Origin of the sequence: Paucihalobacter sp. (assembly GCF_036825875.1) — a bacterium.
In the GTDB taxonomy this organism is placed as follows: Bacteria; Bacteroidota; Bacteroidia; order Flavobacteriales; family Flavobacteriaceae; genus Paucihalobacter.
In genome coordinates this window covers 1-42925 of record NZ_DAISXK010000025.1, presented here as the reverse complement: position 1 = coordinate 42925, position 42925 = coordinate 1, and the positions used below count along the sequence as shown (strand labels likewise).

The window sequence follows — 42925 nt, the reverse complement described above, 5'->3', positions numbered from 1 at the left end:
GTGGAGTCGGAGGGATTCGAACCCTCGTCCAAACAAGTAACAAAGTAGCTTTCTACACGCTTAGTTTTTTCATAGTTTTCGTTTGTAGGCTGATTAAAAACACTCTACCTACAACTTAGCTTCTTAATCTCGAAAGGGCATCAAAGCGCTACCCAATCTTAGTTAATTTTTACGATGCCTCTTGGCGGAACGCCACCAACCAAGGCTTTCCAGAGACATTTAGCTTTCTACCCTAGGCAGACAAGGCTCATCCTACTGTGATTCGGATTAAGCAGCTAAAGCGTAGTTATCTTCGCCGTTTAAAATGTTGACCTAGCCTTTTACGTGTTTCAAAGTCATTACACGACGTGCTTACCAGTTTATTAATCTCGCTGTCAAAACCAGTCGACCCCTTAAAAGAACATTTTAAATCACTTAACAACCTGCTATGGTTGAAAAGCGGGTTGCGAAATTACAAAAAAACTTGCGCAACCTTTTAAATCTCTTACTTTTGTTCAAAAATTATTCCAAATTAATTTCTCAGCACTTTTGTCAGTTATTAAACCTAATGTCAATATGAAATTTGCCATCATCACCGAACGTAAAAATCCACCCGACCGCCGTGTGGTCTTTTCACCCGAAACCTTATTAAAAGCCAAACAACAATTTCCAAAAGCCAAATATGTTGTAGAGCGTTCTGATATACGAATATTTCCTGACGAAGCTTATCAAAAACTGGGCTTTGAAGTTGTGGAGGATGTGTCAAACGTCGATATTATGATTGGAGTGAAAGAAGTGCCTATATCAGCATTAATTCCTGATAAAACCTATTTCTTTTTTAGTCATACTATAAAAAAGCAGCCTTATAATCTCAACTTGTTACGTGCAATTTTAGAAAAAAATATCACACTTTACGACCATGAAACATTGGTAGATGAGCGCAACAATCGCCTTATTGGTTTTGGCAGATACGCGGGATTGGTTGGTGCATATAATGGTTTTAGAGGTTTAGGGTTACGTGATAAATTATTCAATTTGACCAAGGTTGAAACCTTAGCAGATTTAGAAGCGGTTAAATCTCAACTGGATAAGATCAGCGTCCCTACCATTAAAATCTTACTAAGTGGCACAGGAAAAGTAGCCCAAGGTGCCAAAGAGATTTTAGACCATTTGAACATAAAAGAAATTTCTCATGCACAATATCTCACAATGAATTTTAGCGAACCTGTTTATTGTATGATTGATGTGATGGAATACAACAAGCGCAAAGATGGAAAGGTAGGAGAGCGGTATGAATTTTATAAAAACCCAAGTAGCTACGAAAGTAATTTTATGCCCTTTGCTAAAGAAACCGATTTTTTTATAGCAGGCCATTTTTACGGGAATAATGCACCATTTTTATTTTCTCGCGAAGACGCCAAATCGCCAGATTTTAAAATCAATTTGGTGGCCGATATCTCTTGTGATATTGATGGTCCGGTAGCGAGTACCATTAGGCCTTCAACCATTGCAGAACCTTTTTACGGCTATAACCCACAAACTGAAAAGGAAGTGGCTTTTGATGCCAAAGACGCTATTACAGTGATGGCTGTTGATAATTTGCCATGTGAATTACCCAAAGATGCCAGCGAAGGTTTTGGCGATGTATTTTTAGAGCGCGTATTGCCAGCTTTTTTCAACAATGATAAAGATGGTGTTTTAGAGCGTGCAAAAGTCACCGAAAACAGAAAGCTAACACCGCGTTTTGCTTATTTGCAGGATTTTGTGGATGGGAAGTAATATGTGATTAATGCAAAATAAAGTTTTAGTGCAATACATGTTCTGATTTCTAATAAAATATTTTTCTCCTTAGTTCAATTCTTTATTTATAATTATCAATAAAATAAGCGATATATTCAGGTAATTTATTTCCTAAGTAATAGGGCAAATTCATGAGTAAATATGGTTTCTTGAGAACTGCTGTTTGTTGTTTTTCAATGTTAAATGTACCTGCATACATCCGTATGGCATATGGATGTGTTGAATTTTCTACAAATTGATGTAATGATTTAAGTTTACCTTCCTTGCCAGACTTAATTTCAATAGGAATAATTTTATCGTTAAATTGCACAATCAAATCTACTTCTGAAGAAGCTTGAGCTTTTTCTCTTACCCAAAAATTGGCTTGTTTATAATGCAATGTATTTAGTGACATTAATTCTTGTGTAATTAAGTGAGGAATTATAGCTCCTTTGTAAGCGGTATTAAAATCATCTAATGCCATCATTTCTGCTTGGATACTCAATTCATAATTTACCAATCCCGTATCTAAGAATTGAAGTCGAGGGGATTTTTTTGTATCGGGAATTATGGGCGGTGTTGTATTGGTAGCTGGATAAATAAGCTGAATGATTCGCGCATCATTAAGATTACGCATGGCTTCACCCACTTCACGAGATTTATAATTTGAATTTCCGAAATTCTGAAATTTAATACGCTGGTCTATATACAAATGCGCAACATTTATAATATGTTTAATTATTCGAGCATCTGTTGCATTTTGGGCATATTTTTCTACGTCACTTTTATAGGTAGCCCATATACTTTCATAAACTTTTGGTAAATCGGACACACTTTGAGTTGTTAGGAACATTTTTACAACTTCGGGCATTCCTCCAATAATTGCATATTCATGAAACAACTTTATTAAAATAGGATGTGCATGCTTTTTTACAGGAATTGTGTCAATGGCTGCCAATGCAGCTATATGTTTTTTGGCTTCTATGTATTCTATAAAATTTAGTGGATGAATATAGATAAATTCGACTCTGCCTACGGGGAAACTTTTTACTTTTTGCATCACCTGCTCCAGTAATGAACCGGCTGCTATGATGTGTAATTCAGGGACATCTTCGTAAAAGTACCGCAATAAAGCGATAGTTTCTGGCGACTCTTGTATTTCATCTATAAAAAGTAGCGTTTGCGCTTTTTGATTGGAGGGAATGTTGTACGTAGTAAGCAAAGCGTCCGTAATAGTTTTGGCATCTTTAAAATCTTTAAAATAACGTAAATCTGAAACACGTTCTAGGTTGAGCGTTATACTATGCAAATAGGTTTTGGAAAAATATTGAACCAAAGTGGTCTTTCCAACCTGGCGTGCACCTCTTACAATAAGAGGTTTTCGATTTTTGCTAGATTTCCATTCCTCTAGCTTCTGATATATATGTCTTTTGAAGTTCATATTTATGCTGAGTTATTCGGTATAATGTAACAGAATAAGGGTAAATATATATAATATTTGTAACAAACTAAAGGTAAAAATGTAAAAATTTTGTAACGAAATCAATGTAAATTGTTTGAAGACGTATCAATTTACAAAAAATTTCCTTCAGACCTCACCGGTTTCAAAAACCTGTAAGGTCTGTTATGATAGCCATAAAATCTATTCAATTATTTTTTAACTTCGTCTCAGGTTTAATATTTATATGTATTAACATTTTGAAACCAGCCGAAGCCTACATATTACAACAAGCAGAACCTTTTAGGTCGATATTATTGAACCTTCAGGCCATCATTGAAGCGACCTTACCCGAAGCTAATTTACTGTATAAATGGCGATTGCCTTTTTACTACAATGGAAAGTTGCCAGTTTGCTATTTAAATCAATCTAAGAATTATGTGGATTTAGCCTTTTGGCATGGCGACAAGTTAGAAATGTATCGCGAACATTTTATAACCACCAACCGAAAAGCTGTAAGCTCACTTCGATATTTTCGGGTTGAAGATATTAATGATGAGGTGGTGATTTATGTACTGCAACAGCAATTGGAAATTAATTCAAATCCGTTTAAAATGATTTCAAAAAACTAGAGTAAAAATTAGAAGTTTTGAATTGTTTTCCTAATCGCCACCAATCTAGACAGTAATTCTTCAAGCTGAGATAAATCCAGCATATTAGCGCCATCGCTTTTCGCATTTTTAGGGTCGAAGTGGGTTTCTATAAATAAACCGTCCACATTGTTAACCACACCAGCGCGGGCTATGGTTTCAATCATTTCGGGTCGGCCGCCAGTAACACCAACAGATTGATTGGGTTGTTGTAACGAATGGGTGACGTCTAAAATCGTCGGCGCGTATTGTCGCATGGTGGGAATGCCTCTAAAATCAACAATCATATCCTGATAGCCAAACATAGTGCCGCGGTCGGTTATCCAAGCATGTTGATTTCCTGAATCCTGTACTTTAGCCACAGCATGTTTCATGGCTTCCGGACTTATAAATTGTCCTTTTTTAAGGTTGACCACTTTGCCTGTTTTGGCTGCGGCTACTACCAAATCGGTTTGGCGCACCAAAAAGGCCGGAATCTGTAATACATCCACATATTCGGCCGCCATGGCTGCATCACTAATTTCGTGAATGTCGGTTACGGTAGGAATATCAAAAGTTCGAGACACTTTTTGAAGAATCTTTAAAGCTTTTTCGTCACCAATTCCTGTAAAACTATCAACACGGCTGCGGTTGGCTTTTTTAAAACTTCCTTTAAAGACATAAGGAATTTTTAATGCATCAGTAATAGCCACAACTTTTTCTGCAATGCGTAAGGCCATGTCTTCACCTTCAATAGCGCATGGTCCTGCTAAAAGGAAAAAGTTATTAGCATTGGTGTGTTTGATCTTTGGGAGTGCTTCGAAATTCATTATAATATCTTCAAAAATTTAAAGCACAAAGATACAGATTATATGTTTCTATGCAGACTGTTTTTTATAATCCATAAGGCCATAAAAAAATTGGTAACTACAATGAGGCCGCCATAAAATAAAAATGATAAAACCGATTGGTTAATGTTTATTAATCCTATTAAGTCTGAAAGATATGCCAGAATCATATATGAGGATAGACAAACAAAAACAATTCCTAAAGTTCGGTTAAGTCTTTCGTTTGGTCTAATGACCTGCCATAAAAATGGAATTCCAAATAATAAAATAGGATAGGCCGAAATACCGTTGCTGCGATTGACGTCGGTAAACCAAAACGCAGTAATGGCAATAAAGTATAAATACGGAATAAATTTTGCATACTTAACAATTGTATTCATGGCTGTAATTTTTTAAAATTAAACACTGCATTGTTTGCAGAAACCTGTAAACTACCAAGGATGGCTGGTTAATTGGTATTTACTATTAATCAATTTATTAACGCAAGAAGAAAGCCAAAATTACCATAACATTAAATTATAACATATAATTAACCAAATGACAAATAATAGCGTACCTTTGCGCGCTTAAAATCGGGCATTATGACCAAAATAAAAAACATCGCAATTATTGCACACGTTGACCACGGTAAAACAACTCTGGTTGATAAAATCATGTACCACTGCCAATTGTTCAGAGACAATCAAAACACAGGTGATTTAATTCTAGACAACAACGATCTAGAACGCGAACGTGGCATTACCATTACTTCAAAAAACGTTTCGGTAGTTTATAAAGACACTAAAATTAATATCATTGACACCCCTGGTCACGCCGATTTTGGAGGTGAAGTAGAACGCGTTCTTAACATGGCCGATGGTGTGTTGCTATTGGTTGATGCTTTTGAAGGCCCAATGCCGCAAACGCGATTTGTATTACAAAAAGCTATTGATTTGGGGTTGAAACCTTGTGTGGTTATTAATAAAGTTGATAAAGAAAACTGTACACCAGAAGAAGTTCATGAGGCCGTTTTTGATTTGATGTTTGAACTAGGTGCAGAAGAATGGCAACTCGATTTTCCAACTGTTTATGGCTCTGCTAAAAACAATTGGATGAGTGACGATTGGAAAAAGGAAACCACCAATATAGAACCTTTGTTAGATATGGTTGTAGCGCATGTTCCTTCACCTAAAATTGAAGAAGGTAATACCCAGATGTTAATCACCTCTTTAGATTATTCATCGTTTACTGGAAGAATTGCCATTGGCAGATTGCAGCGTGGTGTTTTGAAAACCGGTATGAATATTTCTTTGGTGAAACGCGATGGTAAAATCACCAAATCTAAAATAAAGGAATTACATATTTTTGAAGGATTAGGTCGAAGAAAAGTAGATCAAGTTGAAGCTGGTGATATTTGTGCGTTGGTAGGATTAGAAGGATTTGACATAGGTGATACCATTGCCGATTTCGAAAATCCTGAGGGTTTAAAAACCATTGCCATTGATGAGCCCACAATGAGTATGTTATTTACTATTAACGACTCGCCATTTTTTGGAAAGGACGGAAAATTTGTGACTTCAAGACACCTTAAAGATCGTTTGACCAAGGAATTAGAAAAAAACTTGGCCTTACGAATGGAAGAAACCAATAGTGCCGATAAATTTATGGTGTTTGGCCGTGGCGTATTACATTTATCAGTTTTAATTGAAACCATGCGTCGTGAAGGTTACGAACTTCAAATTGGTCAGCCACAAGTTATCATCAGGGAAATTGATGGTGTTAAGTGTGAGCCAGTAGAAGAAATGACCATCGATTTGCCAGAACAAGTATCAGGTAAGGCGATTGAAATGGTGACCATAAGAAAAGGTGAAATGCTAAGCATGGAAACCAAAGGTGAGCGTATGATTGTAAAATTCATGGTGCCTTCAAGAGGTATTATCGGATTGAGAAATCAGTTATTGACCGCTACTGCTGGTGAAGCTATTCTATCACACCGTTTTAAAGAGTATCAACCCTTAAAAGGTGGTATACCAGAACGTCAAAATGGTAGTTTGGTGTCTATGGAAAATGGTCAAGCTATTCCGTATTCTATCGATAAGTTACAGGATCGCGGTAAGTTTTTCGTAGATCCAGGAGAAGATATTTACGAAGGTCAGGTTATAGGCGAAAATTCTCGTGGCGATGATATGACGGTAAACGTTACTAAAACTAAAAAATTAAGCAACGTTCGTTCCTCAGGAGCTGATGATAAGGCGCGTATTGTGCCTGCTATCAAATTTTCATTAGAAGAAGCTCTAGAATACATTCAAAAGGATGAATACGTTGAGGTAACACCTAACCACATTCGCTTGCGTAAAATATACTTAAAAGAAGTAGACAGAAAACGCAATAAATCTATGTAATATGGAATTTCTAGGCGTTGCACTTACCGAATGGGTTGGCTATTTAGCATCGGCCGTTTTGTTGGTGTCGTTTACTATGAAAGATATAAGAAAACTGCGTATGGTCAATTCGGCTGGCGCAGTTTTATTCGTTGTATATGGTTTCATGCTCAGCACCTCATGGCCAATTGTGATTACCAATGTGGCTATTTTGGGCATCAATATTTATTATTTGAGTAAGAAGAAGAAGAAGTAGAAAATGTATATTTACTTTGTAAATGCTGATAAGTTTATTTTAGCTTATTTTGCGTGATGGAATAAATATCTTCTATGCTTTTTAACTCCTTAGACTTCGCTGTGTTCCTGCCAATAGTGTTTGGTATTTATTGGGCTCTAAGAAATTACCCTTTACGGATTCAAAACACATTTTTACTTTTAAGTAGCTATGTGTTTTATGGCTGGTGGGATTGGCGTTTTTTGCTACTTATTGCATTTAGCACATTAACCGATTTTATAATTGGAAATCAATTATCTAAGAGTGAAAATAAAAATTTACGTCGTTGGCTTCTTGCTCTAAGTTTAATAATAAATTTAGGCATTTTAGGCTTTTTTAAGTATTTTAATTTCTTTATCGACAATCTAAATGGAGTATTTTCGCTGTTTGGTAGTGATTTAAGCTTTAGAGGCCTCGAACTTATTTTGCCAGTTGGTATCAGTTTCTACACCTTTCAAACCTTGAGTTATACCATTGATATTTATAACAGAAAAATTTCAGCTACTAAAAACATAATTTCATTTGCCAGTTTTGTTAGCTTTTTCCCGCAGTTAGTTGCAGGACCAATTGAGCGCGCCAAACATCTATTGCCACAATTCGAAAACAACAGAAGATTTAGCAGACAAAAAGCTACCGATGGCTTGCGTCAAATACTTTGGGGTTTATTTAAAAAAATGGTTATTGCCGATCAATGCGCGATTTTTGTTGAGTTTTGTTTTAATAATCCAACTGAACATTCTGGAAGCACGCTGGCATTGGGCGCTTTCTTTTTTGCAATTCAAATTTATGGTGATTTTTCAGGATATTCCGATATTGCCATCGGTACTGCAAGACTTTTCGGTTTTGATTTGATGAGAAATTTTAACTTTCCCTATTTTTCAAGAAATATTGCAGAGTTTTGGCGCCGCTGGCACATTTCACTTTCAACCTGGTTTAGGGATTATGTTTATATTCCGTTAGGCGGCTCTAAATCTTCAAAATCAAAAGTTGTTAGAAATATATTTGTCGTGTTTTTAATTAGTGCTTTATGGCATGGTGCTAACTGGACTTTCGTGGTTTGGGGCGTGATTCACGCTTTGTTTTATATACCGCTACTCTACATAAAAAGCACGCGAAGCTTCACCAATACAGTCGCCGAACATTCAATTTTACCAAGCCTAAAGGAATCGTTTTTAATGATTGTTACGTTTTTAATTACCACCATGGCTTGGATCTTTTTTCGGGCCGAAAGTGTTGCTTTGGCAATCGAATATTTATTGGCCATTTTCTCAAAGTCACTGTTTAGTATTCCGAAATTTTCAAATTCTATGGCAGCGGTTATCGCTTTGTGTTTTATTCTATTTATGTTTGTGGTAGAGTGGTTGGCCCGTTTTCATAATTATGGATTAGAAAAATTTGCCTTAAGTTGGAAACGGCCTTACCGATGGGCGTTTTATTATGCTTTAATTGCTTGTCTATTATATTTTTACGGGAATCAGCAAGAATTCATCTATTTTCAATTTTAAATGAAAGGATATCTCAAACATTTTTTTATTTTTTTATTGCCAATTGTTATCGTTTTTATTGGTATGGAGTTTCTATTGCGCAATATTCCAAACAGTTATCAGTTCAAGGCCGATTTCATGCAAAAAAACGCGCAGGATATTGAAGTTTTGATTCTTGGAAACTCACATTCATTTTATGGCGTTAATCCTAAATATTTAGAAGATTCAGCCTTCAATTTAAGTCATGTATCTCAATCTCTTGAAGTAGATTTGGCGACTTTACGTGCTTATTTGCCAGAAATGAAACAATTAAAAAAGATAGTTTTACGTTTGTCCTACGATACTCTTTTTGAGGTTTTATCAGAGACAGATGAATCTTGGCGTTATAAAGATTACCGTTTATATACGGATGTTGATTTAAATTATAAAATCACACATTATTCCGAAGTTTTAAGTGTGAGTTTAAAAGAAAACATTAAGAGATTAAATAATTTTTATGTAAAAAATATTGATGCTTTAAATTGCAATGTTTACGGTTGGGGAAATGACGCCAGTTCGGTTTTATCGAAAGATTTAATATCAACTGGACCAAAGGTGGCAAAAAAACATACCGCCGAAACTAATTTCTTTTTAAGCCAAAATCTTAAAAGTTTGAATGATATTATAGAATTATGTCAACAAAACTCAATTGAAGTAATATTGGTTACCTTTCCGTGTTATAATTCATACACCGAAAATTTAAATGAATATCAATTAAAAACAACAATAGAAACCGGTGAAAATATGGATAGGGTTTTTAAAAATTGCACGTATTTAAACTTTATGAATGATGATCGGTTTAAAGCTGAACATTTTTTTGATGCAGATCATTTAAATGATAAAGGAGCAAAATTATTTTCAGAAATATTAAACACACAGCTCAGCCAATAAAGTACTATTTTTGAAACATGACAAAGTATCATATCCAAGATTATAAATCTCAAAATTTTGCACTTTGGAATCAATTTGTTCAGAATTCTGAAAATGCGACTTTTTTATTCGAAAGAGATTTTATGGAATACCATAGCGATAGATTTGTAGATGCGTCGTTTATGATTTTTCAAGATGATGAGCTTATTGCAATTTGTCCTGCCAATAAAAATTCAACCTCGCTTTATTCACATCAAGGTTTGACTTATGGAGGCATAGTATTTAAAGACACGTTCAATTTAAATGATATGCATTCGGTTTTAATCACTGTATTTTCATATTTAAAAACTGGCGGCTATTCTGATTTTGTAATGAAAAGTATGCCGGCATTTTATGGCGATAATCAACTCTTAAAGTTCAAGCATCAACTCATAAAAAACAAAGCTAATACTGTAAGAACTGACATGGTTTTGGCCATAGACTACAATAAGCCTTTAGCCATTCATAAAACAAAATTAAAGCATTATCAAAAAAATTTATCTACTGGTTTTGAAATAAAAGAAACTAATGATTTTTCTGATTTCTGGGATGCTATCTTGACACCAAGGTTACTGGAAAAGCACAATGCCATACCAGTACATTCACTTGAAGAAATCACCTATCTTAAATCGAAATATCCTAGAAATATCAAGCAGTATAATTTGTATTTGGATGAAGAATTATTGGCAGGAATTACCTTATTTGACACCGGAAAAGTGGTAAAATCCCAATATGGAGCGACCTCCCTTAATGGCGAAAAGACAAGAGCGATAGAATTTTTATTTTTGCATCTCATTTATAAATATCAGGAAAAGGAGAGAAGCTTCTTTTCAATGGGAACTGTCACCGAACAAAATGAATTAGGTTATAATCAAGGGTTGTTAAAGCAAAAAGAAGAATTGGGCTGCGACTTGTATTTGCAAGATTTTTTAAGTTTAAAAATATCATGATCAAATTTCTAGACCTTCAAAAAATAAACGCTCCATACAAAGCACAATTTCAACAGAAGTTGGAAACTGTGATTAACAATTCGCAATACATTTTAGGCACTGAAGTTGCTGAATTTGAATCAAATTTTGCTAAATTTTGCGGTACTACTTTCTGTTTAGGAACCGCCAATGGTTTAGATGCACTTTCACTTATTTTAAAAGCCTATATTCATCTTGGAAGGTTACAGGTTGGTGATGAAGTGCTTGTTCCAGGAGTAACTTTTATAGCCACAGCGCAAGCCGTTGTGAATGTTGGCTTAGAACCAGTTTTTGTTGAGCCAGATGCTTTAAGTTATAATGTGACTGCTGAAACTTTAGAGCCCCAGATCAACTCAAATGTTAAAGCAATAGTTGTGGTTCATGTTTATGGCCAACTGGCCGATATGCCATCTTTAGAAGCATTGGCCTCGAAACATAATTTATTACTGATTGAAGATGCAGCGCAGGCACATGGTGCGGTTTGTCCAAGCAATGGAAAAAGGGCAGGAAGTTTTGGAAATGCAGCAGCTTTTAGTTTTTATCCCACAAAAAATTTAGGTGCTTTGGGTGATGCAGGTGCTATTACAACCAATGATTTAGCCTTATATGAATGTGTGCGAAAAATGCGCAATTATGGCAGTAGTGAAAAATACAGACACGAAATATATGGCGTAAACAGTAGGTTAGATGAAATTCAGGCTGCTTTTTTAAATGTGAAATTACCGTTTTTGGATGTTGCAAATTCAGCCAGACAATCCATTGCTGCAAGGTATTTAAATGAGGTGAAAAACGACAATATAAAACTTCCAAAAATTGCACATAAAAATGCTCATGTATTTTATGTATTTGCAATTCGCGTTGCAAATAGACCCGATTTTTCAGCTTACCTTGAGGCCAATAAAATAGAATATGTGATTCATTATCCAACACCTATTCATAAGCAAATAGCATTTTCAAAATATAAAAACTTAAATTTGCCGATAACAGAAGCCATTCACGCCTCTGTTGTGAGTATTCCAATTTCCCCAATAATGGAATACGAACAAGTTAGCGACGTTATTAAGGCTTTAAATGCGTATTAATTGAAAAACCTGTTAACCTACATCGACAATCATGTTTTAATTAAAGCAGCAAAACTTAATACCATTGTTGTTTTTTTAAAAATTATCTCTGGGATTGCTATTTCCAAAGCCATTGCTGTTTTTATTGGTCCGGAAGGTTTTGCCTTAATTGGCAATGTTAGAAATCTACTTAAAGCGATTCAAACCTTCTCTATTCTAGGGATTTACAACGGATTGGTGAGTTCCATTAGTAAAGTGAAAGATAATGTATATGAATTAAGTAAAACAGTTTCAACAGCCTATTACATGGGCTTTTTCACAACCATGCTACTTGCTTTTTTCTGTTTTTATCAAGCCGATCTCATTAATAGTTGGATTTTTCCACGTCGCTATAATTACGCTTATATCATCAAAATTTTAGGCTTAGCCTTGCCATTTTACGCCTTAAATATGTTTAGCTATGCCATCATGAATGGCTTTGCTAAGTATAAAATGATGATGGTTATCAATATTTTAGGACAAGTAGTTGGTCTGTTAATTACCTTATTGTTAATCTGGCGCGAAAACATTGATGGTGCTTTAGTTGCGGTAGTAATTACACCATCGCTAACCTTTTTAATTACCGTAGTAGGATTTTCGAACCAGCGCAGTTTGGCTTCCGAGATTAAAATAAAAAACATCGATCTTAGCATCTTAAAAAAGTTCGGACCCTACGCAATTATGGCTTTAGTAACGGCCATTGCTTTGCCATTAACCTATATTGTTATTAGAAATTATATTATAGCAAATGTAGGTTTTAAAGAGGCTGGATATTGGGAAGCGATGAATAGAATTTCGGATTATTACTTGATGTTCGTCAATTCTATTATGGCTTTATACATCATCCCTAAATTCAGAAATATTGATGGCAAGGAAGCTTTTAAAGCTGAGGTCAAAAACTTTTATTTAAGTTTTCTACCTTATGTGATGATGGGCCTTGCTGTTATTTATCTTTTTAGACCGTTAATAGTGCAATTGGTTTTTACCAGCGAGTTTCAACCTGTTGAAGATTTATTCTTATGGCAAATTTTAGGTGATTTGGTTAAGGTGCTTTCTACCGTGATTGCTTATCATTTTTTGGCTAAGAAAATGTTTTGGCATTTTATAATTATTCAGGTATTTCTCTTTGTTATTTTATATTTTTCATCCGTGATGCTTATTGATAATTTCGGACTAAAAGGCGCCGTTATGGGACATTTTGTTGCTTATCTGCTACAATATGGTATCATACTTCTTATTTTTAGCAGTGCTATTTTTGGCGTGTTATCAGATGAGGAACAGGAGCTATAATATTTGATCAGTGAAATTACCATCCTTTATAAAAAACAATACGGTTTTAAAGATTACGTCTTTAAATTCAGCTGTAATTGTTGTAAGACTGGTTATTTCATTAATCGTTCAGCACTTTCTGGCACTTATAGTTAAAGAAGCTGGTATTGCCAAGGTTGGTCAGTTACGCAACGTGTTGGCCATGCTCACGAGTTTTACCACCTTAGGCGTGTTTAGCGGTGTTGTTAAGTATGTGTCACAATACAAAACAGATCAACCAACGCTTCAGAAATTATTTTCTACCAGTGCTGTTTTTGCATTATTTGGGTCTGTAGTTTCAGCCATTGTTTTGTTTGTTGGTGCAGATTATTTTGCTTTAACGCTTTTAGACGATATAGGACTAAGTTTTTTATTCAAAATCATTGCCTTAACGGTGCCTTTTATAGCGATTCAACGCATTTTTTATGCTGTAATTAACGGACTTTCAGATTATAAAAAGTACGCCAAAATTGAGTTAATCAGTTATATTTTAGCAACCTTGGTGTTGCTCTTCGGATTGTTCAATTATAACATAACTGGTGTTTTGGTTGCTATAGCTTTGGGTCCGATTATTCAATTGATCGTATTATTGTTGATTTTTGGTGGTGTTTTAAAAGAATATGCTCATTTTAAGGAACTTAAATTCGATTTATCTTTTAAAAATCAATTACTTGCCTTTACGCTCATGTCGTTTGTGTCAACCATTTTGCTCAACTATGTTGAATTAGATATCAGAACGGTAATCAAAGATAAAATTAGCGTAGATGAAGCCGGCTATTGGACTGCCATCAATTTTATATCTAAAAATTATATGGTGTTTTCTACGGGATTATTCACTTTGTATGTATTACCGCGTTTTGCTGCTATTAACAATCAGGTTGATTTCACTAAAGAAGTGTTTCATATCTATAAAACCATCTTACCAATATTTGGAGTTGGAATGCTTTTAATATATTCGTTTAGAGATTACATCATTCAAATTATTTACCCTGAATTTACGGGAATGTCACCCTTATTTAAATGGCAACTTTTAGGAGACTTTGCGCGTTTGGCTGCCTTAGTCATTGCACATCAATTTCTTGCCAAAAGGATGGTAAAAAGCTTTGTGATTACTGAAATTGTGTCCTTAGCAAGTTTTTACATTTTATCTATGATCTTAATAAAACAATTCAGTACGGAAGGTGTGGTGATGGCGCATTTTTTTAGATGTGTTCTTTATTTTTTTATTGTAGTGATTGCAGTATTTTACTTTTACAGAAATAACCAAAGGCATTAATTTTATTATGAACAGCCAATAAAGGATTTGCTATATTATTTTAAATTTAAGTTCAACTTTAAAGAGATTTCTAATAAAAGATATTTCAGTGCTAAGAGCAAATTGTAATTTTTTAAAGATTTTTTCATTTCGTTTCGAACCCTCTTTATTAGGGCTTTATTTTCCGATTTATCTCTGTTAAGGTGGTAGGCTTTTCTTAAAATAATGTAGACCGATCTGTTTAGACGTTTCGAAAACTTGTTTAAAGGTTTGTTAAATTGGTTACTTAAAGATGAAGCTATTATCCTTTTTTTTACAATGATTTCATCCACATAATTAAAAGGATAATTTCGAGAAGCTCTAATCCATATATCTAAATCTTCGTACAATAAAGATTCGTCGTAGCCACCTAAACTATCAATCACCTTTGTTTTTATCATAGATGCAACCGAATTAATTTTTAAGGTCTGGCTGATAATACTTTTATATAAATCGCCAGATTTGCCTTCGTGGTCTGACGTGTAATAATTTTCAATAAAATTATTATGCCCATCAATGAGTGCTGCATTACCATAAGCGATGGCAATGTTTTCGTGTTGGTTAAAAACTGAAATTAAAGTTTCAACAGCGTTTTCCATAAGTATATCGTCTGCAGCTAAATCGATGATATAATCGCCTTTAGATAAGGCTTTTGCTTTATTAAAAGATTTTGTAACTCCTAGATTTATTGTATTTAGCAAAAATTTTACTTGTGGAAATTGTTTTAACCAGTTTTTAATTACCAAAGCGGAATTATCACCACTACAATCATCTACTATTATAATTTCAATAGGTTTAAAGGTTTGTTCAATTATAGAGTTAAGCGCTTGTGTCACATAACTTTCATGGTTGTAACAAATACATATAACTGTTACCAATGGTTTTTTATTCATTTTATATACATAACTTGCACGTAATTAATAGGCCGTTTTTCTGGCTTGTAGCTTTAATTTCAATTTTGCATTGATGCACAAAAATAGTTCAAAAAAGAAGTCATCTAAACTCAAAGTTGCTGTAATATGTATTTCGCTTGCAAAAGGCGGTGCAGAAAAATCAACCGCAATGTTAACTAAAATGTTAGATGATAATGGTATGGATGTTCATGTTGTAACAATTACCGATGCAATAGCATATGAGTATGCAGGTACTCTAGTTAATTTAGGAGAGTACAAGAGTGATAATGACGGATTATTAAAACGTTTCAGTTATTTAAAAAACTTAAAAAAATATCTAAAAGTTCACAATATCGATGTTGTAATAGACAATAGAACTAGAAGTCAGTGCATAAAAGAGTGGTTTTATCTTTATTACGTTTATTCGAGTGTTACAATAATTTATGTGGTAAGGAGTGCTTTTCTGTTAAATTATTTTCCGAAATGTAATTGGTTGGTTAAAAAAATGATAGACCGAAGTTATAAAATTGTTGCTGTTTCTAAGAGTATCGCAGAAGACATAAATTTAAAATATGGTAAAAAGAAGGCGGTACATATTTATAATCCTGTTACATCTAATATTATTGAAAAAGAACATATTACGGAAAAATATATAATTTTTTTAGGAAGAATTGATAATCATGCAAAAAATTTCGAACTACTTTTAGATGCCTATCGCGAATCAAAACTTTTTGAGCATAATATTGTTTTAAAAATCTATGGTAACGGACCTGATGAAGCATGGTTGAAATCAAAAATTGAGTTCTTTAATTTGGAGGCCTGTGTTAAATTATTCAATTTTGAAGTTGATGTTACACCAATTTTAAAAAGCGCTCATTTTTTGGTACTCACAAGTAATTACGAAGGTTTTCCGAGAGTTCTCATTGAAGCTCTGTCGTGTGGAACACCAGTTATTTCGGTTGATTGCAAAAGTGGCCCAAATGAAATAATAAAGCATGAACACAACGGGCTTTTAGTAGAAAATCACAATGCTGAGGCGCTCACAAACGCATTTAATCGTTTTATATTTGACTCAGCATTATATAATAGTTGCAAGAATAACGCACAGGCTAGTGTTGTTCAGTTTAATCAAGAAATTATCGCAAAACAATGGCAGGAATTACTAACGCAAATTTAAATTCAATTGACAAAGTTGAATTAATAAATATTCCTAAAATTTCGGATCCAGAGGGTCGCGGAAATTTATCAGTAGTAGAAAATAACACCTTACCTTTTGAAGTACGTCGTGTTTATTATTTGTACGATGTGCCAAGTGACGCTTCTCGAGGCGGTCATGCTCACATCGCATTAGAACAATGCCTTGTTGCCGTTAGTGGTAGCTTTGATGTCGTGCTTCACGATGGAAAAAACAAAAAAATCATACATCTTAATAAGCCAAATAAGGGACTAGTAATTCCTAGCGGTATTTGGCGTGAGCTTGAAAATTTTTCATCAGGTTCGGTATGCTTGGCCTTGGTTTCTGCCGTTTATGACGAGTCCGATTATATCCGAAATTTTGAATCCTTTAAATTATTTAAAGGCGGTTAAGTAAATACCTTTATTTTGAAGCATTTTTTTAAAATTTAAAAGTTGAATCAGCATTTTTACAGGTAATTTCAAAATTAAAATCTGTTTTTTATTAAGGTTCTTCAAATCAATTTTTTGATGATACCATTTAAAAGTTTTTAAATCACCTGCTATCTTATATTGAATTGCAATTGAAAATCTAAAGACATCTAAATATTTTTTTAAACTTAAATTTGCTTTGGCTTCTTCGTTGTATGAATCAAGATTGATAAAATTTCTTAGTTGTATTTTGGTATTAGATATTCTATTTTCTGCATCCATTTTATGAATAGCTGTGATTTCTTTAGTAAAAACCAAAGGTGATCTAAGCGCTGCCCTAATCCATAAATCGCTGTCTTCGCCAGCACCATGGGTGATTTTTGAATCGAAGTGCCCAATGTTTTCAATGAAAGCCTTTTCCATCACTACTGCCGATGTCCATGCCAAACAATCTACTGTGCTGTTTGCGAAAAAATCTACCACAGGTCCACGATTAAAATTGGTATTAAATAATGGTGAAAACATTTTTACTAAATGACTCTCTGAAAATTGTTTCAAATATGATGCGGCAAACCAGTGATGTTTTGGAAAATCAATAATTAGGCGATTAATTATTTCTAAATGGTTAGGAAGCCATAAATCGTCTGCATCTAAAAAGGCTATAAAAGGTGCATTTGATAATGCTATTCCAATATTACGAGTTCTGGCAACCCCTTCGTTTGGGTTTTTAATTATTTTTATTCGATTGTCAGTAAATTGCTGTGCAACTACTAAACTTTTATCGGTTGAACCATCATCAATAATTATAACTTCATAATCAATAAAAGTTTGTTTTAATACACTTTCTAAAGTTTTGTAAATTTCCCTTTCCTTATTGTAGAGCGGTATGACAACTGTAAATTTTGGCATAGCAATTCTAATTTATTGATGAAGCTTTGCGTAAATATATAATCTGTAAAAGTCAAACAATAATAATGAGGGATTGTTGCTATTCAAATTTTTTAAAACGGCACCTTCAATTAATTTTATTAAACTGATATAAAATGAATTTAATTTATAGCGATGAAGCCATTTGTATGCTTTTTGAATTGGTCGATAATTATCGGGTATTTTACCTGATGTTTCAAACTTATAAAGACTGTGCAGTCCTTTTATGGTTTTTGATATAAATGCTTTGTTTTCTTCTAATCCAAGATGAATGATTGGGTTATCAATATGAATAACTTTAGCCTTCAATTTTTCTAAATTTTGTGCAAAAAGCACATCAACACCATAAACGTTTTTATAAAAATTATTTGCTTGTTGGAACAACTGCTTTTTAATCAAAATACATTGTGATATGATAGAAAGGTAAGGCATTTGTTCTCTCTCCTTAATAGTTTTTGCTTCTCGAGCCTTGCCATATTTCCATCTTAGTATTTTATTACAGTCTGGAGGTTTTTGGCTGTAGGTAATTCCTCCAAAAACTACATCAGCCGTTTGCTCGCTGATGTTAAATTGGTCGATAAAGTTGTCATTTTTAGGTAATACATCAGCGTCCAAAAACAACAAATAATTAAATTTTGCCATATTTGCTAGCGTTTGTCGTGTTGCTGTCCTACCTAAGTTTTCTGGATTAGAATGATAAATGCATGGTGGGTTTTTGCACAATGCATTATTTGCTACAATAATATTATTATCAGTTGAAGCATCATCTAATACAATGATTTCGTATTTAAAACGAACTTGGTTTAATTGAGATAAAAGTTGTTTAATCAGTTCCGTGATGTTGTAATTATATGTAGGAATCAGTACCGATAACATAAAGTTTATTTACTAGTTCGCTGCACCACCTCAAATACCTTATTATTGTCGCATTTCATGGTTTTGCTAGGGTATTTTAGCAATAAGGCATAATCGTGAGTCGCCATTAAAATAGTATTGCCATTTTTGTTGATGTCTTGCAAAACTTCCATAACCTCTATACTGGTTTGTGGATCAAGGTTTCCCGTGGGTTCATCGGCAAGTATTAACTCTGGATCGTTCAATAAAGCTCTTGCTATGGCAATTCGTTGTTGTTCACCTCCCGAAAGTTCATGGGGAAATTTAAAGCCTTTTGTTTTCATGTCAACTTTTGAGAGAACGTGTTCAATGCGTTGGGCAATTTCAGATTTATCTTTCCAACCTGTAGCTTTGAGCACAAATTCCAAGTTATTGTTCACCGTTCGATCGGGTAATAGCTTAAAGTCCTGAAAAACAACGCCTAATTTTCGTCTTAAAAATGGAATGTCCTTTTCTTTTAGTTCACGTAAATTATGATCAACAATAAAACCATCGCCTTCCGTAAGCATTAAATCGCCGTAAAGGGTTTTCATAAAGCTACTTTTGCCACTGCCAGTTTTTCCTATAAGATAAACAAAATCACCTTTTTGCATTTCAAAATTAATATTTTGAAGTACCATGCTGTCGCCTTGGTAAATGGTTGCATCTTTAAGTTGTAATATAGTATCGGCCATTGAGATTGATGTGAATTGAGAATTGTAAAAGTATTATTATTGTGTCAATTAAAAAAGTTTTCAAAATTCAGTAATAGTTATACTGAATTTATGAAACGAGCGCGCCCTTCTAAAATTGCGCTTCTTAAGGTACTGTGTTTTTCTCTTATTTCTGAAAAGCCGCTAAAACTAATTCTTGTTTTAAAATGAAACGACCGACTTATTCAGTTTTATTTAAGCCTTTTTTCACTTGAAAAAACAGTTCAACTATAGCAATAAACATCATGGTATAAGCCACTAATTCTACCGTTTCTTCTGAAATACGTTCCACCTGATATAAATAATTATCACCCATTACAGCCCTCCAACTTGACGGTTTGCCATAATAGCGTGTAAACACATGTAAATTGGCTAAGGCAATCAATAAAATACCGAAGCCAAGTGTGTTTCTAACTGAATTGGTTTGTTCGATAAAAGATTTAAATTTCTTTATTAAAATGGCGCCTGAAATAATTATCAATACCACCACAAACGGGAACCAGCCTATTGAAGGAAAATGAGAATCAAACCAGGCATCATGTTCTCTTATCAAATGGGCTGTGATGAATAGACTTAGAATTGCCATGAAAACTTGATGCGATTTATTTGTCAAAACTGATAAAAATCCAATGATTATAATAACAAATAAAATTATATGTTGTGAAACTTCTATAACATCGTTTTCATTGGCGCTGCCATTTTTAAAATCTAATTCTATTAGTATGGAGCAGCCGAGCATTATTAAAGCATACGCAACGAATCGTAAAAAAGTGAATAGGAAGGATTTCATGTGATTATTTTTTAAGTTGGTTTAGGTTTGAACTTTGGTTCGTACTTTGATGTTTCTTAAACAAGTTCGGGCGTGTTTCGAAATTTTTATAATTGTAAATAAACTTTCATTTATTGATCAAACAATATTGGTCAAATTTGCAAGGATTTATTTTTTCAACGGCAAAAGTATTATTTCTAAAACAATATTCAAATTCTGGATCATGTTTTAAGATTTCCATTAAAATGACTTTGTAAAATTTTTAGTAAAATAGTTTATAATTATAGCACAAAACCCACGTTATAGTGTTTAAGATTCGACTATTTTTGAACCTACAACCAATTGATAGTACTAAATAAGAAACCATTGTATATGTATAAATATAAAATCTCGTTTTGTTTTATTTTAATTCTTTCTGTAAATGTGATTTTTGCCCAACAATCCGCTGTCTTCACAAATGATTGGTCTGATTACCAAAGGGCGGTTCATTTATATAATGAGGAACAATACCAATCGGCGCAGTTGCTGTTTAAAACAGCACAAGACAAAGCAACTTCTCAGGTTATTAAATCGGATTGTGCCTATTACATTGCCAATAGTGCAGTGCGCTTAAATCAGCAAAATGCCGAGCAACTGGTTTTAGATTTTGTGGAAACTTATCCAACTTCAACCAAACGAAATACAGCTTTTTTAGATATTGGCGATTATTATTTTAAAACAGGCAAATATGCTTACGCAAGAAAATGGTACGATAAGGTTGATGAAGCTGGTTTAAATTTTAATGATAAAGAAGCATTTAATTTCAATTACGGCTATGCCAACTTTACAACTGGCAATAAGAAGGATGCACAAAAATACCTTCAACGCGTTACAACCTCAAAAACCTACGGCTCGCAGGCCAAATATTATATTGGTTTTATGGCCTACGAAGGTGACGATTATAACACTGCAAATACCTATTTTGAACAAGTTAGTGACAATGAAAAATACAAAGAAAAGCTTTCCTATTATCAAGCCGACCTCAATTTTAAACTCGGAAAGTTTGAAGAAGCCATACAACTTGCAAAACAACAATTGCCAAAAAGTAAGCCAGAGGAAGTTTCTGAACTTTCAAAAATAATTGGTGAAAGCTATTTTAATTTAGAACAATACAACGAAGCCTTGCCATACCTTAAAGCCTATAGAGGTAAAAAGGGAAAATGGAACAATACCGATTATTATCAGCTGGGCTATACCTATTACAAGCAAAATGACTTTGAAAGCGCCGCTTCAGAATTGAATAAAATCGTGGGTGGAAATAATGCTGTGGCTCAAAATGCTTACTATCACTTAGGTGAAAGTTATATCAATTTAGCTAAAAAGACCGAAGCTTTGAACGCCTTCAGAAATGCTTCAGAAATGCCTTTTGATGCAACCATAAAAGAAGATGCTTGGCTTAACTATGCCAAAATTAGTTACGAAATTGGTAATCCATACCAATCTGTTCCACAGGTATTAACAGGTTATTTAAACGCCTATCCAAAAACGTCCTATCGCGATGAAGTTGAAAGTTTGCTGATTGATTCGTATATCACCTCAAAAAATTACAAAGAGGCTTTAGAATTATTGGAGAATAAAAAGAGTTTCGTAAATAAGGCAGCGTTACAAAAAGTAGCTTTTTACAGAGGAATTGAGCTTTACAATGAAAACAATTATTCGCAAGCTTTAGTTATGTTCAAGAAATCGATAGTTGAAACCGTGGACCAGCAAGTGAATGCCCGTGCCTTATTTTGGAAAGCCGAAACCGAGTACCAGCTCAATAATTATAATGAATCTCTCATTAGCTTAAAACAATTTCAGCAATCATCTGAAGCAAGTAAAACCCCTGAAATTGAACAACTAGATTACAGTTTGGCCTACGTTTATTTTAAGTTGAAAAATTACGAGCAAGCCACAAGATATTTCAGTAAATACATTAAAAATCAAAATAAGGAATCTTTAAAACTGAACGATGCCTATTTAAGATTGGGTGATGGATATTTTGTGACTTCTAATTATTCCGAAGCAATCAAAGCCTACGATAAGGCAGCTAAAATTAATAATATAGAATCAGACTACGCAGCTTTTCAAATTGCAATGAGCAATGGTTATATAGGCAAAATACCTCAGAAAATTGATGGCCTGAAAAGCTTTATCAGCACTTATAAATCTTCAGGATTGCGTGACGATGCAATGTATGAGTTGGCGAATACTTATGTGAAAATCAATGAAACTAATTTAGCCATTGATTTGTACGATCAGTTAAATTATGAATATAAAAACAGTGTATTTATTTCAAAATCTATATTACGTCAGGGATTGGTGTATTATAACCAAAACGATACCAGCAAGGCACTTACAAAATTTAAGAAAGTAGCAGCAGATTATCCCAATTCTGAAGAAGCCAACCAAGCAGTAGCTACAGCGCGATTAATTTATATAGACTTAGGAGAAGTGAATGCTTACGCGCAATGGGTAAAAACGTTAAAATATATTGAAGTTTCTGATGCTGAGTTGGATAATACAACTTACTTAGCTGCCGAAAAGCAGTATCTAGATGCCAACGTAGATAATGCCATCAAACAATTCAACAATTATATAAATAGTTTTCCCAACGGATTAAATGCCTTAAAAGCGCATTTTAATTTGGCTCAATTGTATTACGGTAAAGATTTATTCGTCAACGCAAAACCGCATTACGCCTATGTTTTAGAGCAAAATAACAATGAGTATTCTGAGCAATCTATGGTGAAACTTTCGGAAATTTATTTAAATAAATCTCAGTGGAAAGATGCCTTATCTGTTTTAGAGCTCTTAGAAACTTCGGCAAGCTATCCGCAGAATATTGTGTTTGCACAGTCCAATTTAATGAATGCGTATTACCAACTAAAAAATTATAATAATGCAGTTTCTTATGCCGAAAAAGTATTAGCAAAAGTTGGAGGAGATACTAAAATTAAAAACGATGCGCAAATCATAATTGCACGTTCGGCCGTTGCCCTCGATGATATGCAAAAAGCAAAATCGGCCTATGCAAATTTAGAAAAAACGGCCTCGGGTACGCTAGCCGCAGAGGCTTTGTATTATAGCGCATACTTTAAAAATGCAGAAGGCAACTACGAAGCCTCAAATATGGTAATTCAAAAACTCGCAAAAGATTATTCAAGCTATAAACTATACAGCGCCAAAGGTTTGGTGCTGATGGCGAAAAATTATAACGCACTAAATGACACCTTTCAAGCGACTTATATTTTGGAAAGTGTGATTAAAAATTTCACCGAGTTTAGCGACGTTGTTTTAGAGGCGCAAACCACTTTACAATCTATCAAAGAAACTGCTGCCAAAACAAATGCTTCAGTAGAAACTACTAAAAACTAACATACAAAAATCAAGTACCATTATATGCAAAAGCAAACCTTTTATACCTTTCTTTTTATTTTGATGTTTACTGCATTTTCTTTCGCTCAAGATCGAAAAACCGACACCATCGATGCGCAATCTGTAAATGTTGTAAAGCCTTATACACCAACCATATCCGATGCCTTTAAAATAAAAGAAATACCTATTTTAAATGAAGACGACAATCTTAAAAAGCAAGTAGTTAAGTATAATATATTTTCAATTCCTGTGGCTTCAACCTTTACACCTGCAAAGGGAAAAGCAGCCGAAGTTGACAAACAAAAACAACAAAAGCTTTATGATAATTATGCCTCTTTAGGCGTGGGAAGTTATACGAGTATATTAGGAGAATTATACATTAATCACGAACTAATTAGAGGAGAAAATGTTGGCGGTTCGTTTTCTCATCATTCATCACAAGGTGGAATTGATGACGTGTTGCTGGATGATTCATTTTCAAAAACAGGTTTATCAGCTTATTTCTCTAAGGCTTTGCGAGACTACGATTGGAAAGTTGAAACGGCATATGAACGAAATACTTTCAACTGGTATGGATTGCCGCAGCCTTTTTTTAATGAAGCCAATTCGGGCGGTATCGATCCAGCCCATACTTTTAACAATTTAAGTGTGAACGGAACACTTAATTTTAGCGATGCTGTTGTAAATAGTGCTTCAGTATTATTCAGAAGATTTAGCGACGATCGTGGTTCCGCAGAAAATAGATTTGTAGCAAAAAGTGGTTTCGATATTCCTATTAGTGGCGAAAGTATTGCATCGGAACTGAAAATCTATTTTTTAAAAGGTGGTTTTGACAATGATTTTTTCGGTAGTCAAGAGCTAAAATATGGAAATGTAAACGTAGGGCTTAAATCGGCCTATCAACTTGAACAAGATGATTTAACTGTTGATTTAGGTGCTAATCTGGTTTATTTAAATGATACTGAAGGCGGTAAAAATAAATTTTATATCTATCCAAATATAATGGCATCCTATCGTCTGGTAAGTGATGTTGTGATTGCTTATGCCAGCATTACCGGTGATTTGGTTCAAAATACGTATTCAGATTTTTCTGATGCCAATCCGTTTGTATCTCCAACATTAAATATCGCGCCAACCGATCAAACTTACAATGCCAGTATTGGAATGAAAGGAAAATTGAGTAACGCCGTTAGTTATAATGTAAACGGAAGTTATTTGGACGAAAAGGTAAAACCGTTATTTAAGGCAAATAGTGTAGTTACGGGAGCAACACAAGATTATCAAAATGGAAATTCATTTGGGATAATTTACGACGATGTACGAACCTTTTCGGTTTTAGGTCAATTGTCGTTTGACATCAACAGAAATATCAATTTGATTATGCAAGGGGAATATTTTAGTTACAAACTCACAACACAAGCAGAAGCTTGGAACCTTCCTGATTTAAAAGCTTCGGCTATTTTGAATGCCCAAATTGACGAAAATTGGTTTGCAGGTGCTAGCTTGTTTTTTACAGGAGAGCGTAAAGATGAATTTAGGGTAGATGGTACACTTTTACCAATGGAACCCGTGACAGTAACATTAGACAGCTTTTTAGATGCAAATTTACATGTTGGTTATAGAATTAATCAGCAACTTTCAGTTTTTGGAAAGGTGAATAATATATTTAATAATGATTATCAGAATTGGAGCAATTTTCCAGTGCAAGGTATTCAGGTTTTGGGAGGTGCTACTTATCAGTTTGATTTCTAGTATTCCTTTATTCCTGCGATCCCGATAGCCATCGGGAGGAATCCCGTTGTTCAACTGACCAAGTCGTTCAACTCACCAACCCCTTATCCAAGTTAAGTTTTTATATGATACTGTTTTCCTAAGATGAGATTCCTGCTTTCGCAGGAATGAGACGCGCCAAATAGTCAAAATGCGCACCGTCTTCAATTTTTTCACATTCTAAGCCAACCGTTTCACAAGCTGTTTTTAGGGTTTCAAAATCGAGATATAACCATTTCATTGGGGCTTCATCTTCACCTTTATAACTGAGATAATAATCGAGTTCACCGTAATAGCCGGCATTTAAATCCATCCAATAGCCGCCATCGTCGTCTTCATACATATATTTAATATCGGACGAATCAATTAAAATTTGTCCACCAGGTTTTAGCAATGATTTCAAGTGACTTAAATAATGCGCAACCTTGTTAAGCTCCTGAAATATGCCTGTACCATTCATCAAAAGTAGAATGGTGTCGAATGTTTCAATTTCTTTTAAAACATCAAGACATTTAACATGGGTGATACCGCGCATTTTTGCAACTTCAACAGCACCTTTCGAAACATCAATCGCTTTAACAAAAAATCCTGTATTTTGAAGATACAAACTATGGCTTCCGGCCCCACAGCCAACGTCTAAAATGCTTCCTTTACATAATTTTAAGGCGGTTTTTTCTAATGCTGGCATTGCTTTAATGTCTCTGAACAAATAGGGTAGAGGCAGTTCATCTTCGTCCGAAATATTGGTGGAAGTAATTAGGTTTTCGGTGTGTTGGCCGTTGTAAAAGTCTAATAAAGCTTGCCCGAAAAGATCTTTCATATTATTGCGTTTTCCATTGGTATTATTTTTGATGCGTAGTTTGCGTTCCAGTAAAATTCAAAGAAATTATTTTTTTGTTAATCACAAGTCAACCAAAAAAAAGTATTCGATAAATCATTATTTTTACAATATGCAAGAATTACTTCAGAATTTACAGGTAATGGCCAAAGATAAGCATAAGGAGAATAAATTATTTTTCGCAAAGCTTAAAAAAAAACCACCCAAAAATCTTGATTATGTGATGCAAAAATTGCATACCTCAGAGTTTGAAAAAACCGATTGTTTAACATGTGCCAATTGTTGCAAAACTACTGGACCGTTGTTTACAGATAAAGATATTGAGCGCATTTCAAAGTATTTTAAAATGAAACCGAGTGTTTTTATAGAAAATTACTTGCACTTGGATGAAGAAAATGATTACGTGCTGCAATCGGTGCCATGTACTTTTTTAGGAGCGGATAATTATTGTTCAATTTATGAAGTGAGACCCAAAGCATGCAGAGAATTTCCGCATACTGATAGAAAGAAATTTCAGCAAATTGAACATCTAACCTTAAAAAATGTTGCTATTTGTCCAGCAGCCTATAACATTGTTGAAGAAATGAAAAAACGTATTCTATGATAAAAACATTAAAATTATATAGTTTGATTGGTGCCTGCTTGCTGTTCTCTTCATTGAAAGTCCATGCACAAGATTGGATGAGTAATTTAAAAGTGGCCCAAAAACTTGCAGCGGTTCAAAATAAAATGGTTTTAATGGTGTGGGAAGAGGAAACCTTTTACGATTACCCCGTGGTGGTCGTTACCAGTAATAACCAATCCATTATAGTTGGTAATTTATTTTCAGAACCAGAACTAAATAAAGCAATCTGGGAGCATTTTGTTCCTGTGGTGGTTTCGGAGTATGTTTATGATGACCTATACGAAAGCATCAAGAACAAACGTTCGGACATCTACTTAGATAAATTGAGTGATGCTTCGTTAAAAGTGATGGATATTAATGGAAATATCGTAAACGTAAACATGGGTTATGAAAATGACTTTAATCTTTCAAGAATCATAGAGGACTATGCTTTTAACACCGAATTTTTAGCCCATGAGTTAAAAAATTATGCTGAATCTAAAACTTTTTACACAAGTTATTTTTTGGCCTCAAAATATCTCGATTTCTCTTTGTATAGCAAACCCCGAGTGCAATCGAACCTGATAAATCTGGCCAAAATTTATATGAATGATGCCACTCAATTATTAGCTGCGGAACCAGATGACAAACAACCAGAACTTAGCCAACGATTGGAACTTTTAGAATTGGAAGCCGATTTAATTGAAGGCAAAGCCGGAAGAGTTTTAAGGAAATTAAAAAAAATGGATAAAGGATTAGTTAATGAAAGTATTAAAGCTTATCAAGCATTTTTATATTTTACGGCACATAAAATGCGCAATGATCACGAAAAAGCTGAAGTATGGAGACCGCTGGTTTCATTAGTGAATATCAAAAAAGTTCATAATATAGTAAAAAATAATTTGTAGTAAAATGGAGTCTATTATTAACTATTTTGAAACCATTCCGTCACTTCATCGCAGTATTATCTTGGTTGGAGGAATTGCGTTTTTTTGGTTGTTAGAAGGTGCATTGCCATTATTTAAATTTGAATATAAAAAATGGAAACATGCCGTTCCCAACTTTTTTTTCACTCTAACTACCATTTTTATAAATTTCGGATTGGCATTTGTGTTACTACTTTCTGCCGATTGGGTGAAGGCCAATGATTTTGGAATTATCAACTGGCTACCAATTATGCCATTGTGGATGTATATTTTAATAGGTGTCTTGCTTTTAGATTTTTTTGGAGCCTACTTAGCGCATTATGTTGAACATAAAGTAAAACCGTTATGGATGATTCATTTAGTACATCATACAGACCATAAGGTAGATACCACAACCGGTAACAGGCACCATCCTGTTGAAAGTTTAATTAGATTCATATTTACTTTATTTGGTGTTTTTTTGGTTGGAACGCCCATTGCAATTGTTATGATTTACCAGTCGCTCTCGGTGGTGTTCGCGCAATTAACGCACGCAAATATCAAATTACCAAAACGAATTGATAAAATGATAAGTTATTTTTTGGTTTCACCAGACATGCATAAAATACACCACCATTACCGTCTGCCTTTTACAGATTCTAATTATGGAAACATCTTTAGTATTTGGGACAGATTATTGGGAACTTACAAATATTTAGACAGAGAAAAATTAGTTTATGGCGTTGATGTTTTTCCAGACGAACAAAAAAACAGCAGTATTGTTGAACTGCTTAAACAACCGTTTCAAAAATATGACAGACCAACATTATCATCCGATGCTGAAAATTAACCCATATCTAATTCTTTTTCTTCTTCTTATGAACTGCAATTCAAAACCAGAAATAGAAGCGCAAGGACATAGAGGCTGTCGTGGCTTACTTCCTGAAAATACCTTGCCAGCTTTTAAAAAGGCTATTGAACTAGGAGTTCATACTTTGGAATTGGATTTAGCGGTAAGTAAAGATGGCATTGTTGTGGTATCGCATGAACCTTATATGAATGCCACTATTTGCCACAAACCTGATGGTGGAGATATTTTTGAAAGTGAAGCCAAAGCATTCAATTTGTATCAACTTACTTTTGAAAAAATACAAGCTTTTGACTGCGGTAGTAAAGCGCATCCAAGATTTCCAGGGCAGCAATTAATGGAAGTATCCAAACCTTCCTTATCGCAAGTTTTTGAATTGGCAGAGGCACTAGATCCGAAAATTAAATACAATATCGAAATTAAATCACATCCCGATTACGATAATATTTTCACACCTGCTCCTCAGGAATTCGTGCGTTTGGTAATAGAGGAAATAGATAAGCACAATGTGTTCAAAAGAACCAATCTCCAAAGTTTTGATCTTCGAGTTTTAGAAGAAATTAAACGTCAAGCGCCAAACATGCCAGTAGCCGTTTTAATTGAAGAAGATGAAGCTATCTGGCCCAAAACAACATCCTTATCTTTTTCTCCTGAAATTATCAGTCCGTATTTTAAATTGCTAGATGCGGAAACTGTAAGAAATTTAAAGGCTGAAAACTTTCAAGTAATTCCTTGGACGGTTAACGACATTAAAGACATGCAACAAATGATAGATTTTGGTGTAGATGCCATCATCACCGATTATCCGGATAGGTTAATTCCGCTGTTAAAAAAATAATTCCTAAAATTTATTTCAAAATAGTAAGATTCGTTTTTAAAACTTTACAATTATGGACATCTCATGCCCGTTTTTGTGCTGTTCGTAGAATTGTTTCTTCTTAATTAATAAATCATCAGTATGTTAGTAGTAGGGATAGTTTAAAAAGCGCTATTAATTCAGCATTAAGTTTAATACTTAAGCAACTGAATTGAAAACAAAATTACTATTAACAGCCATGTTGCTTTCTGGAGCATCAAAGGCAAAAGCGCAGCAACCTACAGCCATTATAGAAAAAAATGTAAATGTTACCGCTAAAGCTGTGTACCATGATTTGAATAGTACACGTGACACACTCATTCTCAAAAGCGATAAGAAAATAAATTATCTCTACACCATTAATCACGATTACTCACGAGAAGTTGATTTCTATATTGGCAAAACCGAATATAAATTGCCTTTAAATAAATTAAGCCAAGGAAAACACGTCGTAGTGGTAGTACAGTCACCGTTGCGTATTGTTTTTGTAGTTAAAATTTTAAAAGACTTGAATGAGGATATTGAAGCAGTAATTACCAAAGTAGCTTCCACAGATAATGATTAATCGTATAACAAATACGGTTGACGCATTTTTTTAAATTGCTCTAAATCTTTCTGCCAGCCTGCTTTAATCTCATTAAAACGCATGCCGTTTTCAATTTGTTTTTGCAAAGTAGTATTACCAGCTAATTTTGTAAAAAAGTCATTAAAGAATTTAGGTTTATCAATGGTGTTTTGATAAGCTACTATTAGAAAGTTCAAATCTAAGTGACTTAGAGAAGCTTGTTCGCTTAAATCCATACCGTAGCATAGAACGCCATTGTGTTTGGGGTTTTTAGCGCCTTCATTGGGATGCGGAATATATTTGAATTCGAAAACAGTTTTGTCTAAATACGGACTCCCGAAAATTTGAAATTGTTTGGAGGTTCCTCGACCTGCATTAACATTGGTGCCTTCAAAAAAGCAAAGACTAGGATACAAATTTATAGCGGCATTGTTTGGTAAATTTGGTGATGGTTTAATGGGTAAACTATAAGCTAAATTTCTCTTATAATATTTAACCGGAATTATGTTAAGTTTACACCTGACAGAATTCTCTAACCACCCTTCTCCATTGATCATTTGGGCGTATTCGCCAATACTCATACCGTGAACTACTGGAATGGGATGCATACCAACAAAACTTTTGTGTGCCATTTCTAATACCGGACCATCTACATAATGTCCGTTTGGATTGGGTCGGTCTAAAATAATTAATTCAATATTGACTTCGGCACAAGCTTCCATTACATAATGCAAGGTTGAAATATAGGTGTAGAATCTGGCACCTACATCCTGTATATCAAAAATTACAATATCAATATTTTTTAACTGATCTATACTTGGTTTTTTGTTATTGCCGTAAAGTGAAATTATGGGTAAACTAGTTTTAGTATCGATGCCATCTTTAATAAGTTCGCCTGCATCTGCCGTTCCGCGAAAACCATGTTCGGGCGCAAACACTTTGGTTACATTCACATTTAAACTTAATAACGAATCTACCAAATGGGTATAAGTATTCTGTGATTCAGTATTCGTAAAAATCACAGACGTTTGATTAGCAACGATGCCTACTTTTTTTCCTGAAATTAATGAAAGATAAAGCTCAATTTGATTGGCACCAACAACTATTGGTTTATTCTCATTGGTAACCGAGTTTTGGCTGTCATAATTTAATAATGCTGCGTTTTTTTCGTTATTAGTTTCAGATTTGGATTGATTGCAGGAAAATCCAAGTAGAACAAACCCAAGTATTATCGGGAATAAAATCTTATTTTTGACACTTAATATTGGCATAATATATTTTGAATTTTGAACTCTTTATAGCCAAACGTATAATTGGCAGTAAGTCGTATAAAAGTAGTGTTTCGGCACCAATAATAAAAATTGGAATTACTGCCATTGCTATTGGTGTAGTTGTAATGCTTATTGCAATATCTACAGGTTTAGGACTTCAGAAAAAAATAAGAGAAAAAGTAGTGGCATTTAATGGTCATGTCATTATATCAAACTACGATAACAATGCCTCAAATGAATCATTGAGGCCTCTTTCCATCAACCAAGAATTTTATCCAGAATTTAGAACGGTAACCGATGTCGATCACATTCAAGCTATAGTTCATAAATTTACAGTAATAAGAACTGAGACTGATTTTGAAGGAGTTTTCGTAAAAGGTGTTGGCCAAGATTATAACTGGAATTATCTAAAAGATTTTTTAATTGAAGGAGAATTACCTGAGTACACCAACGACTATAGCAATGATGTCGTTATTTCACAATATTTAGCTAACCGACTTGAGTTTAAAGTTGGTGATTCATTTCAAGCGGTTTTTGGCGAAGATGTCAATTCCATGCCACGTATCATTAAATACGATATCGTCGGTATTTTTAATTCAGGTTTTCAAGATTTAGATCAAACTTTTATCATTGGCCATATCAAACATCTACAGCGTATCAACAAATGGAAAGCAGATGAAGTAGGCCATTTTGAAGTATTTGTTAATGATTTTGAAAAACTAGACCAAACCGCTATTCAAATTTATCAAAACATTCCATCTTTGTTAAACGCTACTAAGGTTTCAACCAAATATGCCACGATTTTTGAATGGATTAAAATTTTCGACAAAAACACCTATGGCATCATCGGAATTATGATTTTAGTTGCAGGTATCAATATGATCACTGCTTTACTTGTACTCATTTTAGAACGCACCCAAATGGTTGGTATTTTAAAAGCACTCGGTAGTCATAGCTGGAGTATTCAAAAAATCTTCCTGATCAATGCCTCTTATTTGGTTGGTGTTGGGCTTTTTTGGGGAAATTTAATTGGCTTGTCATTGTTATTCGCACAACAGAAATTTAAATTATTTCCGCTTGATCCGTCGGTGTATTATGTTTCTGAGGCGCCGGTTTACATTAATATAGATTACATTATTTGGCTCAATCTTGGCACTTTTGTGGTGTGTTTGCTGATGCTGCTTATTCCATCGGCTATTATTACCAAAATTTCAGCTATTAAGGCCATTCGTTTTCAATAATAGGGCGTTACCCAACCCAAGTCAGCTTGGGATGGGTCGCGCTTTCCGCTCTATCTTTTATGACTTATGGCCATAAAAGGATGCCGCTGCAAACGCTAACGCAAAAAATCGTCATATCACTTTCAATTCTGTATAATTACCTTAATTTTGCAAGGCAAATAAAAGCTATGAATTACGCAAACAATATATTAGAAACCATAGGCAATACGCCACTTATCAAAATCAATAAGCTTACCGCTGAGCTGCCATGTTTGGTATTGGCCAAATACGAAACCTTTAACCCAGGTAATTCTGTTAAAGACCGCATGGCCTTGCAAATGGTAGAAGATGCTGAAGCCGATGGCCGCTTAAAACCAGGTGGAACCATAATTGAAGGTACTTCGGGCAACACAGGAATGGGACTTGCACTGGCAGCTATTGTAAAAGGTTATAAATGTGTGTTTGTTATGGCCGATAAGCAATCAAAAGAGAAAATTGATATTCTAAAAGCCGTTGGTGCCGAGGTTGTGGTATGCCCAACCAATGTAGCGCCAACAGATCCTCAAAGTTATTATTCTGTTTCTAAAAGATTATCAGAGGAAACACCTAATGCTTGGTATGTTAATCAGTACGATAACCCAAGTAATTGTAAGGCACATTTTAAAAGTACAGGTCCTGAAATATGGAATCAAACCGACGGTAAAATCACCCATTTTGTAGTAGGTGTAGGCACTGGCGGAACTATTTCTGGGGTGGCTAGTTTTCTAAAAATGAAAAATCCTAAGGTGAAGATTTGGGGTGTTGATACTTATGGTAGCGTCTTTAAAAAATACCATGAAACTGGAATTTTTGATGAAAATGAAATCTATCCTTACGTAACCGAAGGTATTGGCGAAGATATTTTACCAGCCAATGTTAACTTTAGTCTTATTGACGGTTTCACCAAAGTCACCGACAAAGATGCAGCCGTTTACACCCAACGCTTAGCCAAAGAAGAAGGCATGTTTCTAGGCAACTCGGCCGGTGCAGCCATCAAAGGTGTGTTGCAGCTCAAAGAACATTTCAAGCCAGAAGATGTGGTGGTGGTATTATTTCACGACCACGGTAGTCGCTACGTAGGCAAAATGTTTAACGACGATTGGATGCGGAAAATGGGGTATATTGAGTAATATATTATTATAACAGGTTTATTTTTAAATTGATTTAATTATCTAATTTGTTGAACCTCAAAAAAGGTTTTACCTGAAGAGCTTTCAATTTGTACACCTGTTTGAAAATTCAGAACAAATATTTCTACAAAATCGCCTGCGGCTAAATTAACAATACAATTGATGTTTCTGGAGACTGGACCATTTGAAATATGGTTTCCAGTAGTTTCTTGATATAAAGTTCCATTAACATAAACACCAACAGAGTAAAATTGACCATTACTTTGATCATTGGTATGAAATCCAGCATTTATTTGATAATATCCCGCAGTGCTTGCCACAAAGCTATTATCGGTGGTATTGAATTCTCCATTTGTATCAAAAACAACTGTATCAAATAGTATTTTTTGCCACCCGAGATCGTTTAAAGGTTGATTCGCGCTTAAGTTGCTTCGCGCAATGGATAAAGTAGCTAAGGGATTTTCAACCCATGTTGCATTTCCTGCAGCATCACTTTGCAAAATATAGTTTGCATTGGCTCCGGAAGTCATTTGGAAATTTGAAGTTGTCGTATTTCCTGAGATTGTGACATTGGTTCCATCATCGGTGATAATTCCGTCAACGAGCGTTGTTCCATTCCATTTTGGTACCGCATTAATTGTTGCAGAAGATATTTGCGGATCAACTTCCGTGATATCCAAAGAACTGGTATCTACCCAATTCAAAACACCAGTAGCATTGGTTTGAAGAACCTGATTGTTAGTGCCACGTGCTACAGGAAATTGATAACCAGTACCAGCCGGATTTCCAATTTGAAATTGACCGTTGGTTCTTAATATGTTGTTATTGAATTCGCCATAAATGAGTGAAGCATCGGCACTGGCGTTTGCATTATGAATATATAGTTTATTGCTTCCATTATCAGCAAAACCAGCTTCATTGCCAATTATAATATTTCCAGAACCTGCACGAAATCCTGCTTGACGACCAATTAAAACATTTTGACTGCCCGTATTATTCATTTCAGCGCCAGCTTGATAGCCTACAATAGTGTTGTTAGTACCTGATACATTATTTCCACCTGCTCGGTAACCTAATCCAGTATTAAAACTTCCTGTTGTAGTACGATAAAAAGCATCTACACCAATGCCCGTGTTTTGTTGGCCACTGCTTATATCTTCTAAAGCCAAGTAACCTACAGCAGTATTGAACTGGCCAGCACTAGTTCCTCTACTTAAGGTACCCGCACCAATTCCAGTATTAAAATTTCCAGTATTGCTACGTCCTGCTATTGACCCGAAAAAAGAATTACCAGAAAAATTACCATTGCCAATTTCCATAGCTTGATAACCAACGGCTACATTGTTAGTAGAAGCAGAATTATTAAGAGAGGCCAAAGCTCGATATCCAATAGCGACGTTTCTTAGACTGTTTGTATTAGAATATAATGAATGATAACCGATAGCAACGTTGTCCTCCCCAGAAGTGTTTATTCTTAGTGCGTCGACCCCTAGGGCAACATTACGGATTCCTGTATTTAAATTTAATGCACCAACCCCATAAGAAGTACTACTCAATGATAACCTACCTGCCGCCAAATTATTTCTCCTAAAAGCCACATCAACATTATTTGTGGTACCCATAAAATTAGTACCATTAACAATGTCTGCATTTCCAGTGGTTAACCATCCAGTTGCGCCCCCAATTCGCACCCAAGGACCGGTTGCAGTACTTAAGTAATAATAACCAGGAGTCACATCGTTAACATTAGCGGTGTTATATACAAGTTCAGATTCTGTAGGTGTAATAACCGTAACTGTTGCCAAGTTTACGAGAGCGACTCTTGGAATTAACAAACCGTTATTGGTGTCTGTGATATCTAAAGCACCTTGCGGATTGGTGTTACCAATGCCGATTTGTGCATTTATAACAGTTACAAACAATGAAAGGATTAGACTTAATATTAGTGATTTGATATGAATCATATTTCGTATACATTAAACAATTCACTAAAATAGTTTATTTACGTAGCAAATGATTAAAATTCACCACTACAAAAAACATACATGCCAAAAAAATACTTAAATAATTGCTAAATTCTCATCTTTAAATTTAATTTTTTGAGTTTTGCTTTTTTTAAGTAATTTAGAACTATGCAAGAAGATTTTCTCCATTTTCTTTGGAAGCACAAAAAATTTGATGTTTTAAACATTAAAACCGCCAAAGCTGAAACAATTCAGCTTGTGGATGTTGGGCAGCACAATCAAAACTCTGGACCTGATTTTTTTAATGCCAAACTTAAAATTGAAAATCAACTTTGGGCTGGTAATGTTGAAATTCACGTTAAATCATCCAATTGGTATGCGCATCAACATGAAACGGATAAAGCCTACGACAATGTTATACTGCATGTAGTTTGGGAGCATGATGCTGAGGTTTATAGAAAGGATAATAGTATTATTCCAACCTTGTTGCTTCAGGAGTTTGTGCCTAAAAATTTAATTGAAAATTACCGCCGATTGTTTTCAAAACAACAGCGCTGGATAAATTGTGAAGCTAATTTTGCGGAGGTTGATAATTTCACATTGATAAATTGGAAAGAACGCTTGTTTATAGAACGACTCGAGCGTAAATCCCAACAAATTGAACGTTTGTTAAACGATAGTAATCAGCATTGGGAAGCTGTTTTGTTTACGATGTTGTTTAGAAATTTTGGTTTGAAAGTAAATGCTGATGCTTTTGAGAGTATCGCTAAATCGATAGATTTTTCAATTGTTAGAAAATTACAGACCCAATCCGAACAATTAGAAGCCCTTTTTTGTGGTCAGGCTGGATTATTAGAATCCAACATTGAAGAAGCCTATTATCAGAATCTTAAAAAGGCCTATCAATATCTTAAACAAAAATTTCAATTGGAAACTCTAGGTGTAGTTCCTATTCAGTTTTTCCGATTGCGACCGCCAAATTTCCCGACTATCCGTTTATCGCAATTAGCACAACTCTATCACAAACATTATAATTTATTTTCGCAAGTGATTTCAATCTCTACAATTGAAGAGTTTTATGATTTGTTCTCCGTTGAAACCTCGGAATATTGGCAAACGCATTATTCTTTCACTTCTATTTCAAAATCAAGTACCAAAAAGCTCACCAAATCATTTATAGACTTACTCATTATTAATACTATTATACCCATTAAATATTGTTTTTCCAAATACAAAGGAAATGACGAAAACGAAATTATTTTTTCGTTGGCAACCGCTATTAAATCTGAAGAAAATAGTATTATCAAAAAATTTAATCAGTTGGCACCTATTTCGCAATCTGCCTTGGATTCGCAAGCTTTATTGCAGTTAAAATCGCATTATTGCGACGCCAACAAATGTTTACAGTGTGCCATCGGCAATTCTATTATCACAAAATAAATTCTTAACTTGCGGTATGATTGCACCCTATAAAATGTTACTGTACTTTCAAAAGCGTGGTTTTTATGTCTGCCAGCGAATCGCGGACAGAATGGGTATACGTGCTAAGATCGTACGCACAACCTTTATGTATTTAACCTTTGTAACCTTGGGTTTTGGATTTGCACTTTATCTTTTTTTGGCATTTTGGATGCGAATAAAGGACATCATGTATACCAAACGATCTTCGGTATTTGATTTGTAATGAGTCGACCTTATTTAGGCTTAAAAGTTAAAATTGTCTTGGTTTTTTGAATCTATTAAGCTTTTTTAAGCATCATTGTTTTATAATAACAATTTTTTTTGCATCTTGAACCCCCAAACCAATTCTAACTAATATTCATTTTTATATGAAGAAGATTCTTCTAAGTATTTTCGCATTAATTTCTCCTATTTTAATTTTTTCGCAAGAATCCACTTCTCAAAAAATAGATACTATTTTTAAAGACTACACTGGGTGGTTTGTTGAAGCTATTTTTTACGAAATACCGTTTTCAGACGATTTTCGAATACCTTGGGTATTAATTGTCCTTATTGGTGGTGCCTTATATTTCACTATTTACTTTAAATTTATAAATATTACCGGTTTTAAAACTGCCTTGTGGGTCGTGAAGGGTAAGTATGAAGATATTGAGAAGCATGGCGTTGATAAATTGTACGGAGACAATATACACGATGATAAAAGTGATATTTTACAAACGTTACGAGATGAAGGTGCTGATGGAGAAGTATCCCATTTTCAGGCATTAACAGCTGCACTTTCAGCTACTGTCGGACTAGGAAATATAGCAGGTGTTGCAGTGGCTTTGTCTATTGGTGGTCCAGGTGCAACCTTTTGGATGATTGTGGCCGGATTTTTGGGTATGGCATCTAAATTTGCAGAGTGTACTTTAGGGGTTAAATACCGCGATGTTGGTGAAGATGGCACCGTTTATGGCGGACCGATGTACTATCTTCAAAAAGGTCTTAAAGAAAAAAATGTGCCTATATTAGGTAAAGTACTTGCCGTATTATTTGCAATTTTTGTAATTGGAGGTTCATTTGGTGGCGGTAATATGTTTCAAGCCAATCAGGCGGCAGCGCAGTTTATACAGTTATTTGATTTACAAAGTGTCTCAAATGCAGGAATGTATTTTGGAATAGTAATGGCTATTTTAGTAGCGATTGTAATAATAGGTGGAATCAAGCGAATAGCCAAGGTAACTGAAAAAGTAGTACCATTTATGGCTGGTATTTATGTTTTGGCAGCGATTATTATATTGGTTGCTAATTTTTCGTTGATAGACGATGCCTTTATGCTCATTTTTGAAGGTGCATTTTCAGGTTTAGGAATCGCAGGTGGATTAATTGGTGTTATGATACAAGGTATAAGACGAGGTGCTTTTTCTAATGAAGCTGGTGTTGGTTCTGCCGCAATTGCGCATTCTGCAGTAAGAACCAAATATCCTGCTAGTGAAGGGATTGTGGCTTTGTTAGAGCCTTTTGTCGATACAGTAGTGATTTGTACAATGACCGCTTTGGTTATTATAATCACCAATTTTAATGGTGAAGTAATGCAATATGGTGTTGAAATAAAAGAAGGTGTAGAAATAACTGCAAATGCATTTAACGAAGTAATACCCAATTTCTCAATTATACTCACAATAGCTGTAATCCTCTTTGCATTCTCGACCATGATATCTTGGTCTTACTACGGTATGCAAGGTTGGAAGTATTTATTTGGAAAAGGAAAAATAACCGATTTAATATATAAAATTCTATTTTTATTCTTTGTAGTTGTTGGCTCGTCAATTAGTTTAGGCGCGGTAATTGATTTTTCTGACGCCATGATTTTTGCAATGGTCGTACCCAATATCATAGGGGTTGTCATTTTAACACCAGTTATTAAAAAGGAATTAAAACGTTACATGAATGCTATTAATAAAAAAGAAGACGCCTTAGACGATGGTGCCACTGATTTGAGAAACGAAATGTAAAACAAAATGAAAAATATTAAATCCTATTTCTTGTTTACCAATAAACAGCGAAGTGGGATTTTTTTGTTGATTATCATTATAGTTGTTTTTCAGTTTACGTATTTTAAACTTAGTTCAAAGAATTCGAGTCAATCTATTGATAACGAACAATTAGAAAGTTTCATACGTGAAGTAGATTCATTAAAAAAACTAAAATTAGTCGAACAAGAGCCGAAGATATATCCATTCAATCCAAATTATATAACCGATTATAAAGGTTATTCATTAGGGATGTCAATTGATGAAATTGACCGATTGCATGCGTTTAGAGCCAAGGAACAATGGGTGAATTCTGCTCAACAATTTCAAGAAGTTACTAGAGTATCAGATTCTTTACTGAGCGTAATTTCCCCTTATTTCAAATTTCCTGAGTGGGTAACCAATCCTTCAGCTTCAAAGAAAAACACAAATAATTTCAGAATTAACAACGAACCCAAAATTGTTGAACAAAAAATAGATTTAAACCAAGCCACAGCCCAACAACTTCAAAAAGTGTATGGTATCGGCGAAAAATTATCCCAACGCATTATTGATTTCCGAAACAACCAACCAAACGGTTTTATCGCGGATATTCAGCTGAGCGAAGTTTATGGCTTAACTCCAGAAGTGATTGAAAATATCACTAATCATTTTACCGTTAAAAATCCCCCTAACATTCAAAAGCTAAATTTAAACATGGCATCTGTTGAAGAGTTGGTGACTATTAAATATATAGATTACGAAATTGCTTATGAAATTATTAAAATAAGAACTTTGCACGAAGGCTTTAAATCCTTAGATGAATTAACAAAAGTTAAAGATTTTCCTGTTCATAAATTAGAGATAATTAAATTATATTTGACACTCTAAAAAAAGCACGCTATGAATAACCTCTATTTCAACGAAGAGCACCATCTTTTCAGAGAAAGTTTAAAAGATTTTTTACAAAAAGAAGTAGTTCCTCACATCGATAAATGGGAGAAAACTGGCCACATTGATCGATTTATATGGAAAAAAATGGGCGATATGGGTTTCTTCGGAATAAATTATCCCGAAGCCTATGGTGGTTTAAATCTAGATTTTTTTTACACGGTTATTTTTCTCGAAGAATTACAAAAAATAAATTCGGGTGGATTTGCAGCCGCTATGTGGGCACATGCTTATTTAGCCATGACACATTTAAATGCTGAAGGTAGCGAGCAATTGAAACAAAAATACCTTACCGCAAGCATTACTGGCGACATGATTGGATGTCTTTGTATTACGGAGCCCTTTGGAGGTAGTGATGTTGCTGGAATGAGAACCACTGCGGATAAAAAGGGAGACACTTATGTGATTAACGGTTCTAAAACTTTTATAACCAACGGTGTTTACAGTGACTATTTAATTGTAGCTGCAAAAACAACTCCTAGTGCAGGCAATAAAGGCATCAGTATTTTTTTAATTGATAGAAATACAGCTGGCGTTTCTGCAACAAAATTAGACAAGTTGGGATGGCGAGCAAGTGACACTGGCGAAATCGCTTTTGATAATGTGGTAATACCAGCAGCAAATTTAATGGGCGAAGAAAATATGGGCTTCAATTATATCATGCAACATTTCGCTTCCGAACGTCTTATTATGGGAATTAATGCCCATGCTAGAGCAGAGTTTGCTTTAGAATATGCTACACAATATATGTCGGAGCGTACCGCGTTTGGAAAAACTATTGATAAATTTCAAGCTTTAAGGCATTCGCTTGCCGATTGCTACACGCAAATGGAAATTTGTAAAACCTTCAACTACACGGTGGCATACAGGATGAATTTAGGTGAATATGTTGTAAAAGAAGCTACTATGTCTAAACTTCAGTGTACCAAAATGGCGGACGAGGTTATATATCAATGTTTACAGTTTTTAGGTGGTTATGGTTACATGGAAGAATACCCGATGGCCCGGCTTTCAAGAGACAGTCGACTTGGACCAATAGGTGGTGGCACTTCTGAAATTTTAAGAGAAATTATCGCTAAAATGATTATAGATAAGAAGGATTATAAACCAATCACAAAATAAACTTTAATATAATTGCAAATTATTATTTTGTTTTTATCTTTGCCATCACAAAATTTTAATAGAAGGGAGGTTAAGTACTATGTTAATTATACCAATTAAAGAAGGAGAAAATATAGATAGAGCGCTAAAGCGTTTTAAACGTAAGTTTGACAAAACTGGCACAAAGCGTCAGTTGCAAGAACGAAAGCAATTCACAAAGCCTTCAGTTAGAAAAAGAGCACAAGTTCAAAAAGCTCAGTATATACAGAGACTTCGAGAACAAGCAGATATATAAATGTTCAACCCTGACAACGTCAGGGTTTTTTTTGCTCTTGTTTTTAGTTAAATTCTCATCAAATTACTTCTTGTTTTATTCTAATGTCATAAAATTTATTATCTTTAAAGTTCACTGAAAGATAACGTATGTTTTTTAAGGAATTCAAAGAGTACCTTTTGCACGAAAAAAAATATGCATTACATACTATTACTGCCTATCTCCACGATTTAGAAACATTTTCAATATTTATTAAAAAGGAGTTTCAAACCGATACTATTAGTGTCCTGAGTTATAACCAAATTAGAAATTGGATTATAAGTCTTGTAAATCAAGGATTGACCAATCGTACCATAAACCGGAAGATGTCATCATTAAATACTTATTATAAATACCTTCAAAAGACTCAAACTATTGAGATAAATCCATTAGCCACTCACAAAGCCTTAAAAACTCAGAAGAAAATACAGTTGCCATTTTCCGAATCGGAAGTTTCGACTGTCCTTAATAACATTGAGTTTTCAAATGATTTCGAAGGTGTAAGAGACAAACTCATTATAGAATTATTTTACGCCACTGGAATCAGACGGACGGAATTGGTAAATTTAAAGGTAAATGATGTTGATTTAAATAACGGCGTTATAAAAGTATTGGGCAAGAGACATAAAGAACGTTATATTCCTTTAATAGGAAGTGTTTCAATATCTATTAGTAATTATCTTAGGGAAAGAAATTTATTAAACATTATTAAAGATGATTCTTATTTATTTTTAAACAAAAGCGGTGTCAAACTAAATGACTCCTTGGTTTATAAAGTAGTAAGAAACTGTTTTAGTCAGGTTTCGGTCAAGGTAAAAAAAAGTCCGCATATTCTAAGGCATTCATTTGCTACCCATTTATTAAACGAGGGAGCTAATTTAAATGCTGTTAAAGAATTGCTTGGCCACACTAGTTTAGCGGCCACACAAGTTTATACTCATAATAGTATTGCAGAGTTAAAAAAAGTGTACCAAACTGCACATCCACGGAGTAAATAAAATAAAGTCTAATTTTTAAAACCAATATCTATGAAAGTAAACACACAATCCGTCAACTTTGTAGCCGATCAAAAGTTGATAGACTTTATCCAAAAACGTATGGATAAGTTAGAATTGTTCTATGATAAAGTCATTCAAGCCGACGTATATTTAAAGGTTGAAAACACTAGCGATAAACAAAATAAGATTTTTGAAGCCCGTGTTGCCGTACCGGGAGATTCATTTGTGGTGAAAAAGCAATGTAAATCTTTTGAAGAAGGCGCAGATAGTGCAGCTTCTTCTCTTGAAAGACAATTAAAAAAGCGCAAACAGAAATTAAGATCGCATATCTAATAAAATTTTCGACAAAATATTTTGTATAAAAAAATAAAACGCTACATTTGCAGTCCGTTAGAAATAACGGGCTTTTTTTAGTGCCAATAAGACACAAAAAAAGCCGATGTAGCTCAGCTGGCTAGAGCAGCTGATTTGTAATCAGCAGGTCGTGGGTTCGAG

Annotated in this window: 40 protein-coding genes and 1 other RNA gene; 29 read left to right on the top strand and 12 right to left on the bottom strand. The window is 34.4% G+C overall.

The window, feature by feature from the left end:
• Nucleotides 1-392: a transfer-messenger RNA gene (gene ssrA, locus V7Z48_RS08760) on the bottom strand; the annotation flags it as partial.
• A gap of 163 nt (nt 393-555) precedes the next feature.
• Between ssrA and V7Z48_RS08755 the strand changes: the two genes are divergently transcribed.
• Nucleotides 556-1758, top strand: a complete 1203-nt coding sequence (locus V7Z48_RS08755) for an NAD(P)-dependent oxidoreductase (RefSeq protein ID WP_334113034.1) — start codon at nt 556-558, stop codon at nt 1756-1758.
• Nucleotides 1759-1840: 82 nt separating this feature from the next.
• Here the strand turns inward: V7Z48_RS08755 and V7Z48_RS08750 are convergent, their stop codons facing one another.
• Nucleotides 1841-3199, bottom strand: coding sequence for an ATP-binding protein (locus V7Z48_RS08750; RefSeq protein ID WP_334113033.1), 1359 nt, complete (start codon nt 3197-3199; stop codon nt 1841-1843).
• 185 nt (nt 3200-3384) lie between these two features.
• Here V7Z48_RS08750 and V7Z48_RS08745 point away from each other — a divergent pair, with 185 nt between their 5' ends.
• Entirely contained in the window at nt 3385-3828 is a 444-nt protein-coding gene (locus V7Z48_RS08745) for a DUF1801 domain-containing protein (protein ID WP_334113032.1), read from the top strand.
• 8 nt (nt 3829-3836) lie between these two features.
• On the opposite strand, the gene kdsA is transcribed toward V7Z48_RS08745, so the two are convergent.
• Both kdsA and V7Z48_RS08735 read right to left on the bottom strand, forming a co-directional pair.
• Complete coding sequence (kdsA, locus tag V7Z48_RS08740) at nt 3837-4655, bottom strand: 3-deoxy-8-phosphooctulonate synthase (RefSeq protein ID WP_334113031.1); 819 nt, start codon at nt 4653-4655, stop codon at nt 3837-3839.
• A 38-nt stretch (nt 4656-4693) separates the two neighbouring features.
• The gene (locus tag V7Z48_RS08735; protein WP_334113030.1) at nt 4694-5053 is read right to left on the bottom strand and encodes a hypothetical protein; all 360 of its coding nucleotides are present in this window, start codon (nt 5051-5053) and stop codon (nt 4694-4696) included.
• A 201-nt stretch (nt 5054-5254) separates the two neighbouring features.
• Between V7Z48_RS08735 and typA the strand changes: the two genes are divergently transcribed.
• The 8 genes from typA to V7Z48_RS08695 all read left to right on the top strand — a co-directional run bounded on the left by typA (nt 5255) and on the right by V7Z48_RS08695 (nt 14391).
• On the top strand, nt 5255-7054 hold the full coding sequence (gene typA, locus V7Z48_RS08730) for a translational GTPase TypA (RefSeq protein WP_334113029.1): 1800 nt from the start codon (nt 5255-5257) through the stop codon (nt 7052-7054).
• Nucleotide 7055: 1 nt separating this feature from the next.
• Nucleotides 7056-7289: a uroporphyrinogen decarboxylase gene (locus V7Z48_RS08725; protein ID WP_334113028.1), complete on the top strand. Its 234-nt coding sequence runs from the start codon at nt 7056-7058 to the stop codon at nt 7287-7289.
• A 74-nt stretch (nt 7290-7363) separates the two neighbouring features.
• Nucleotides 7364-8812, top strand: a complete 1449-nt coding sequence (locus V7Z48_RS08720) for an MBOAT family O-acyltransferase (RefSeq protein ID WP_334113027.1) — start codon at nt 7364-7366, stop codon at nt 8810-8812.
• Nucleotides 8813-9721 carry a hypothetical protein gene (locus V7Z48_RS08715; protein WP_334113026.1) on the top strand — a complete coding sequence of 303 codons (909 nt, stop codon included), beginning with the start codon at nt 8813-8815 and terminating at the stop codon, nt 9719-9721. It begins immediately after the preceding gene.
• A 17-nt stretch (nt 9722-9738) separates the two neighbouring features.
• Complete coding sequence (locus V7Z48_RS08710) at nt 9739-10689, top strand: FemAB family protein (RefSeq protein WP_334113025.1); 951 nt, start codon at nt 9739-9741, stop codon at nt 10687-10689.
• The gene (locus V7Z48_RS08705; RefSeq protein ID WP_334113024.1) at nt 10686-11789 is read left to right on the top strand and encodes a DegT/DnrJ/EryC1/StrS family aminotransferase; all 1104 of its coding nucleotides are present in this window, start codon (nt 10686-10688) and stop codon (nt 11787-11789) included. The genes V7Z48_RS08710 and V7Z48_RS08705 overlap by 4 nt, the downstream gene beginning before the upstream one ends.
• Nucleotides 11790-13097 carry an O-antigen translocase gene (locus tag V7Z48_RS08700; protein WP_334113023.1) on the top strand — a complete coding sequence of 436 codons (1308 nt, stop codon included), beginning with the start codon at nt 11790-11792 and terminating at the stop codon, nt 13095-13097.
• A 10-nt stretch (nt 13098-13107) separates the two neighbouring features.
• A complete protein-coding gene (locus V7Z48_RS08695; RefSeq protein WP_334113022.1) occupies nt 13108-14391 on the top strand; it encodes an O-antigen translocase in 1284 nt (427 codons plus the stop codon).
• 35 nt (nt 14392-14426) lie between these two features.
• On the opposite strand, the gene V7Z48_RS08690 is transcribed toward V7Z48_RS08695, so the two are convergent.
• Nucleotides 14427-15302 (bottom strand): glycosyltransferase family 2 protein, encoded by an 876-nt coding sequence (locus V7Z48_RS08690; RefSeq protein ID WP_334113021.1) that lies wholly within the window; start codon nt 15300-15302, stop codon nt 14427-14429.
• Nucleotides 15303-15375: 73 nt separating this feature from the next.
• Here V7Z48_RS08690 and V7Z48_RS08685 point away from each other — a divergent pair, with 73 nt between their 5' ends.
• Complete coding sequence (locus V7Z48_RS08685; RefSeq protein ID WP_334113020.1) at nt 15376-16479, top strand: glycosyltransferase; 1104 nt, start codon at nt 15376-15378, stop codon at nt 16477-16479.
• Entirely contained in the window at nt 16452-16889 is a 438-nt protein-coding gene (locus tag V7Z48_RS08680; RefSeq protein WP_334113019.1) for a sugar 3,4-ketoisomerase, read from the top strand. Before V7Z48_RS08685 ends, V7Z48_RS08680 begins: the two co-directional genes overlap by 28 nt.
• On the opposite strand, the gene V7Z48_RS08675 is transcribed toward V7Z48_RS08680, so the two are convergent.
• The 4 genes from V7Z48_RS08675 to V7Z48_RS08660 form a co-directional block, all read right to left on the bottom strand.
• On the bottom strand, nt 16872-17816 hold the full coding sequence (locus V7Z48_RS08675) for a glycosyltransferase family 2 protein (protein WP_334113018.1): 945 nt from the start codon (nt 17814-17816) through the stop codon (nt 16872-16874). The genes V7Z48_RS08680 and V7Z48_RS08675 overlap by 18 nt on opposite strands.
• Nucleotides 17817-17828: 12 nt before the next feature.
• On the bottom strand, nt 17829-18710 hold the full coding sequence (locus V7Z48_RS08670; protein WP_334113017.1) for a glycosyltransferase family 2 protein: 882 nt from the start codon (nt 18708-18710) through the stop codon (nt 17829-17831).
• Between the two features lie 5 nt (nt 18711-18715).
• A complete protein-coding gene (locus V7Z48_RS08665; RefSeq protein ID WP_334113016.1) occupies nt 18716-19402 on the bottom strand; it encodes a cell division ATP-binding protein FtsE in 687 nt (228 codons plus the stop codon).
• Nucleotides 19403-19601: 199 nt separating this feature from the next.
• Nucleotides 19602-20210, bottom strand: a complete 609-nt coding sequence (locus tag V7Z48_RS08660; protein ID WP_334113015.1) for a hypothetical protein — start codon at nt 20208-20210, stop codon at nt 19602-19604.
• 351 nt (nt 20211-20561) lie between these two features.
• On the opposite strand from V7Z48_RS08660, the gene V7Z48_RS08655 reads away from it, so the two are divergent.
• Both V7Z48_RS08655 and V7Z48_RS08650 read left to right on the top strand, forming a co-directional pair.
• Nucleotides 20562-23585 carry a tetratricopeptide repeat protein gene (locus V7Z48_RS08655; protein WP_334113014.1) on the top strand — a complete coding sequence of 1008 codons (3024 nt, stop codon included), beginning with the start codon at nt 20562-20564 and terminating at the stop codon, nt 23583-23585.
• A 24-nt stretch (nt 23586-23609) separates the two neighbouring features.
• Nucleotides 23610-25337 carry a TonB-dependent receptor gene (locus V7Z48_RS08650; RefSeq protein ID WP_334113013.1) on the top strand — a complete coding sequence of 576 codons (1728 nt, stop codon included), beginning with the start codon at nt 23610-23612 and terminating at the stop codon, nt 25335-25337.
• 118 nt (nt 25338-25455) lie between these two features.
• Here the strand turns inward: V7Z48_RS08650 and V7Z48_RS08645 are convergent, their stop codons facing one another.
• Nucleotides 25456-26175: a class I SAM-dependent methyltransferase gene (locus V7Z48_RS08645; RefSeq protein ID WP_334113012.1), complete on the bottom strand. Its 720-nt coding sequence runs from the start codon at nt 26173-26175 to the stop codon at nt 25456-25458.
• Between the two features lie 130 nt (nt 26176-26305).
• On the opposite strand from V7Z48_RS08645, the gene V7Z48_RS08640 reads away from it, so the two are divergent.
• The 5 genes from V7Z48_RS08640 (at nt 26306) to V7Z48_RS08620 (ending at nt 29991) form a co-directional block, all read left to right on the top strand.
• Complete coding sequence (locus tag V7Z48_RS08640) at nt 26306-26797, top strand: YkgJ family cysteine cluster protein (RefSeq protein ID WP_334113011.1); 492 nt, start codon at nt 26306-26308, stop codon at nt 26795-26797.
• On the top strand, nt 26794-27705 hold the full coding sequence (locus V7Z48_RS08635) for a hypothetical protein (protein ID WP_334113010.1): 912 nt from the start codon (nt 26794-26796) through the stop codon (nt 27703-27705). The genes V7Z48_RS08640 and V7Z48_RS08635 overlap by 4 nt, the downstream gene beginning before the upstream one ends.
• Before the next feature lie 4 nt (nt 27706-27709).
• Nucleotides 27710-28552: a sterol desaturase family protein gene (locus V7Z48_RS08630; protein WP_334113009.1), complete on the top strand. Its 843-nt coding sequence runs from the start codon at nt 27710-27712 to the stop codon at nt 28550-28552.
• Between the two features lie 28 nt (nt 28553-28580).
• Nucleotides 28581-29408: a glycerophosphodiester phosphodiesterase gene (locus V7Z48_RS08625; protein WP_334113008.1), complete on the top strand. Its 828-nt coding sequence runs from the start codon at nt 28581-28583 to the stop codon at nt 29406-29408.
• A 190-nt stretch (nt 29409-29598) separates the two neighbouring features.
• Nucleotides 29599-29991 carry a hypothetical protein gene (locus V7Z48_RS08620; protein ID WP_334113007.1) on the top strand — a complete coding sequence of 131 codons (393 nt, stop codon included), beginning with the start codon at nt 29599-29601 and terminating at the stop codon, nt 29989-29991.
• Here V7Z48_RS08620 and V7Z48_RS08615 read toward each other — a convergent pair.
• Complete coding sequence (locus V7Z48_RS08615) at nt 29988-31262, bottom strand: exo-beta-N-acetylmuramidase NamZ family protein (RefSeq protein ID WP_334113006.1); 1275 nt, start codon at nt 31260-31262, stop codon at nt 29988-29990. The two genes, V7Z48_RS08620 and V7Z48_RS08615, sit on opposite strands and share 4 nt — an antisense overlap.
• 8 nt (nt 31263-31270) lie before the next feature.
• On the opposite strand from V7Z48_RS08615, the gene V7Z48_RS08610 reads away from it, so the two are divergent.
• Nucleotides 31271-32503 (top strand): ABC transporter permease, encoded by a 1233-nt coding sequence (locus V7Z48_RS08610; RefSeq protein WP_334113005.1) that lies wholly within the window; start codon nt 31271-31273, stop codon nt 32501-32503.
• Nucleotides 32504-32670: 167 nt separating this feature from the next.
• Nucleotides 32671-33651 (top strand): PLP-dependent cysteine synthase family protein, encoded by a 981-nt coding sequence (locus V7Z48_RS08605; protein WP_334113004.1) that lies wholly within the window; start codon nt 32671-32673, stop codon nt 33649-33651.
• 38 nt (nt 33652-33689) lie between these two features.
• Here V7Z48_RS08605 and V7Z48_RS08600 read toward each other — a convergent pair whose 3' ends face one another.
• Complete coding sequence (locus V7Z48_RS08600; protein WP_334113003.1) at nt 33690-35615, bottom strand: hypothetical protein; 1926 nt, start codon at nt 35613-35615, stop codon at nt 33690-33692.
• A 168-nt stretch (nt 35616-35783) separates the two neighbouring features.
• On the opposite strand from V7Z48_RS08600, the gene V7Z48_RS08595 reads away from it, so the two are divergent.
• The 8 genes from V7Z48_RS08595 (at nt 35784) to hpf (ending at nt 42763) form a co-directional block, all read left to right on the top strand.
• Entirely contained in the window at nt 35784-37055 is a 1272-nt protein-coding gene (locus V7Z48_RS08595) for a DUF2851 family protein (RefSeq protein WP_334113002.1), read from the top strand.
• A 16-nt stretch (nt 37056-37071) separates the two neighbouring features.
• Nucleotides 37072-37299 carry a PspC domain-containing protein gene (locus tag V7Z48_RS08590; protein ID WP_334113001.1) on the top strand — a complete coding sequence of 76 codons (228 nt, stop codon included), beginning with the start codon at nt 37072-37074 and terminating at the stop codon, nt 37297-37299.
• Between the two features lie 145 nt (nt 37300-37444).
• Entirely contained in the window at nt 37445-39070 is a 1626-nt protein-coding gene (locus V7Z48_RS08585; RefSeq protein WP_334112999.1) for an alanine/glycine:cation symporter family protein, read from the top strand.
• Nucleotides 39071-39076: 6 nt separating this feature from the next.
• On the top strand, nt 39077-39958 hold the full coding sequence (locus V7Z48_RS08580; protein WP_334112998.1) for a ComEA family DNA-binding protein: 882 nt from the start codon (nt 39077-39079) through the stop codon (nt 39956-39958).
• A 12-nt stretch (nt 39959-39970) separates the two neighbouring features.
• Nucleotides 39971-41140, top strand: a complete 1170-nt coding sequence (locus tag V7Z48_RS08575; RefSeq protein ID WP_334112997.1) for an acyl-CoA dehydrogenase family protein — start codon at nt 39971-39973, stop codon at nt 41138-41140.
• 79 nt (nt 41141-41219) lie between these two features.
• Nucleotides 41220-41414 carry a 30S ribosomal protein S21 gene (gene rpsU, locus V7Z48_RS08570; protein WP_334112996.1) on the top strand — a complete coding sequence of 65 codons (195 nt, stop codon included), beginning with the start codon at nt 41220-41222 and terminating at the stop codon, nt 41412-41414.
• Nucleotides 41415-41542: 128 nt separating this feature from the next.
• Nucleotides 41543-42430 carry a tyrosine-type recombinase/integrase gene (locus tag V7Z48_RS08565; RefSeq protein ID WP_334112995.1) on the top strand — a complete coding sequence of 296 codons (888 nt, stop codon included), beginning with the start codon at nt 41543-41545 and terminating at the stop codon, nt 42428-42430.
• Nucleotides 42431-42460: 30 nt separating this feature from the next.
• Nucleotides 42461-42763 (top strand): ribosome hibernation-promoting factor, HPF/YfiA family, encoded by a 303-nt coding sequence (gene hpf, locus V7Z48_RS08560; protein ID WP_334112994.1) that lies wholly within the window; start codon nt 42461-42463, stop codon nt 42761-42763.
• Nucleotides 42764-42925 lie beyond the last annotated feature (162 nt).

What these genes read in the sequence shown, in the direction of transcription:
- V7Z48_RS08755 (WP_334113034.1), top strand. Translation starts at nt 556, where the DNA reads ATGAAATTTGCCATCATCACCGAACGTAAAAATCCACCCGACCGCCGT.
- V7Z48_RS08750 (WP_334113033.1), bottom strand. Translation starts at nt 3,199, where the DNA reads ATGAACTTCAAAAGACATATATATCAGAAGCTAGAGGAATGGAAATCT.
- V7Z48_RS08745 (WP_334113032.1), top strand. Translation starts at nt 3,385, where the DNA reads ATGATAGCCATAAAATCTATTCAATTATTTTTTAACTTCGTCTCAGGT.
- kdsA (WP_334113031.1), bottom strand. Translation starts at nt 4,655, where the DNA reads ATGAATTTCGAAGCACTCCCAAAGATCAAACACACCAATGCTAATAAC.
- V7Z48_RS08735 (WP_334113030.1), bottom strand. Translation starts at nt 5,053, where the DNA reads ATGAATACAATTGTTAAGTATGCAAAATTTATTCCGTATTTATACTTT.
- typA (WP_334113029.1), top strand. Translation starts at nt 5,255, where the DNA reads ATGACCAAAATAAAAAACATCGCAATTATTGCACACGTTGACCACGGT.
- V7Z48_RS08725 (WP_334113028.1), top strand. Translation starts at nt 7,056, where the DNA reads ATGGAATTTCTAGGCGTTGCACTTACCGAATGGGTTGGCTATTTAGCA.
- V7Z48_RS08720 (WP_334113027.1), top strand. Translation starts at nt 7,364, where the DNA reads ATGCTTTTTAACTCCTTAGACTTCGCTGTGTTCCTGCCAATAGTGTTT.
- V7Z48_RS08715 (WP_334113026.1), top strand. Translation starts at nt 8,813, where the DNA reads ATGAAAGGATATCTCAAACATTTTTTTATTTTTTTATTGCCAATTGTT.
- V7Z48_RS08710 (WP_334113025.1), top strand. Translation starts at nt 9,739, where the DNA reads ATGACAAAGTATCATATCCAAGATTATAAATCTCAAAATTTTGCACTT.
- V7Z48_RS08705 (WP_334113024.1), top strand. Translation starts at nt 10,686, where the DNA reads ATGATCAAATTTCTAGACCTTCAAAAAATAAACGCTCCATACAAAGCA.
- V7Z48_RS08690 (WP_334113021.1), bottom strand. Translation starts at nt 15,302, where the DNA reads ATGAATAAAAAACCATTGGTAACAGTTATATGTATTTGTTACAACCAT.
- V7Z48_RS08685 (WP_334113020.1), top strand. Translation starts at nt 15,376, where the DNA reads ATGCACAAAAATAGTTCAAAAAAGAAGTCATCTAAACTCAAAGTTGCT.
- V7Z48_RS08680 (WP_334113019.1), top strand. Translation starts at nt 16,452, where the DNA reads ATGGCAGGAATTACTAACGCAAATTTAAATTCAATTGACAAAGTTGAA.
- V7Z48_RS08675 (WP_334113018.1), bottom strand. Translation starts at nt 17,816, where the DNA reads ATGCCAAAATTTACAGTTGTCATACCGCTCTACAATAAGGAAAGGGAA.
- V7Z48_RS08670 (WP_334113017.1), bottom strand. Translation starts at nt 18,710, where the DNA reads ATGTTATCGGTACTGATTCCTACATATAATTACAACATCACGGAACTG.
- V7Z48_RS08665 (WP_334113016.1), bottom strand. Translation starts at nt 19,402, where the DNA reads ATGGCCGATACTATATTACAACTTAAAGATGCAACCATTTACCAAGGC.
- V7Z48_RS08660 (WP_334113015.1), bottom strand. Translation starts at nt 20,210, where the DNA reads ATGAAATCCTTCCTATTCACTTTTTTACGATTCGTTGCGTATGCTTTA.
- V7Z48_RS08655 (WP_334113014.1), top strand. Translation starts at nt 20,562, where the DNA reads ATGTATAAATATAAAATCTCGTTTTGTTTTATTTTAATTCTTTCTGTA.
- V7Z48_RS08650 (WP_334113013.1), top strand. Translation starts at nt 23,610, where the DNA reads ATGCAAAAGCAAACCTTTTATACCTTTCTTTTTATTTTGATGTTTACT.
- V7Z48_RS08645 (WP_334113012.1), bottom strand. Translation starts at nt 26,175, where the DNA reads ATGAAAGATCTTTTCGGGCAAGCTTTATTAGACTTTTACAACGGCCAA.
- V7Z48_RS08640 (WP_334113011.1), top strand. Translation starts at nt 26,306, where the DNA reads ATGCAAGAATTACTTCAGAATTTACAGGTAATGGCCAAAGATAAGCAT.
- V7Z48_RS08635 (WP_334113010.1), top strand. Translation starts at nt 26,794, where the DNA reads ATGATAAAAACATTAAAATTATATAGTTTGATTGGTGCCTGCTTGCTG.
- V7Z48_RS08630 (WP_334113009.1), top strand. Translation starts at nt 27,710, where the DNA reads ATGGAGTCTATTATTAACTATTTTGAAACCATTCCGTCACTTCATCGC.
- V7Z48_RS08625 (WP_334113008.1), top strand. Translation starts at nt 28,581, where the DNA reads ATGAACTGCAATTCAAAACCAGAAATAGAAGCGCAAGGACATAGAGGC.
- V7Z48_RS08615 (WP_334113006.1), bottom strand. Translation starts at nt 31,262, where the DNA reads ATGCCAATATTAAGTGTCAAAAATAAGATTTTATTCCCGATAATACTT.
- V7Z48_RS08605 (WP_334113004.1), top strand. Translation starts at nt 32,671, where the DNA reads ATGAATTACGCAAACAATATATTAGAAACCATAGGCAATACGCCACTT.
- V7Z48_RS08600 (WP_334113003.1), bottom strand. Translation starts at nt 35,615, where the DNA reads ATGATTCATATCAAATCACTAATATTAAGTCTAATCCTTTCATTGTTT.
- V7Z48_RS08595 (WP_334113002.1), top strand. Translation starts at nt 35,784, where the DNA reads ATGCAAGAAGATTTTCTCCATTTTCTTTGGAAGCACAAAAAATTTGAT.
- V7Z48_RS08590 (WP_334113001.1), top strand. Translation starts at nt 37,072, where the DNA reads ATGATTGCACCCTATAAAATGTTACTGTACTTTCAAAAGCGTGGTTTT.
- V7Z48_RS08585 (WP_334112999.1), top strand. Translation starts at nt 37,445, where the DNA reads ATGAAGAAGATTCTTCTAAGTATTTTCGCATTAATTTCTCCTATTTTA.
- V7Z48_RS08580 (WP_334112998.1), top strand. Translation starts at nt 39,077, where the DNA reads ATGAAAAATATTAAATCCTATTTCTTGTTTACCAATAAACAGCGAAGT.
- V7Z48_RS08575 (WP_334112997.1), top strand. Translation starts at nt 39,971, where the DNA reads ATGAATAACCTCTATTTCAACGAAGAGCACCATCTTTTCAGAGAAAGT.
- rpsU (WP_334112996.1), top strand. Translation starts at nt 41,220, where the DNA reads ATGTTAATTATACCAATTAAAGAAGGAGAAAATATAGATAGAGCGCTA.
- V7Z48_RS08565 (WP_334112995.1), top strand. Translation starts at nt 41,543, where the DNA reads ATGTTTTTTAAGGAATTCAAAGAGTACCTTTTGCACGAAAAAAAATAT.
- hpf (WP_334112994.1), top strand. Translation starts at nt 42,461, where the DNA reads ATGAAAGTAAACACACAATCCGTCAACTTTGTAGCCGATCAAAAGTTG.